43 protein-coding genes and 4 pseudogenes are annotated in these 44,928 nt (G+C 60.9%); 30 read left to right on the top strand and 17 right to left on the bottom strand.

What is annotated here, in order from left to right:
• Both csgH and NKH28_RS30245 read left to right on the top strand, forming a co-directional pair.
• The coding region (gene csgH, locus NKH28_RS30250) for a curli-like amyloid fiber formation chaperone CsgH (RefSeq protein ID WP_352981056.1) at positions 1-295 on the top strand (295 nt) is incomplete at its 5' end.
• Positions 296-462: 167 nt separating this feature from the next.
• Complete coding sequence (locus NKH28_RS30245) at positions 463-876, top strand: curlin (protein ID WP_352981057.1); 414 nt, start codon at positions 463-465, stop codon at positions 874-876.
• 412 nt (positions 877-1,288) lie between these two features.
• On the opposite strand, the pseudogene NKH28_RS30240 reads toward NKH28_RS30245, so the two are convergent.
• A pseudogene (locus NKH28_RS30240) lies at positions 1,289-2,432 on the bottom strand (MFS transporter).
• A gap of 272 nt (positions 2,433-2,704) precedes the next feature.
• On the opposite strand from NKH28_RS30240, the pseudogene NKH28_RS30235 reads away from it, so the two are divergent.
• A pseudogene (locus NKH28_RS30235) lies at positions 2,705-2,953 on the top strand (glutathione S-transferase family protein); the annotation flags it as partial.
• Positions 2,954-3,008: 55 nt separating this feature from the next.
• On the opposite strand, the gene NKH28_RS30230 reads toward NKH28_RS30235, so the two are convergent.
• Positions 3,009-4,679, bottom strand: coding sequence for an FAD-dependent oxidoreductase (locus NKH28_RS30230; RefSeq protein ID WP_352771161.1), 1,671 nt, complete (start codon positions 4,677-4,679; stop codon positions 3,009-3,011).
• A gap of 348 nt (positions 4,680-5,027) precedes the next feature.
• Here NKH28_RS30230 and NKH28_RS30220 point away from each other — a divergent pair, with 348 nt between their 5' ends.
• Genes NKH28_RS30220 through NKH28_RS30210 form a run of 3 tightly spaced genes read left to right on the top strand, consistent with a single transcriptional unit; the run spans position 5,028 to position 7,206 of the window.
• Positions 5,028-6,383: a selenium-binding family protein gene (locus NKH28_RS30220; protein ID WP_352981055.1), complete on the top strand. Its 1,356-nt coding sequence runs from the start codon at positions 5,028-5,030 to the stop codon at positions 6,381-6,383.
• Positions 6,380-6,751 (top strand): 2Fe-2S iron-sulfur cluster-binding protein, encoded by a 372-nt coding sequence (locus tag NKH28_RS30215; RefSeq protein ID WP_352474288.1) that lies wholly within the window; start codon positions 6,380-6,382, stop codon positions 6,749-6,751. Before NKH28_RS30220 ends, NKH28_RS30215 begins: the two co-directional genes overlap by 4 nt.
• A gap of 5 nt (positions 6,752-6,756) precedes the next feature.
• Positions 6,757-7,206, top strand: a complete 450-nt coding sequence (locus tag NKH28_RS30210; RefSeq protein WP_352771286.1) for a CoA-binding protein — start codon at positions 6,757-6,759, stop codon at positions 7,204-7,206.
• Positions 7,207-7,282: 76 nt separating this feature from the next.
• On the opposite strand, the gene NKH28_RS30205 is transcribed toward NKH28_RS30210, so the two are convergent.
• The 4 genes from NKH28_RS30205 to NKH28_RS30190 form a co-directional block, all read right to left on the bottom strand.
• Positions 7,283-8,506: an NAD(P)-binding domain-containing protein gene (locus NKH28_RS30205; RefSeq protein WP_352503449.1), complete on the bottom strand. Its 1,224-nt coding sequence runs from the start codon at positions 8,504-8,506 to the stop codon at positions 7,283-7,285.
• Positions 8,507-8,568: 62 nt separating this feature from the next.
• Entirely contained in the window at positions 8,569-9,126 is a 558-nt protein-coding gene (locus NKH28_RS30200; protein WP_023679231.1) for an OsmC family protein, read from the bottom strand.
• Between the two features lie 316 nt (positions 9,127-9,442).
• The gene (locus NKH28_RS30195; protein ID WP_352819462.1) at positions 9,443-9,955 is read right to left on the bottom strand and encodes an OmpA family protein; all 513 of its coding nucleotides are present in this window, start codon (positions 9,953-9,955) and stop codon (positions 9,443-9,445) included.
• Between the two features lie 10 nt (positions 9,956-9,965).
• On the bottom strand, positions 9,966-10,625 hold the full coding sequence (locus NKH28_RS30190) for a L,D-transpeptidase (RefSeq protein WP_352981054.1): 660 nt from the start codon (positions 10,623-10,625) through the stop codon (positions 9,966-9,968).
• A 42-nt stretch (positions 10,626-10,667) separates the two neighbouring features.
• Here NKH28_RS30190 and NKH28_RS30185 point away from each other — a divergent pair.
• Positions 10,668-10,991: pseudogene (locus NKH28_RS30185) on the top strand (NAD-binding protein); the annotation flags it as partial.
• Positions 10,992-11,003: 12 nt separating this feature from the next.
• Here the strand turns inward: NKH28_RS30185 and NKH28_RS30180 are convergent.
• Positions 11,004-11,897, bottom strand: coding sequence for a LysR family transcriptional regulator (locus NKH28_RS30180; RefSeq protein ID WP_352819459.1), 894 nt, complete (start codon positions 11,895-11,897; stop codon positions 11,004-11,006).
• A 150-nt stretch (positions 11,898-12,047) separates the two neighbouring features.
• Here NKH28_RS30180 and NKH28_RS30175 point away from each other — a divergent pair, with 150 nt between their 5' ends.
• From NKH28_RS30175 to NKH28_RS30110, 14 genes are all read left to right on the top strand, one after another.
• Positions 12,048-13,238, top strand: coding sequence for an MFS transporter (locus NKH28_RS30175; RefSeq protein WP_352981053.1), 1,191 nt, complete (start codon positions 12,048-12,050; stop codon positions 13,236-13,238).
• Positions 13,235-13,705 (top strand): cyclophilin-like fold protein, encoded by a 471-nt coding sequence (locus NKH28_RS30170; RefSeq protein WP_352981052.1) that lies wholly within the window; start codon positions 13,235-13,237, stop codon positions 13,703-13,705. Before NKH28_RS30175 ends, NKH28_RS30170 begins: the two co-directional genes overlap by 4 nt.
• 18 nt (positions 13,706-13,723) lie before the next feature.
• Positions 13,724-14,119: a (R)-mandelonitrile lyase gene (locus tag NKH28_RS30165; RefSeq protein ID WP_352491966.1), complete on the top strand. Its 396-nt coding sequence runs from the start codon at positions 13,724-13,726 to the stop codon at positions 14,117-14,119.
• 25 nt (positions 14,120-14,144) lie between these two features.
• On the top strand, positions 14,145-15,161 hold the full coding sequence (locus NKH28_RS30160) for a zinc-dependent alcohol dehydrogenase family protein (protein ID WP_352981051.1): 1,017 nt from the start codon (positions 14,145-14,147) through the stop codon (positions 15,159-15,161).
• 64 nt (positions 15,162-15,225) lie between these two features.
• Positions 15,226-15,648 (top strand): lipocalin-like domain-containing protein, encoded by a 423-nt coding sequence (locus NKH28_RS30155; RefSeq protein ID WP_352850684.1) that lies wholly within the window; start codon positions 15,226-15,228, stop codon positions 15,646-15,648.
• A 31-nt stretch (positions 15,649-15,679) separates the two neighbouring features.
• The gene (locus NKH28_RS30150; protein ID WP_352616220.1) at positions 15,680-16,870 is read left to right on the top strand and encodes an arabinose transporter; all 1,191 of its coding nucleotides are present in this window, start codon (positions 15,680-15,682) and stop codon (positions 16,868-16,870) included.
• A gap of 1,172 nt (positions 16,871-18,042) precedes the next feature.
• Entirely contained in the window at positions 18,043-18,654 is a 612-nt protein-coding gene (locus tag NKH28_RS30145) for a cupin domain-containing protein (RefSeq protein ID WP_023679230.1), read from the top strand.
• 116 nt (positions 18,655-18,770) lie between these two features.
• On the top strand, positions 18,771-19,709 hold the full coding sequence (locus NKH28_RS30140; protein ID WP_352981050.1) for an ABC transporter substrate-binding protein: 939 nt from the start codon (positions 18,771-18,773) through the stop codon (positions 19,707-19,709).
• 74 nt (positions 19,710-19,783) lie between these two features.
• Complete coding sequence (locus NKH28_RS30135) at positions 19,784-20,581, top strand: ATP-binding cassette domain-containing protein (RefSeq protein WP_352775819.1); 798 nt, start codon at positions 19,784-19,786, stop codon at positions 20,579-20,581.
• Positions 20,578-21,582, top strand: coding sequence for an ABC transporter permease (locus tag NKH28_RS30130; RefSeq protein WP_352795809.1), 1,005 nt, complete (start codon positions 20,578-20,580; stop codon positions 21,580-21,582). Before NKH28_RS30135 ends, NKH28_RS30130 begins: the two co-directional genes overlap by 4 nt.
• Positions 21,583-21,586: 4 nt before the next feature.
• The gene (locus NKH28_RS30125; RefSeq protein ID WP_352819447.1) at positions 21,587-22,675 is read left to right on the top strand and encodes a phosphotriesterase family protein; all 1,089 of its coding nucleotides are present in this window, start codon (positions 21,587-21,589) and stop codon (positions 22,673-22,675) included.
• A 27-nt stretch (positions 22,676-22,702) separates the two neighbouring features.
• The gene (locus tag NKH28_RS30120; RefSeq protein WP_352685652.1) at positions 22,703-23,473 is read left to right on the top strand and encodes a glutamine amidotransferase; all 771 of its coding nucleotides are present in this window, start codon (positions 22,703-22,705) and stop codon (positions 23,471-23,473) included.
• 3 nt (positions 23,474-23,476) lie between these two features.
• Positions 23,477-24,385 (top strand): ribokinase, encoded by a 909-nt coding sequence (locus NKH28_RS30115; RefSeq protein WP_352819445.1) that lies wholly within the window; start codon positions 23,477-23,479, stop codon positions 24,383-24,385.
• On the top strand, positions 24,382-25,212 hold the full coding sequence (locus NKH28_RS30110; RefSeq protein ID WP_352819443.1) for a BtpA/SgcQ family protein: 831 nt from the start codon (positions 24,382-24,384) through the stop codon (positions 25,210-25,212). Before NKH28_RS30115 ends, NKH28_RS30110 begins: the two co-directional genes overlap by 4 nt.
• 37 nt (positions 25,213-25,249) lie before the next feature.
• Here NKH28_RS30110 and NKH28_RS30105 read toward each other — a convergent pair.
• Both NKH28_RS30105 and NKH28_RS30100 read right to left on the bottom strand, forming a co-directional pair.
• Positions 25,250-25,635: pseudogene (locus tag NKH28_RS30105) on the bottom strand (type II toxin-antitoxin system VapC family toxin).
• Complete coding sequence (locus tag NKH28_RS30100) at positions 25,632-25,877, bottom strand: type II toxin-antitoxin system Phd/YefM family antitoxin (protein WP_352819441.1); 246 nt, start codon at positions 25,875-25,877, stop codon at positions 25,632-25,634. The pseudogene NKH28_RS30105 and the gene NKH28_RS30100 overlap by 4 nt, the downstream one beginning before the upstream one ends.
• A 209-nt stretch (positions 25,878-26,086) precedes the next feature.
• On the opposite strand from NKH28_RS30100, the gene NKH28_RS30095 reads away from it, so the two are divergent.
• Entirely contained in the window at positions 26,087-26,263 is a 177-nt protein-coding gene (locus NKH28_RS30095) for a hypothetical protein (protein ID WP_352819439.1), read from the top strand.
• Positions 26,264-26,265: 2 nt separating this feature from the next.
• Here the strand turns inward: NKH28_RS30095 and NKH28_RS30090 are convergent, their stop codons facing one another.
• The 3 genes from NKH28_RS30090 to NKH28_RS30080 form a co-directional block, all read right to left on the bottom strand.
• Positions 26,266-26,553 carry a hypothetical protein gene (locus NKH28_RS30090; protein WP_023679221.1) on the bottom strand — a complete coding sequence of 96 codons (288 nt, stop codon included), beginning with the start codon at positions 26,551-26,553 and terminating at the stop codon, positions 26,266-26,268.
• A 1,311-nt stretch (positions 26,554-27,864) separates the two neighbouring features.
• Positions 27,865-28,017, bottom strand: coding sequence for a hypothetical protein (locus NKH28_RS30085; RefSeq protein WP_352819437.1), 153 nt, complete (start codon positions 28,015-28,017; stop codon positions 27,865-27,867).
• 226 nt (positions 28,018-28,243) lie between these two features.
• Positions 28,244-28,615 (bottom strand): hypothetical protein, encoded by a 372-nt coding sequence (locus NKH28_RS30080; protein WP_352820694.1) that lies wholly within the window; start codon positions 28,613-28,615, stop codon positions 28,244-28,246.
• Between the two features lie 88 nt (positions 28,616-28,703).
• Here NKH28_RS30080 and NKH28_RS30075 point away from each other — a divergent pair, with 88 nt between their 5' ends.
• Complete coding sequence (locus tag NKH28_RS30075) at positions 28,704-30,389, top strand: winged helix-turn-helix domain-containing tetratricopeptide repeat protein (RefSeq protein WP_352819434.1); 1,686 nt, start codon at positions 28,704-28,706, stop codon at positions 30,387-30,389.
• Between the two features lie 1,092 nt (positions 30,390-31,481).
• Here the strand turns inward: NKH28_RS30075 and NKH28_RS30065 are convergent.
• Positions 31,482-31,868 carry a hypothetical protein gene (locus tag NKH28_RS30065; protein WP_352503417.1) on the bottom strand — a complete coding sequence of 129 codons (387 nt, stop codon included), beginning with the start codon at positions 31,866-31,868 and terminating at the stop codon, positions 31,482-31,484.
• 212 nt (positions 31,869-32,080) lie between these two features.
• Here NKH28_RS30065 and NKH28_RS30060 point away from each other — a divergent pair, with 212 nt between their 5' ends.
• Positions 32,081-32,473, top strand: coding sequence for a hypothetical protein (locus NKH28_RS30060; protein WP_352503416.1), 393 nt, complete (start codon positions 32,081-32,083; stop codon positions 32,471-32,473).
• 57 nt (positions 32,474-32,530) lie between these two features.
• Here NKH28_RS30060 and NKH28_RS30055 read toward each other — a convergent pair whose 3' ends face one another.
• Both NKH28_RS30055 and NKH28_RS30050 read right to left on the bottom strand, forming a co-directional pair.
• A complete protein-coding gene (locus tag NKH28_RS30055; RefSeq protein ID WP_352819430.1) occupies positions 32,531-34,072 on the bottom strand; it encodes a caspase family protein in 1,542 nt (513 codons plus the stop codon).
• A 495-nt stretch (positions 34,073-34,567) separates the two neighbouring features.
• Complete coding sequence (locus tag NKH28_RS30050) at positions 34,568-34,747, bottom strand: hypothetical protein (RefSeq protein WP_352541904.1); 180 nt, start codon at positions 34,745-34,747, stop codon at positions 34,568-34,570.
• A gap of 203 nt (positions 34,748-34,950) precedes the next feature.
• On the opposite strand from NKH28_RS30050, the gene NKH28_RS30045 reads away from it, so the two are divergent.
• The 6 genes from NKH28_RS30045 (at position 34,951) to NKH28_RS30020 (ending at position 42,194) form a co-directional block, all read left to right on the top strand.
• A complete protein-coding gene (locus tag NKH28_RS30045) occupies positions 34,951-36,900 on the top strand; it encodes a CHASE2 domain-containing protein (RefSeq protein WP_352981049.1) in 1,950 nt (649 codons plus the stop codon).
• A gap of 26 nt (positions 36,901-36,926) precedes the next feature.
• A complete protein-coding gene (locus NKH28_RS30040; RefSeq protein ID WP_352774884.1) occupies positions 36,927-37,685 on the top strand; it encodes a hypothetical protein in 759 nt (252 codons plus the stop codon).
• Positions 37,686-38,142: 457 nt separating this feature from the next.
• Positions 38,143-38,604, top strand: a complete 462-nt coding sequence (locus NKH28_RS30035; RefSeq protein WP_352981048.1) for a phasin — start codon at positions 38,143-38,145, stop codon at positions 38,602-38,604.
• Positions 38,605-39,268: 664 nt separating this feature from the next.
• Positions 39,269-40,408, top strand: a complete 1,140-nt coding sequence (locus tag NKH28_RS30030) for an FIST N-terminal domain-containing protein (RefSeq protein ID WP_352981047.1) — start codon at positions 39,269-39,271, stop codon at positions 40,406-40,408.
• 10 nt (positions 40,409-40,418) lie between these two features.
• Positions 40,419-41,759 (top strand): ATP-binding response regulator, encoded by a 1,341-nt coding sequence (locus tag NKH28_RS30025; protein ID WP_352503406.1) that lies wholly within the window; start codon positions 40,419-40,421, stop codon positions 41,757-41,759.
• 3 nt (positions 41,760-41,762) lie between these two features.
• Entirely contained in the window at positions 41,763-42,194 is a 432-nt protein-coding gene (locus tag NKH28_RS30020) for a DUF6392 family protein (protein WP_352780222.1), read from the top strand.
• Between the two features lie 561 nt (positions 42,195-42,755).
• Here the strand turns inward: NKH28_RS30020 and NKH28_RS30015 are convergent.
• Together NKH28_RS30015 and gfa are read right to left on the bottom strand one after the other, a co-directional pair.
• A complete protein-coding gene (locus NKH28_RS30015) occupies positions 42,756-43,439 on the bottom strand; it encodes a response regulator (protein WP_352771191.1) in 684 nt (227 codons plus the stop codon).
• A 735-nt stretch (positions 43,440-44,174) separates the two neighbouring features.
• Positions 44,175-44,744: an S-(hydroxymethyl)glutathione synthase gene (gene gfa, locus NKH28_RS30010; protein ID WP_352451333.1), complete on the bottom strand. Its 570-nt coding sequence runs from the start codon at positions 44,742-44,744 to the stop codon at positions 44,175-44,177.
• Between the last annotated feature and the right edge of the window lie 184 nt (positions 44,745-44,928).

Raw genomic sequence — 44,928 nt, 5'->3', positions numbered from 1 at the left:
GCCGGTGCGCTGCGAGATCCGCGCCACGCCGGAAGGGGGCATGGTCTTGCTTGAGGCGCTTGCCTATGCTGACAGAAACGTGAGTGGCACCTATTCCTTCCATGTCGAAAGCACCGGTCGCACCGACGGCACCAGCATCGAGCAGGGCGGCGCCTTCAACGCCGCGCCCGGCAAGCCAGCTACGCTCGGCGCTATCACGCTCGACGCAAAGGGCGGCGTTTACGACGCCAAGCTCGAAGTTGCGGTCGATGGCAAGAGCATCGGCTGCGCCGCGCGGGTCGGCGGCGCGACCTGATCGCACGGCCAGTTTACGAAAAAGGGCGTCGGCGTTCGGCGCCTTTTCTATGTGTGCCGAGCCGGGAAAAATGAATGAACGACAGCTGAACGATGGGTTCCGGGATGGTTCAGCCGCAATTCGGGAAGGTTGGCCATAGGCTGAGGCAGCCAGAAATGAAGACCAAGATGACCCGCAATATGTTCATAACCCTTACTGCCGCTCTCGTTGCCGGCAGCATCGGCCAGGTGGCGCTGTCCGCACCGACCTACGCAGGAGGCCGGGTGTCGGTGACATTTGCTCCTGCCAACGCTCGCGACGCCGGCGCCCTGGCGACCGGCCTGCGCGTCTATTCGAAGTATCGCGGCCTGCACGGCGCCAGAATCCGTCAGTCCGGACACGGTAATGCTGCTGGCCTCGGCCGGAACGGCCGCGGCAATCTGGGCATCATCCATCAGGAGGGCAACGGCCATTCCGCCATCCTGAGGCAGAACGGCAACGACAACGCCTACGGTATTTTCCAGTTCGGAAGGAACACCGAGGCGAATGTCGTGCAGAACGGCGACGGTGGTGGCGGCGCCATCTTCAGCTACGGCTGGTAACGGCCGATAATCGGGGCGCGAGCGGGACTCGATCCCCTTGCGCGCGACCCAATCATTCGGGCCGAACATCTCGGCAGAGCCGAAGATGACCCCGCGGCTTCCTCCTTGGGAGGTTTTTCAACGCGGGCCGATGTCGACCCAGCCGCACCCCTCGCGCTGCGGCCCACATCGAAAAACCTTCACCGATGCGGACCTTCTGCAGCGGCTTTTCCACGCATAGCAGACGTTCGACGGAACGGGTGATCCTGCCCCGGCAAACACCGATGATATCAGATAAAGTGCGGCAGACAATGTCACGAGGAAGCGAGGCGACATTTCACGCTCCGCGACAGCCGGAAGTGATCGACAACTTTCCAACGTTTTGCTTCGCGATTGACCCATCCTGGTCAAACACCCCAAACCGGCGGCTGCATCACCGTTCCTCCGGCGGCTTGAGGTGCCGAAACTGCATCAGCAGCAGCAGATCGTAAGCGATCTTCAGTGCACCGCAGATGATCAGGGGCCAAGCCCGGAACGAGGCAGCGAACAGAGCGCCCGCCAGGGCGGGACTGGCTGCGGCAGCCAAACTGCGCGGTACCGATGTGAAGCTTGCGGCGGCTGCCCGCTCCGCCTCGGTGACGACCGCCATGACGTAAGATGAGCGCGTCGGGACGTCCATCTGCGAAAGCGCGGCACGGATCAGCAGCAGGGCGGAGCGCCAGAGGGAGCGTCGGCGCAAGCGCCGCCAGCATCAGGGCGATGCTGGACGGAATGTGTGTGAACACCATCGTGTTGATGAGTCCGATGTGCCGCGACAGCCAGGCGGCAACGGGGAATGAGAACGCCGAAAGCACCCCGGACCAGAAGAAGAAAAAGCCCGCTTCCGAAAGCGACAGGTCGAATTTTTCGAAAAGCCACAGGGCAAGCAGCGACTGGACGAGGAAGCCGCCGGCAAAGGCATCAAGGCTAAAAAGGGCCGCAAGCCTGAAAACGATATTCCGCGAGGGGCCAAGCGCGGACGTGCTGCCGGAGTCCGACGTTGGACGGCGCCGCGGGATCTGCGCGTAAAGGAGACCGCCGAGCAGGCCCAGCAACGCATAGAGCACGAACATCGCCTTGATGCCGGTGAGTTGGTCGAGGCCGGCTGGAGCCAGAAGATCAGGGGTTGCCGAAGCGAGCGCGCCAACCGCGGCTGCGAGCGCACCCACAAGGCTGTAGCGCGCGAACATCTTGGTCCGCGCGGCGTCGGTGACTTCGCGTGTGAGGACGGCATGCTCTAAGGGCACGAACACGCTGACGCTGCCGGCCGACGGGTTGATGGTGCCTGCGAAGGCGATCATCAAAAGCAGCGCGTAGTCGTGGACCACAGCAAAGGCCACACCCGTGGCCACCATCAGACTGGCGGCGGCAAGCAGGAGTTGGCGGTGATCGCGTCGGGCACCAAGGAGTCCGACGGCGATGGTCAAGAGCGCTGAACCGAGCAGCGATCCGGTTGCTATGATGCCGACCTGCAGAGGCGCGAAGCCTAATGCGAGGAGATAGACCGGCAACAGAACGGCCACGAAGCCGTCGCCCATGTCGCGCAAGGCTCGGGCCGCAAAAAGAAAAGTCGCCGGGCGGATCTGCTGCACTGGTCTAGCCTGCCCCCATCACCTGCGTTGGCGTCAACGGCTTTGGCAGCGTCGCTCGACAGGGCCGGAAGATCATGACGGAGTCGCGTTAGACATTCCAGCGAGGCGAAGGCCATGAAGTTCGGGACGTGGGTCAGAATTCCCCGTGGTCTTGCTTTGGTAATGTCCAGGAAGGGGCGCATTGCCGCCCGCCAGCCTTGGGGCCGCTGACGACCCGCGACGAGACCTGGCATAAGCAGCGCCTGCCCATGGTCGAGGATCGCATCCGTGGCCGGCTCGGCGAACTTTCCGATCGCCTGGGCAATGCCGACTGGCTCGATGGTGCGTTCAGGGCCGGTGACCTTCTGATGGTGGCGGTGCTGCGCAGGTTGAACGGATCGGGTATACTGGACGAATATCCGAACCTCTCCGCTTATGTAGCCCGCGGCGACGTGCGGCCAGCCGTCAAGCGTGCTTTCGATGCTTAATTGGCGGTTTTCACGCCGCATCGACCGGCTGATGACATTCTGGTTACTTGACCCTCTAGCTTTGGTTGCGGTCTACTTTCTCTTCATTGGCCAGATACTGGTGGACGAAGGCGATGGCCATGCTGCCCTCGCCGACCGCCGAGGCAACGCGTTTGACCGGGCTCAGGCGTACGTCGCCGCAGGCGAAGATGCCGGGCGCGCTGGTCTCGAGCAGGTAGGGGTCGCGGCCATGCGACCAGAGCCCGGCCTTCTTCACGTCGTCGCCGGTCAGCACATAACCGCGTGCATCGCGCGCTACGTCGGCCGGCAGCCACTCGGTCTCGGCGTTGGCGCCGATGAACACGAACAGCCCGCCGCATTGGTGCCGGCTCACCTCGTTGCCGGTCTTGTCGAGAATGTCGATCGCCGTCAGGTGCGTCTCGCCGTGCACGGCCTGGACTTCGGAGTGAAGCTGGACCTTTACGTTGCATTTCGCCCTGAGCTGCTCGATCAGATAGTGAGACATGCTGTCGGCAAGCGAGGGGCCGCGCACCAGCAGCGTCACGCTGCGCGCATGGCCGGAAAAATGCATCGCCGCCTGGCCGGCCGAATTGCCGGCGCCGATCAGGTAGACATCCTGCCCATGCGTGCTGCTCGCCTCGCTGCGCGCGGCGCCATAATAAACGCCTTTGCCGATCAACCGGTCGAACCCGTCGATGGCAAGACGGCGCCAGGCGACGCCGGTTGCCAGGATGAGGCTGCGGGCGCGCACGACATCGGTGCCGTCGAGCACCACCTCGTGCGTCGTCGGGTCGATGCCGGCGACCGAACGGGTGACCAGGATTTCGGCGCCGAGCCGCTTTGCCTGCTGCAGCGCGCGGCTGGCAAGCTCGTCGCCGGAAATGCCGCTTGGAAAGCCGAGATAGTTCTCGATGCGCGAGGATGTTCCCGCCTGCCCGCCGGGCGCCTCGCGTTCGACGACGATGGTGCGCAGCCCCTCGGAGGCGCCATAGACCGCAGCCGCAAGACCGGCCGGTCCGCCGCCGATGATCGCGACGTCGTACTCGGCGCCGCGCGGGCGCGTCTGCAGCCCGAGGCGGATGGCAAGATCGCGCACAGCGGGTGCTTCGATAATCTCCCCGTCCGCCAGCCGGGCAACGGGACCATCGAGAGCCGGCCTGCTGAGGGCAGACCAGAAAGCCTCGGCATCCGACGTGTCGGGCAACAGCCAGGTGAACGAAATCTGGTTGCGGGCCAGAAACCGGCGCAGTTCGCCGCACGCCGTGTCCCAGCGATGGCCGACCAATGTGACGCGCGGCCTCTGCGGCTCGGCAGTGACGCTTTGCAGCCCGCCCATCCGCTCGCGGGCAAGCGCGCTGACCTTTTGGGCCACGTCCTTTGACACCGCGGCGATGGAATAATACTGCTGAACGTCGATGCGCATGACGCGGGAAGATTCGGCGGCGCGATAGCCACCGGGAAAACCCGAGCCAAGCGCAATCGGCACCTCGCCGAAGATCGTTCCCGGCAGACGCCAACCCAGCGTTCGCTCGATGCCGTCGAAGGTCTTTACGACTTCGATCTTGCCGGCGAGAACCGCAAACAGCGCGGCCTCTCCACCCTCGTGAATCGCGAACTCTCCGGGGCTGAGGTGAAGATCGGCCGCTGCCCGCGCCAGCCGCTCCAGCTCTGCCGCCGGCAAACCCGAAAACAACGGGATTGCTCCCACTTCATCACTTGTCAGCATGGCCCCTCGCGGGAGCCAGTTAGCGTTGTTTTTTTGCCGTGATCAATAAAAAAGCGAGGCGGAGCCGCGTTTTGGGAGAGAGCGCAACTTCCCCGTTGTTGTACCGTTGTTGTGGGGGAGATCGGCAGCCTCGACGCCATGTCACGCATGCTCGTAGCTCGCTCAATCCGGACGGCAGGTGGATGATCGTCGAGCCGTTCGCCCACGATCATCTGGCTGTCAACCCCGTCGGGCGCGCCTATTATGCCGCCTCCGCCTCCCCGGCCATAGCGCCAATGCCAAGCATGCACTAACATTCCAGCTTGCCCCTTTGGGGCTGGCGAGTGATCTGTTCAAAGGGAAGTACCCATGACCAATCATTGCTGTGGACCGGGCTATGCTTCTCCAGCCGAGGCGATGACGGCACCTCGCGAAAAGCTGCTCTATACGATTGCCATCTACACCGGCACGGGCATTCAGAAGCCGGACTATCTGTGCACGATTGATGTCGACCCGGAGAGTTCGACCTACAGCCAGGTGATTTCGCGTTTGCAAATGCCGGGTATTGGCGATGAGCTTCATCACTCGGGCTGGAATGCCTGTTCGTCGTGCCATGGCGATGCGAGCATGGACCGGAAATATCTGATCGTGCCGGGTGTGCGCTCGTCAAATCTGCATATTGTCGATTGCGGTACCGATCCGCGCAGCCCGACACTGTTCAAGGTGATAGACGGCGCTGAAATCAAAGCCAGGACTAACCTGTCGGCGCCACACACGGTGCATTGCCTCGGCTCGGACATCATCGTTTCCATGCTTGGTGACGCCCAGGGCAATGCCCCCGGCGGCTATTTGCAACTCAGCAAGGAGTTCGAGATTGTCGGCCGCTGGGAAAATTCCATGGGCAGGATCAAGTTTGGTTATGATTTCTGGTACCAGCCGCGACACAACGTAATGGTCAGCTCGGAATGGGCCGCGCCCAATACCTTCATGCCTGGCTTTGACCTGGAAGAGGTTGGTCATCTGAAATATGGCCGAGAGATCCATTTGTGGGATTTTGAAAAGAAGGAGCCAAAGCAAACATTCTATCTCGGTGAAGATGGCTTGATCCCACTGGAAGTGCGATTCCATCATAACCCCGACAGCAGTCACGGCTTTGTTGGCGCGGCCCTTTCTGCAAATATCATCCATTGGTGGAAGAACGCGGCGGGTGACTGGCAATGGGAAAAAATTGTCGATGTCGGCAATGAGCCGCATCCCGCATGGCCGATACCAATACCGGGCGTGATCTCGGTTATTCTGCTCAGCATGGACGATAGATACCTCTATCTGTGCAACTGGTTGCATGGCGACATTCGTCAGTACGACATCTCGGACCCTCACAACGCCAAGCTTACCGGACAAGTGTGGATGGGCGGACTTCTCGGCCGTGCGCCTGAGGTCAATGGCGTGAAAGTGACTGGCGGGCCTCAGATGATACAGCTCAGCCTCGACGGCAAGCGCCTTTATGTGACGACCTCACTCTTCTCGACGTGGGATAATCAGTTCTATCCGGAAATCCGCACCAATGGCGGATGCATGCTGATGGTCAATTGCAATACGGAAAACGGCGGCATGGAAATCGATCCGCTATTCGTTGTTGATTTTGGTAAGGAACCAAATGGACCAAGCCGCTGCCACGAAACCCGTTATCCCGGGGGTGATTGCACGAGTGACATCTGGGTATGACCTGCTTCACCATCATTCTCGCCAATCAAGGCGGTGCGGCCTTTGACGTCGATCACCGCAAGCCCCTCTTGCAAAGCTTGCGCGAGCAGGGCGTGGATCTGCCGTATGGGTGCAAGTATGGCGGCTGCATAACCTGTGCGGCCAAAATAATCAGCGGCAAAGTCGATCAAAAAGCGCAGCGGGCGCTGAACAACCGCCAGATCAACAATGGCTATATAATCCTCTGCGTCGCCCGCCCTTTGAGCGACTGCACGCTGGAGGTCGGCGTTGAGAGCCACGACAAGCTCTATCGCAACCCCTTCCTTGACCCGCTGGCCGCTCATGAATTGAAAGCCGATATTGCGACCCCGTTGGAAGCAAAGAAATGACCCATATGAATCATGATGAGCCCTATTCGGAGGCTTATCTGCAAGACATTCTGAAATCGGTCAAAACCATCGCGATGGTTGGGGCCAGCCCCGATAAAACTAAATTTTCCTATGGGGTACTCAGGGTGCTGCACGAAATCGGCTACGACATGATCCCGGTCAACCCCAGTCCCGGTCTGGATGAGATTCGAGGGCTTAAGGTGTACGCGTCACTAGCGGCCATCGACCGGCCTGTGGATATGGTTGAGGTTTTTCGCCGCTCCGAAGATCTGTTGGAAGTTGCACAGGAGGCCATCGCAATCAACGCCAAGGTTCTGTGGGGTCAGATTGGGGTGCGCGATGACGCTGCCGCCCAGTTGGCGGAGAAAGCGGGCTTGAAAGTGGTGATGAACCGCTGTCCAAAGATTGAGTTGTTCCGCCCCTTCTGGAAGCCAAAGCTGCATTTGGGAATATGACTGCAGGGGCGCAGAATTCGGGGTTGTCGCGGCAACCAACCTGTTCCCTCTGGAGTCTCAGACGTTGATTCTGCTATCAGATTGAATTTTGCCCGAGGTACGATGCCAGATGATCGCTGAGATCACGCGCGTCGTCGCCAGCGCCGTCGATTAGAGCAGACTTGCGGCGGCGCAGAAACTGCGTCCCCATCAGGTACAGGCCCGGATGTTCCGCTACACCGCCGTCGTGACGGACGTGGCCCTTGCGGTCGAGGACCGGCAGTTCCAGCCAGGAGTAGTCCGGCCGGTAGCCGGTGGCCCAGATGATCGTCCTGATAGCGCCTCCGGCAAGATCGAGGCCGAGCGGCGGGTTGTCCTCGACACGGGTCGGCGGCGGGCGATCCGGCGGCCCGACCGTAGCGTCCAGGCCGTTGGCGCGCGCCCATTCGTCGATGAGGTCGAGCAGCCGGGCCATCTTGAGATCGGAAAGCGCGCACATGTTGCGCAACGACCCCGCAAACTGGGCCTTGCCGTCTTCGGTGATGCCGGCAAGACGACCGATGAGCCGGACGCCGAGGTCGTCGAGCGCATTGAGGTCGAGGGTGATGCGGTCGGGCGTGCCGGCAAGCTGTAGCGAAGGAACCCGTCGCGCCCGCCTGATGTCGTCCACCTCGTCGTAACGCTCGTCGAGCACGCCGGCGGCGTCCATCCACCATTCCAGGTCCTTGCCGCGATATACGCGGGGCGCCCGGATGTGCTCGCCCACCGACAGGGTCACTTGACGCCCCGAACGCTGCAGCTCCTGTGCGATCTGGGTGCCGCTCGACGACGCGCCCACCACCATCACGCCACCGTCGGCGACCTGACCCGGATTGCGGTAGGACTGTGCCGTCAGCATGGCGACCGACGGCGGCACGCGGCTGGCGACGTCGGGCAGGCGCGCGATGTTGCACGCGCCCGACGCCAGCACGACGGTCCGACACCGCCACTCGCCGCGGTCCGTGCGCACAAGATATCCCGCCCCGTCGCTGCGAACCGAGGTGACGGTCGTGTGGGTTCTGACCGGAGCCGAGATCGCCTTGGCATAGTTCCCGAGGAAGTCGATCACCTCAGGCATCGTCCGGTAGCCGTCGGGATCGTCGCCGTCATAGCGAAAGCCCGGCAGCCGGCTCTGCCAGTTCGGGGTGAGCAGCCGCAGTGAATCCCATCGCTCGGTGCGCCAGGTATGGGCGATCTCGCCGCGCTCCAGCAGCACATGGTCGATAGAGCGCTCCGCGAGGCAGCGGCTCATCGCGAGCCCCGCGTGCCCCGCGCCGACGATCGCTGTGGTGACGGAACTAATCGCACCCTCTCATCAGGAGAGTCTACGGTTCGAAGCGCCTTTCAATTCACCACGACCGTGACGTTCGTCGGATTGGTGACAATGTCATAGACCGCCGACCGCTTCTGCGACTGAGCGACGATAGCCTCGATGTCCTCGCGCTTTGCGTCGGCGTCGATGTTGTATTTCACCGTGATGCCGCTGAAGCCGTTGCGCACGTCGCTGTCGATGCCGAGAATTCCGGCGAGATCCATGTCGCCTTCGATGGTCGCCTTCACCGACTTCAACTGGATGTTCCGGTTCTGGGCAACCGCGGCGATGCCGGCGGTCAGGCAACTCGCCAGTCCGACCAGCACGTATTCGACGGGCGTGGCGCCCTTGTCCTGGGAAGCGAAGACCTCCGGATGGTCTGCGTCGAATGTGAAGGTGGTCTTGCGATGCTGATCCTCGCCGAGACCGTAGAAGCTCTCGACCGACGAGTGGCTGTGGGTGCCATCCTTCCATTCGCAGGCCGCGCGCCACTTGAACTGCGCTGCCTCCGGGGCGTTGGTGAGCGCTTCGCGTGCGCCGAGCAGCGCCTCTACGTTAACACCGTTGTTTGCCTGTACTTCGGAAGCCATAATTATTATCCTCCCTACCTTGCACTGGCTCAAAAACCCGACCGATCTCACTGACCTCAGATTTCACCATGGCGCGGCATGCTATGGGTCGCGAAGCGTTTCTTCAAGTTGTTTCCGCAGCGGAATGTTCGCCCTCGTGTGCCGAGTTGTGCCTTTGCAGGCTCTGGCGCGATCACGACCTTCAGCGCGGTCAATTGCAGTGTCTGCTTCCGGGGGAGGCAAAGTTCGCCTCTATGGCCGACATTGCGGCGCAAAGCAGCCATACCGCCGTCGCGTGCGAGACTCTGCTTCGGGTCACAAGCAGAACAGCAGCCCCCTACGGCTCGTCCCTCTCATCGCGCAAATTAGACACAACGCGGCGGTTCTGCGACCTGCAGGCGGTGTCGGGGCACTCGCGGACGAGCCTGTCCTTGCCGTAGCCCTTGGCCCACATGCGGTTGCGGTCTATGCCGCCGGCGGCGAGGTAGTCCATCACCGCATCGGCGCGCTGCTGCGACAGCGCCATTTCACTTGCGCCGGGGTCGTCGGCGAAACCCTGCAGCTTGAGCAGCCAGCGCGGATGCTTTGCTAGCCAGGCGATCTGGGTGTCGAGGGTGGCCTTGGCGACAGAATCGAGCGCGGCCGAACCTTGCGTGAAATAGGTGCGGCGGCCGACATTGAGGATAAAATCCTCCTCGCTGCCCGGCTGCACGTTCTGGAAGCCGGCAACCTCGGTGTTGGTGACGTCGGGTGTGGGAGGGGCCAGCGTGTTGCTGGTCGAGCAGGATGCGGCCAGCACGAGCAGGCCGGCGGCGAGCAGCCGGCGCGTGTTTTCAATGATGCGGTTCATGAGGCGCCAATCATTCGACAGTGGTGGAAGCGGGCGCCTGGTCGGCGATGTGCGGCAGGACCTGCACCGCGGTGCCGATCGGGCACCGCTGGTAGAGGTCGATGATGTCTTCCGGGAACATGCGGATGCAGCCGCTGGAAGCGTCGGTGCCGATGCTCCATGGCTCCAGCGTGCCATGCAGGCGGTAGCCGATGTCGGCGCCGTCGCGGTACAGATAGAGCGCGCGCGGCCCGAGCGGATTGTTGGACGCGCCGCCTGCGACCATGGGCGGTAGGTCCGGCCTGCGCTTGCGCATTTCGGGGGGCGGGACCCATTGCGGCCACAGCGCGCGGCGGTCGATCGTCGCGCGGCCGTACCATTTGAAGCCGTCCTTGCCGACGCCGACGCCGTAGCGGATGGCGGTCTTGTTTTCCATGATGACGTAGAGGAAATGGTGGCGGGTATCGACCACGACGGTGCCGACCGGCTCGCTACTGAAATACTTGACGATCTGGCGGTGCCATCTCTTGTCGATCTTGGCGAAGTTGGTCTTGCGATACACAAAATTGTTGTCGCTGGCGGTACCGGCGAAAAAGGATTTTGCCGCCGCGGCTTGAGCAATATTGCTGGTTGCACCCACCGCGACCAGCGCCAGGCCGCCGAGCACGACACCCCTGCGTGATAAAACCATCGGCAATATTCCCCCTCATGCCAAAAGCCTGGCGGACCATAATTGAGAATTACTTCGCCTCAAAGTGGAAAATGCTGCGTTGCTTCAGTCCGCCGTGTCCGGACATTCGTCATTGCCGGGTTCGGGCGGGTAGACCGGGTGATCGGCAGATTGCTCGACGAGCGTGGATACAGGTGGGTTGCAGTCGACCTCGACGCCAAAAATGTAGAGCGGTCCCGGAAAGAACGTCTACCGGTCTTTTTCGGCAACGCTTCGCAGGAGGAGATGGTGGCCGCCGCGAAAATTGCATGTGCAAAGGCGCTGGTGATCACTCTGGACGACCCCGAGGCAGCCAAATCGGTTCTTGCGGCGCTGAGACGCAAACTGCCCGACCTCCCGTCAGATGCGATGGCGGAGCGCCTCAACGATCACCGCCATCGCAGGCGAGAGCTGTCGCCTGCTCGGGTAGTAGAGGTGATAGCCCGCAAACGGCGGACTCCAGTCGTCAAGCACGAGCCTAAGGCATCCCTTGGCGATGTGCTGGCTGACGAGGTTTTCCGGGACATAGGCGATCCCGAAACCGCTTATTGCAGCCTCGATCATGGGAATGGACGAATTGAAGGTGAGTTGGCCCTCCACCCGCACGCGAAGGTCGCGGCCATCCCTGGCGAATTCCCAGGCATATAATCCGCCGAACGTCGCCTGCCGCATATTAATGCAGTCATGATCGACCAGATCCTGGGGTGCGGTCGGAACCGGATGGCGGGAAAAGTACTCCGGCGAAGCCACGGCGACGAGCCGCCAATCCGGCCCGATGCGCACTGCGATCATATCCCTGTCGATGCTCTCACCAAGCCGCACGCCTGCGTCGAAGCGCTCCTCCACAATGTTCTTCATGCCGTTGTCGCTGTAGAGCTCGACGCACACGTCAGGATAGTCGCCGAGCAAGGGCTGCAGCTTCGGCCAGACGGTCGTCTGGAGCGCATGGTCGGACAGCGTGAGACGGACCGTTCCGGAGGGTTTGTCGCGAAAGGCCACCAGGCTTGCGAGGTCGGCTTCGATTTCCTCGAAGCGGGGAACAAGAGATTGGAAAAGTCGCTCGCCGGCCTCGGTCGGTGCGACGCTCCGCGTCGTACGTGTCAGCAGGCGGACGCCAAGACGAGCTTCAAGCTCCTTGATTGTCGAACTCAGGGTCGACTGCGAGGTTCCGAGCTTGGCCGCCGCCTTGGTGAAGCTGCGCTCCCGCGCGACCGCCACGAACCAGAGCAGATCCTTCATGCCATCGCGCTGCATAGGGCACCTCCGATCGGACATTTATATCATGAGCAGATAAGTCCATGCGAATTACTTAGTCTAATAGAATGGGTTCCTCTGCAATATCTTCCGGCATGGCGACGGGACGGGCGGCTGATCCGCCCCAGTCGCCTTGCAAGGATGCCAATCATGGAAACGACCTACGACACAAGGCTTGTCGAAGACCGCGCCGCATGGGGCGCGGTGTTGTCGATGGCGCTGTGTGTTTCCGTGCTCATCGCGTCGGAATTCATGCCGGTCAGCCTTCTGTCGCCGCTAGCGGCCGATCTCGGCATCACCGAGGGCCGCACGGGACAGGCGATCTCGATTTCGGGCGCTTTCGCCGTCGTGACCAGCCTGCTGGTCGCCGGCCTCACGCGCCGGATCGACCGCCGACTGGTCGTGACCGGCTTTACCCTTCTCCTGATCGTGTCCGGGCTCGCTGTCACCTTCGCGCCGAATTACGCGTTCCTCATGGTCGGCCGGGCGCTGCTCGGCATCGCGATCGGCGGTTTCTGGTCGATGTCGACCGCGATCGTCATGCGCCTCGTGCCGCAAGACATGGTTCCGAAGGGTCTCGCCATGCTGAACGCTGGCAATGCCATCGCGGCCACCATCGCCGCGCCGCTGGGCAGTTTTCTTGGCGCCTATGTCGGCTGGCGCGGCGCTTTCTTCCTCGTCGTGCCGCTTGGGGTCCTGGCGCTGGTCTGGCAGTGGACAAGCCTGCCGGCGCTGCCCCCGCGCCGGAGGAAGCGTCCTGGCAGTCCGCTGGCGCTCCTCGGCCGTCTTCCTGTCGCCACCGGCATGGCGTCAATCATGATGCTGTTCATGGGTCAGTTCGCCCTCTTCACCTATCTGCGGCCCTTCCTCGAGAGCGTCACTCAGCTCGACATCGCCGAGCTTTCGGCGATCCTGCTGGCGATGGGGCTGGCCGGGGTGCTCGGCACCCTCTGCATAGGCCGGCTTTTGCGCACGCGCCTGTTCAGCATCCTCATCGTCATCCCGCTTGTCATGGCCGCGCTGGCCGTAGCGCTCATCGCCTTCGGTACGATGCCAATTCCTACAGCGCCGCTGCTCGTTGCCTGGGGCTTTTTCGGCACGGCCGCGCCGGTTGGCTGGGGTACGTGGCTCAGCCGGACGTTGCCGGACGACGCAGAGGCCGGCGGCGGGTTGCAGGTAGCCGTCATCCAGCTCGCCATCACCGGCGGTGCCGCCATCGGCGGCACGCTCTTCGATAGGGTCGGCTGGTGGGGAGCGTTCGCTCTAGGCGCGGTGCTGCTCTGCGGATCAGCGCTCGCCGCCTTTGCCGCATCGCATATGGCCCGGAGATCTTTGCCATGACTATCGAGCGTGCGCCGCTCAGCCGCAGGACATTGCTTGGCGCCGCGCTCGCGGTGGCGGCCCTGCCTCGCGCAGCCGCCAGCCAAGAAGGCGAAGCCCCTGTAAGCCAGGAGCCAACTGACATGAAGATCAGGATGATTTTCAACGGCCGCACCATGACCGCCACGCTCTACGACAATCCGTCGGCGCGCGACTTCTTCTCCATGCTGCCGCTCGACCTCAAGATCGAGGACTACGCGCATAACGAGAAGATCGCCTATCTGCCGCGCAAGCTGACTGAGGAGGGAAGCGGTCCGTTCGCCAACGAGCAGCCCTATGACCTGTGTTATTTCATGCCCTGGGGCAATCTGGCCATGTTCTACGCCGACTATCGCCATCCCGGGCTGATCAGGCTCGGCCGCTTCGACGAGGGCGAGCAGGCCCTGCACATTCGCGGCGAGTTCCCGCTTCGCATCGAACGCATTTGAGGACACAAGGACATCACCATGGACATTCTTCGCGCTGGCACGAGGCCTTCCGGCAAGGGGCCACCTGACTGGTTCACCGGCACGGTGCGGATCGATCCGCTCTTCAATCCCTTCGATGCCGGGCGGGTCCAAGGCGCACAGGTGACCTTCGAGCCCGGCGCCCGCACCGCCTGGCACACGCATCCGCTCGGCCAGACGCTGATCGTCGTCTCCGGCCTTGGCCGCGTGCAGCGCGAGGGTGGCCCGGTCGAAGAAATCCGGCCGGGGGACGTCGTCTGGTTCGCGCCCGGCGAAAAGCACTGGCACGGCGCGTCGCCTCAGACCGCCATGACCCACATTGCCCTCCAGGAGGTCAAAGACGGCAAGGTCGTGGACTGGCTGGAACATGTCAGCGACGCCGACTACGGCGCCTGATCTTCTCGACTCGAAAGGAACCAAAATGCTCGCAACTGTTCTTCACAAACCGGGCGACATCCGCTGCGAGGAAATCGCCGATCCGAAAATCATGCGGCCAACGGACGCCATCATCAAGCTTTCGGCAAGCTGCATCTGCGGCTCGGACCTGTGGCCCTATCGCGGGCTGCAGCCGGTCGACGGCCCGATGCATATGGGCCACGAATATTGTGGCATCGTCGTCGAGGTCGGCGCAGAGGTGCGCACGGTCCGTCCCGGCCAGTTCGTCGTCGGCTCGTTCTGTCTCTCCGACAATACCTGCCCGCACTGCCGCTTCGGCTTCCAGTCGTCCTGCGTGCAACGCGAATTCATGTCGGGCGCGCAGGCACCTTATGCCCGCGTGCCGTTGGCGGATGGCACACTGGTCGCCACCGCCGAGGTGCCGCCGGCCGAACTCATCCCCGACCTGCTGGCCGTGTCCGATGTGCTCGGCACCGGCTGGTATGCGGCCGACGCAGCCGAGGTCCGAGAAGGATCGACAGTGGTGGTGGTTGGCGACGGTGCGGTCGGCCTGATGGGCGTGCTTGCGGCCAAGGAGATGGGCGCCGAGCGCATCGTCGCCATGAGCCGGCACGTCAGCCGCCAAAAACTCGCCCGCGAGTTTGGCGCCACCGACATTGTGGCCGAGCGTGGCGAGGAAGGCGTCGCGCGCGTCCAGGAGCTCACTAAGGACGTCGGCGCGGACTCCGTGCTGGAATGCGTCGGCACGGCGGAATCCTTCGACCAGGCGCTGGCCTGCTCTCGCCCCGGCGGCACTATCGGCTATGTCGGCGTGCCGCATGGCGTGAGCTTCGATGGCCAGAATCTCTTCTTCGGCCAGAAGCGCATGCTGGGCGGCCCCGCGCCGGTGCGCCGCTTCCTGCCCGACCTTATGGACCGTGTGCTCAAGGGCAGGATCAAGCCCGGCAAGGTCTTCGACCTCAAGCTGCCGTTGGTCGAGGTCGCTGAAGGCTACCGCGCCATGGACGAGCGGCGCGCCATCAAGGTCATGCTTTCGGTGTGAGGGAAGATTGGACGGACGGCCTGTCCGCACCCGCAAATCAGAAAAGGAACAACGACATATGACGATGAGATTGAAGATCGCCGCCCTTGCGCTTTCAGTTATCACGCCGGCTTTCTCGCAAGAGTCCCCGATCATCGGCGCATGGCGCATGAGGTCGCTCGAGGCCGGTGCCGATGGAAACCTCAAGCCCGTGCCATATTCCGGCCAGGTCATCTTCACCGAGGCCGGCACCCTCTCGGTGCAGGCCCAGAACCCTGACGCCAAGGCGCCGGATACGCCTTACACAGCGAATGGCTACGAAGCCTATTACGGCCCGGTCGCCATCGACGACCAGGACAAGACCTTCGTCATCACGATCGAGTCCTCCCTGGTCCGCAACCTTGTCGGTAAGAGCATGAAACGCAAATTCGAAGTCTTGGGCAACAAACTGGTCCTCACCCCGGACAATCCGGCCGAAGGCTGGCGCGTAACCTACGAACGTTACTGATCGGAACAGCCCGACTGTCAACCTGTCATCGATGGCCACAATGGCGCGGACTTCAGACCGAAATGGCGCGACAGCGGAACTGGCGCCAATCATGGCGGCTGTCTTCGCCGGCTTCCTCCTGATCGGCTTGGCGCTACCCGTCCTGCCGCTGCATCTTCACCAGCAGCTCGGCTTCGGCCCCTTCGCAGTCGGGCTGGTGACGGGCAGCCAGTTCGTCGCCTCGATGCTGTCGCGCATTGGGGCTGGAAACTATGCCGATGGGCGCGGCGGCAAGCGGGCCGTCGTCGTCGGCCTCATTGCCGCTGCCCTGGCGGGGTTCATTTACGTCGGCTCGCTGGCATTGCTCGACCGGCCCGTAGCGTCCGCATCGGCGCTCTTCGCCGGCCGGGCGGTACTGGGCGCGTCTGAGAGCTTCATCATCACCGGCGGCGTCGCCTGGGGCCTTTCCCTTGCGGGCGGACAGAACTCCGGAAAGGTCATAGCCTGGGTGGGCACGGCGATGTTCGCGGCGCTCGCGCTAGGCGCGCCGATCGGATCTGCGCTTTATGCGGCGAGCGGCTTCGCCGCGATCGCACTCGCGACGGTCGGCCTGCCGCTTGCGACGCTGCTTGCCATCCTGCCTATGCGTGGCACCAGCCTCGCCGCGAGCGCCGCGCGACAGTCATGGACGAGCGTGGCGCAAGCGGTCTGGCTTCCCGGCGTCGGAGCTGCTTTCAGCAGCCTTGGCTATGGCGCGATCCTGTCCTTTGGCGCGCTGCTCTTTGCCGAACGCGGCTGGCAGCCGGTCTGGCTTCCCTTCACCGCTTATGCCGCGTCGCTGATCGCGGCAAGGCTGTGCTTCGGCCACCTGCCTGACAGGTTGGGGGGCGCGCGCGTCGCTGTGATCTTCGTGGCGGTCGAGGCGGCAGGGCTGATGCTGACCTGGCTTGCGCCCGGGCCTGTTCTCGCCGCCATCGGAGCGGGCCTGACTGGCCTTGGCTACTCGCTGGTATATCCCGGTTTCGGTGCCGAGGCCGTAGGCCGTCTTCCGCAACGCAGCCGCGGCCTGGCCATGGGACTCTACACCGTCTTCCTCGACGTGGCGCTCGGCTTCGGCAGCCCGGCGCTCGGCTTGGTCGCCGCGTCGGCCGGCCTGCAATTCGTCTTCCTCGTCGTCGCGACGGCGACGCTTCCGGCGTTGGGCATCGCTCTGCTGCTGGGTCGCCGTAACGCTCCACTATAGCTAGTCTGTGCTCGAGATGTCGCACAACCACGATCGCTCCCGCTTTGGGCGACGTCTGCTTCCGGGCAATGACAAGACCGACGTCTACGGCCGACATTGGCGCAGAGCAAACGGTCGGGTTTCCAACGCGGAGCGACAAGAGCTGACCGTTGGTCGGCGCAAGTGTCGTCCTGACGTGACCCAATGCGGTCTTCCGTTGCGAGCGTCGGTTGCTGGAGCTGCGTTAAGTCGGTCGGAGGCCAATGGTATTTTCAATGGAACGCTAATATACATGGAAGCCCCAACGAGCAGCGCCTGCCAGATACTTGAGGAATGCCATGCGAAGGCTCATCTTCACGGCGATGTGTATCGCCGCCGCAACAGCCGCTAACGCCCATGATTGGTACGAAGACAAGATTGACCCCCAGACCAAATTCAAGTGCTGCGGCGGTTCAGATTGCCGCGCCATACCCCGGTCTTCGGTGCGGTCCAGGGTGGACGGCGGGTACACTTATTTGCCGCATAATTTCACCATCCCACGGGACCGGGTACAGGAATCCCCGGACGGGCAATACCATATCTGCGAAAATAAATATGTTGTAACCAACCAGCTGTATTGGCGTTGCTTCTTCGCACCTCGTGTCGATGTGTCTATACTTCTAAAGCATTAACCGCGCGTCACTTCCGCAACTTACATAAGCAAGGTGCTAGTCCATTAATTCTGTTGGACTTTCTTCAAAATTGCCGAAGCTTAAGCGGTGCGCGACTGCCCCAGGGATTTCATTGGATACATCGCGGCTATCGAGAGCCTACGCCCCTGGGCGTAACTCCATGGGGCGCTGCCGCGGGTGACTTCTGGGCGCGCTCCGCAATTCGGTGACAGATCGTGTCGGCGCGGCCGTGGTTGTGTAGATTGGCTGCGTGGCCCGCCTTGCCCGCATTGTCGTTCCAAGTCCACTCGCCACATAACGCAAACGCGGTAACGGCTGGCGATTTCGACCACGATGGACAGCCAAGCGATAGGGGATAACTGGCGCGGGATCATCAGCACGGTTCATGCGGGAGCGGCATTCGCCGGATGAGGCAGCTACGGCTGCAGTCTCGAATTTGACGCATCAGCACTTGCAAATCGTCAGCCGAGGTCTTTTGCTCGCGCGATAGTTGCCCTTGACCGTTGAATGGTTGGCGAACAGATGAACAAAATCGATCGACGGCGGCCAGAATCAGAAACGGACGCCACCGTAAATGCCGCAAGACTTGGAACTCGGCTGCGCCTCGCCCGCCAGACACGCGGCATGACGCTGAAGACGCTGGCCGCGGCTGCGAATTGCTCGGAAAGCCTGCTGTCCAAGATCGAGAACGGCAAGGCTTCGCCGTCCCTGCCCATGCTTCACCGCCTGGTCGAGGTTCTCGACACCAACATCGGCTGGATGTTCGAGCAAGTCGACGACGACGAGGCGATCGTATTCCGGGCGGGCGCAAGGCCTTTGATCGCGCTCGACGCGCTACGGCGTGGCGAAGGAATTTCGCTCGAACGCATCATCCCGTATTCGCCTGGCCACCTCTTACAATGCAACATCCATCACATCGAGGCAGAGGGCTCGAGCGAAGGTCCGATCCAGCATGCCGGCGAGGAAGTCGGCTACGTGCTCGCCGGGCGGATCGAACTGATCGTCGACGGCAAGAGCCATGCTCTCGCCACGGGTGATGCCTTCGTGTTCAGGTCGGAGCTGCCGCATCATTACCGCAATATCGGCGAGGAACGCGCTAGCATTTTCTGGGTCAACACGCCGGCGACTTTCTGAGCAACGCTGTGCGTTCATTTGGATTGACAAATATTCAAGTCTCTTGAATGCTTGCCTCGTGCCTGTAGCACCAACGGGACCAGCCGAGGTCTGGTCCGCAAGCAAGGGGAACCGAAATGCGTCTGTTCAAACTTCTCGCCGGCTGTGCCGCCGCCATTGCCATGGGCTCGGCAGCCATGGGATCGGCGCTTGCCGATACGTTCGCTCTCGTCAACATCAACCAGCAGGCCCTGTTCTTCAACCAGATCAACGAGGGCGCGCAAAAGGCTGCCGACGCCGCTGGCGCCAAGCTGGTCATTTTCAACGCCAACAATGTGCCGAGCGCGCAGAACGACGCGATCGAGAACTACATCACGCAGAAAGTCGGCGGCATCATTCTGGTCGCCATCGACGTCAACGGCGTCAAGCCGGCGATCACTGCAGCCAAGGCGGCCGGCATTCCCGTCATAGCCATCGACGCGCAGATCCCCGACGGCGACAATATTTCGTTCATCGGCGTCGACAACACCAAAGCCGGCGAGGACATCGGCAAATTCTACGCCGACTATGTGAAGACCGATATGGCCGGCAAGGCCAAGATCGGCATCGTCGGCGCACTCAATTCATTCATCCAGAACCAGCGGCTCGACGGCTTCAAGAAGGCGGTGACCGAAAGCGGCCAGGGCGTCACCTTCCTCGACACAGTCGACGGCCAGAACGTTCAGGAGACCGCCTTGAGCGCTTCGGAAAACCTGATGACGGCCAATCCCGACATGAACTCGCTTTATGCGACCGGAGAGCCGGCCTTGCTCGGCGCCGTTTCGGCGGTGACCAGCCAGGGCCGCACCGGCGACGTCAAGGTGTTCGGCTGGGATCTGACCAAGCAGGCCGTTCAGGGCATCGACGACGGCTGGGTGGTGGCGGTCGTGCAGCAGGATCCGGCCGGCGAAGGCAAGGCCGCGGTCGAAGCGCTGGGCAAGATCAAGAAGGGCGAGAAAATCGACCCGATCATCAATATCCCGGTGACGATCGTGACCAAGAAGAATGTCGACCAATATCGCGCGATGTTCAAGTAAACTGCGTCGGCGACCGAGCCGCGGCGCCGCCCGAGGCTGCGCCGCGGATCCCTTGCAATCGCGTGGAATTCCAGATGAGCAGTGGCCAGACCTATCGGGTGCGGATGAGCGGCATCTCAAAGCGCTACAACGCCATCCAGACGCTCGATGACGTGTCGCTGACGCTGAAGCCGGGCGAGGTGCTGGGACTGGTCGGCGACAATGGCGCCGGCAAGTCGACATTGAGCAAGGTGCTGTCGGGGGCAGTGGTTCCCGACGCCGGCACCATCGAGATCGACGGCAAGCCGATGATCTTCAGCTCCCCGGCGGACGCACGTGCGGCGCGCGTCGAGATGGTCTACCAGGACCTGTCGCTGTGCGACACGGTCGATGTTGCCGGCAATCTGTTTCTTGGCCGCGAGCCGCGCCGCCGCATCGCAGGCATTTCCTTTCTCGACAAGAAGCGCATGCATGACGAGACGCGCCAGATGCTCGATCGGCTCGGCATCGTCATTGCCGACACGCGGCTCAAGGTCGAAAACCTCTCCGGCGGGCAGCGCCAGTCGATCGCGATCGGCCGCGCCGCCTCGTTCGAGCCGGCCGTGCTGATCATGGACGAGCCGACGGCAGCGCTTGCCGTGGCCGAAGTCGAGGCGGTGCTCGAACTGATCCGCGCGGTCAGTGCGCGCGGTGTCAGCGTCATCCTGATCACCCACCGGCTGCAGGATCTGTTCCTCGTCTGCGATCGCATCCAGGTCATGTATGAAGGGCGCAATGTCGCCGAGCGGCTGATCGGCGAGACCAATATCGAAGACGTGGTCAATCTGATCGTCGGCCGCAAGTTCAGTGCGCGTTCCGCCACCAATGGCTATCGCGGTGGAGCGCCGGCATGAGCGACGCGATCCACACCGCCCAGCCCTCACGAGTACGCAAGGGCACCTGGCGCGATGCGCTGCTCGCCAATGGCAGCGTCGTCTCGATCGCGCTGTTCTTTCTGGTCGTCTGCATCATCTTCTCGGTTGCGACCGACGCGTTTCTGACATCGCCCAATCTGTTGAACATCCTGCGGCAGTCGGCGCCGCTGCTGATCGTCGCCGCGGCAATGACTTTCGTCATCACCACTGGCGGCATCGATCTTTCGGTCGGCTCCGTGCTGGCGCTGGTGGCGACGCTGTCGGCGACGCTTTTGCAGTTTGGCCTGCCGTGGCCAGTCGTTATCCTCGCCATGTTGGCGCTCGGTGCCCTGCTTGGGGCGGTGCAGGGCTATTTCATTGCCTATGAGGGCATCCCGTCCTTCATCGTCACGCTTGCCGGGCTTTCGGTGATCCGTGGCGTGGCGCTGCTGATCACCGGCGGCTATTCCATCCCGATCGAGCCCGGAAGCGCTTTCACCGTGCTGGGCCGCGCCTGGTTTCTTGGCGTGCCGGTGCCGGCGCTGATCGCGCTGGCGATCCTGGCCATCGCCTATCTCGCCTTCAACGAGACGCCATTCGGCCGCTATGTCACCGGCATCGGCGCCAATGCCGAGGCGGTGCGGCGCGCCGGCGTCAACACGCGGCAGACGACGCTCTTCGTCTATGTGATTTCCGCCACCGCGGCAGCCCTTGCCGGGATCATCATTGCTGCCCGGCTTGGATCGGGATCTTCGAATGCCGGCCAGGGTTTCGAGCTGGAAGTCATCGCCGCCGTCGTGCTCGGCGGCACCAGCCTGTTCGGCGGCCGCGGAACGATCATCGGCACGGTGCTCGGCGCGCTGACCGTGGCCGTCATCGGCAACGGCCTGATCCTGGCGCATCTGTCGCCTTTCCTGACGCCGATAGTCACCGGAACGATCATCCTGATCGCCATCTGGCTGAACTTCCGCCTGTTTCGCGGCGCCGTGCGGAGCCGTTGAGCCGATGAGCGGTCTGTTCGATGACGCAGTGCCGGGCCAGCGGCTGGCGATCGGGGTCGAAACAGGCCATGTGATGACCGTGCTCGGCCCAGTTCCGGTCGACGACATGGGCATCACGCTGATGCACGAGCACATCTTGCTCGATGGCGCGCGCAGCTGGAAATGCCCCTGCCATCCCGACGACATGGCGATCGCCGAGCAGCCGGTGAACATCGAGATCATCGGCGAGTTGCGCATGAACCCTTACGTCAACCGCGACAACGTCTCGCTCGACGACGCCGACCTGGCGCTGTCTGAGCTGCAGCGCTATCGCGCGCTGGGCGGCCACACCGTCGTCGATGCCACCAATATCGGCATCGGCCGCGCCCCCGAAAAGCTCGCTCGCATCAGCCGCATGTCCGGCCTGAAGATCGTCATGGGCACCGGCTTCTATCTCGAGCACACCCATCCCGAATGGCTGAAGGCGATGGATGTGGACGCCGTGACCGAGTTCATCGTCAACGATGTCGGCGGCGGCGAGACGCAGCCGCCGATCATGGCCGGGCTGATCGGCGAGGTCGGCGTCAGCAAGGATTTCACCGCCGAGGAACGAAAGTCGCTGCGAGCTTCGGCGCGCGCCTCGCGCATAACCGGCGTGCCGCTGTCGATCCATCTGCCTGGCTGGGAGCGGCTCGCGCACGACGTGCTCGATGTCGTCGAGGCCGAGGGCGCCGATCTTCGCCACACCGTGCTCTGCCACATGAACCCGAGCCACGACGATCCCGACTACCAGAAAAGCCTCGCCCGGCGCGGCGCGTTCCTCGAATACGACATGATCGGCATGGACTATTATTATGCCGACCAGGACGCGCAATCGCCCTCCGACGAAGAGAACGCACGCGCCATCGCCGCCCTTGTCGAGGCGGGCTTCGGCGACCGCCTGCTGTTGTCGCAGGATGTGTTCCTCAAGATCATGCTGACGCGCTTCGGTGGCTTCGGCTATGGCTATATCCTGAAGCATTTCATACCGCGCCTGAAACGCCATGGCGTCGAGCAGCCGGCCATCGACCGCATGCTGATCGCCAATCCGAAAAGCGTATTCGCGCGGCTCTAAGCGGCCTGGAATTACACTGGAGTTCAAATGTCCAAGAAGAAGATCCTGCTTGCCGGCGAATCCTGGGTGTCGACCGCGACCCATATCAAGGGTTTCGACCAGTTTCCGACCGTTACCTACCACACCGGCGCAGACGAGTTGCTGGGCGCGCTGAAGGCGACCGACTTCGACGTCACGTTCATGCCGGCGCATGAGGCGCAGCGCGGCTTTCCACAGACCATGGAGGCGCTGTCGGCCTATGACGCGGTCGTGCTCTCCGACATCGGCGCCAACACGCTGCTGCTGCATCCCGACACCTGGGTCCACTCCAAGCCGACGCCGAACCGCCTGCGCCTGCTCCGCGATTACGTCAGCGGCGGCGGCGGTCTATTGATGTTCGGCGGTTACTACAGCTTCCAGGGCATCAATGGCGGCGCGCGCTACCGCAAGACCCCGGTCGAGGACGTGCTGCCGGTGAATTGCCTGGCCTACGACGACCGCGTCGAGGTTCCCGAAGGTTTTGCGCCCGTGCCAAAACCAGGGTCGAGCCATCCCATCCTCAGGGGCCTCGGCTCGGACTGGCCGATCCTGCTCGGTTTTAACGAGGTGACGCTGAAGGACGGGGCCGAGGTCCTGGCCAGTGTGTCGTCGGATTATGGCTCGCTGCCGCTGCTTGTCACCGGCCGTTACGGCAAGGGCCGCACCGTAGCCTGGACATCCGATGTCGGGCCGCATTGGCTTCCGCCGCAATTCATCGCCTGGCCAGGCTACAAGACCCTGTTCGAACAGATGCTTGGCTGGGCGACCGGTGAGAGCTGAGCCATGCATGTCCACGTCGTCGGCAATGCCTGCGTCGATACCGTGTTTCGCGTCGGCCGCTTCCCTGCCGCGGGCGAGACTTTGAATGCCGTGAGCTATGCCGACGGGCTCGGCGGCAAGGGCGCCAACCAGGCGGTCGCAGCAGCACGGACTGGTGCAGAAGTGACGTTCTGGACGGCGCTCGGCAAGGACCCCGCTGGCGCGTGGATCAGGAGCCGCCTCGACGGCGAGCTGTCAGACCTTGAGGTGATCGAATTCGAGCTGCCGAGCGACCGCTCGACCATCGTCGTCGATAAAGGCGGAGAGAATTTCATTGTCAGCGGCGTCGCCTGCAGCGAGGCATTCGATCCGGTGACGCAAACAGCATTTGTCCGCTGGATCGCCCCCGGCGACATCCTCGTCTGCCAGGGAAATTTGCGGACTGCCGTGACCAATGCCTGCCTCAGAGCAGCAAAGGAAAACGGTGCGCGCACCGTTCTCAACGCCAGCCCGATCGACACGGCCTCGCTGCCCGATCTCGGCCTGGCGGAGGTTCTGGTGGTCAACCAATCCGAAGCGCAAATCTTGACCGGCCGGGATGACATGACAGCAGCCGCTGGCGCGCTGGTGGCCAAAGGCGCAGGCACCGTCGTCATCACCCTCGGCGCCGCAGGCTGTCTCCTGCTTGGCCCGGGCCATGAAGAGCCGCTTCGTTTGCCGGCGCCGCGAGTCGAAGCGCTCGACACCAGCGGCGCGGGCGATGTGTTCTGCGGCTGTCTGGCCGGTGGGCTTGCCCGGGGCATGCCGGTCATCTCGGCGCTGAAGCTGGCGCTCGCCGCCGCCGCAATCGCCGTGACACGGCCGGGCACGCTGGCATCCTGTCCTTCCGCCTCCGAGATGGCGGCGCTCATCGATCAAATGGAGCTCTCATGACCCAGCTCGGCCAATCCGGCGGCGACGCGCTCGTGGACCTTTTCGGCCGCACAAAGGTGGTGATCGGCGTCGTTCATCTGGCGCCGCTGCCCGGCGCTCCGCGCTATGACGGCGAGGCTATCGAGGCGATCTACCAGCGCGGGCTTGACGACGCCAAGGCCTATCTCGACGGCGGCTGCGACGGCGTCATCGTCGAGAACCATGGCGACATCCCGTTCGCCAGGCCTGATGATATCGGCCCGGAGACGGCGGCCTACATGGCGGTGGTTTCCGACCGCATCCGCCGCGAACTCGGCAGGCCGATCGGCATCAATGTGCTGGCCAATGCCGCGATCCCGGCCCTGGCGATCGCCAGCGCAGCCGGCGCCGGCTTCGTCCGAGTCAATCAATGGGCGAATGCCTACGTCGCCAATGAGGGCTTTGTCGAAGGCGAATCGGGCCGCGCGGCACGCTACCGCGCCAGGCTGCGCGCCAACGGCATCCGCATTTTCGCCGATGCGCATGTCAAGCACGGCGCACACGCCATCGTCGCCGACCGCCCGGTGGAGGAACTGGTCAAGGACCTGGTCTTCTTCGACGCCGACGCCATCATCGCCACTGGCCAGCGCACCGGCCACGCCGCGGATTTGGGCTACATAAGCATGATCAAGCAGGCCGCCGGCCTGCCGACGCTCGTCGGCAGCGGTGTCACGCCGGACAATGCCAAGGATATCCTCGCCATTGTCGACGGGGTCATCATCGCCAGCGCGCTGAAGCACGACGGCGTCTGGTGGAACCAAGTCGACTCTGCTCGAGTAAAGGCGTTCATGGGTGGTCTGAAGCGATAGCTGGACTACCCTACCAAGGGCTTGGGGCCCAGCTTGATCAGAGACGACGGACGGGCCCAGGATACTGCGCGACCAGATCGTCGACGGTCAGCAAAGTAATGCCTTCCACAATCGATTGAGCAATCAGGATCCGATCGAAGGGTCCTTGTGGATGGGTGGAAGCCCATCCACCGCAATGGCATACTCGCCGGTGATTGGCAGCTCATGATAGGCATTGTCTATCAGGCCCCGACGTAAAAGACGCGCATCGACCCTGAAGTCGGGGCGCCCCAGACCGCGTTTAAAGGCAATCTCCCAGAGACTTGCGGCGCTGAACGTCAAGTGGTTGTCGGCATTCTCGATCTCAGCGAGGCCGGCACGCGGAAGGTTTTCGGGTTCGCCCGCCGCCCAGAGCAGAAGATGGGTCTCGAGAAGAAGTTTCATGCATGGCCGCCAAACAGCTTCTCGATTTCGTCATCGGCCATGCGATCAAAATCGTCCGGAACTGAAAACCGCCCGGCCATAAACCCCACCCGACGCATTTCGCCGGCCGCAGGTGCGTCTATGGCAACGACCTTGACCATCGGCTTGCCGGATTTGGCGATAATGAAGGATTCGCCTTTGGCCGCCCTGTCGACAAGACGAGACAGATGCGTCTTGGCCTCGTGGATATTGACGGTGCGCATTGCGGGCCTCATGACTTAGTCCATGCAACTTAGTCTACATGGGGCCCCGATTTTTTTAAGCGTGTTTCAGTCAGTGAAGGTGAAGGATGCCGGATGCGGCCGATCCTTTCGGATCGGCCGCATGGCACGACTTCAACAAAGACGCGTAATCGATTGTCTGAACTGCATGTTTGTTGGGACTGCGTCACACCTGATGTTGGCCGAACCTGTTGGTCCGGCATGCGACGTCGGAGTTCACAGGAGCGATTTTTGCCGAGCAGATGCTCTGCGTTGCGCTAGGGGCCGAAAGCGAAACGTCCGCTTTTAGGGCGCTGCGCCACGGCGGCGACGAGCCCGACACTGTACCGAAGGCGATCGACGCGACGGGCGCCAAGGGCCTTACCTGACTCTATGTTCCCTTCACGATTCTCGGTTTAGTCGGTCGGCGGGATTGAGCCGCGCTCTCGAGGGCCAGGGCCAACCGCTTCTCGTCTTCGATGGCGCGATCGACTGCCTCAATTTCCTCTTGGAGCACCTTCAGCTCGGCTCCGTAGCTGGAGCCGTCGCTGTCCCCGATCTGAAAGCCACTTGCCCGCATTGCGTCGCGAGTATGGTGCACGTTACGGACTCCTTCGCGCCGCGTCGCGACCAAGATTTCCCTAAACTCTCCAAGACGTTCAACGTGATTGCGAGCCATTGCGTTCTCCTATTTCGTCGTCATCGTCGCCGACGGCGATTCAGAACGGCTAAAACCTACGGAGATACTCTCGACAAAGCATGAGTGCGGAAGCTCAAATTTGAATGTCTTGCAATAGCGTGAAGCGCAGCAGGTGGAAATTGGCTTCGACCCGATCGATCTCAGACCAAATGCAGACACTTTCGGCCGAGCGCGTCTGCGGCTCCCCCAACGGGGCCATCCGCTCATGTAATCAGTAAAATTCGAGTGCGAGAATGGCCCGGGCCATGGACGTCCCGCCATTTCTGGTCGAGTTTGACCTGCGGCCGAGGCAGGGCAGGCTTCGGCGCGTTGGTTGTGTAAAGCATCTCAAGCAACCGCTCTCCGTCGATCAGCTCCAGATGCAGCCTTGAGTTCGTCTCTCGGGCCTTCCTCGGTAGCGCTCGCTCTACTTTCGAGAACGAGAGGCGGTGGTGACAAATATCCCCTGCCCGGCACTCGCGAAGACCTTGCTCCTACGAAGTTTCGCACCGCTTTGACGGATTCCGCATCGGTCGTGATGTTGCACTGCCCTCTGGATGACGCGGTTGTCACGCAAAGGCAGGAAACGGCGTAACGAAAGCGAACGCGAAATTTCAAACTGAGACACACAACCGGGATAGAACCGGGTAGACAGCATGCCGAAACGGAACGCAAGAACGGGTGCATAAGATGACGCCTCAGCACCTTTTTGTTAGCTAATGCTAATAAAGGCGTGTAATTGCTTCAACATGTGGCCGAAGCGGCAATCGGAAAAGGGAATGCCGCGGCGCCAAGCCCTGCCGCGGTCGTCCTTGCGGCCCTTTCGTCGTCAGGATTCTTGGTTCCCTCGAGCGCACATGATGCCCCGTCCGGATGGAGCTATCCGCCGGCCTGCTGTCACGGCGACGCCGAACATGGCGAGTGTCAGCGAATCCCAAACGGCGCGGTTCATGTTCGTCTCGGTGGCTGGGTTGTGATCCTGAGGGCCGGGGATCATCGGAAGATCACGCGGCAACAGCGATATTTCATCCCATATGGTGATGAGATTCCGTCGCAGGACGGCGACTATCATATATGCCTCCATCCGACCCAAGAGCATGAGAACTGTTTTCTTGTCCCGCCGGACTCGATATGATCCGGGAGCCAGCGCGAGCTGCGGCTGAGATGCGGATAGCGCCGCGCCCCAGTGCCGCCCGACGGCTTCGATGATGCGTGTAAGCGAAAATCCAAATTTCCCGAATCTTGCGGATCTTCGCTGGGGTGCCGCCTCAGCTCGTACCAAACATGCGCGCCACCCCGCGAAACGTCGCCTCAGTCGAGGCTGGCCGGCGACGAGAACGGCCGATTGGCGTCCACCATGAAGATGGCCAGCTCATCAAGAGCGGTTGTGCCGGCGCTGAACACCTCCATCGGCATGTCGACCCCGTGTCCGACCATGGTCGTGCCGGCTTCGGCATAGCTCACTCCGGGGGGCGTTCTTTGGCCAAGCTTGCCGCCCAGGACATAGAAGGCCTCCGGTCCCGGATGTGTATGGATCGGCGTCTTGGCACCGTCGCTCCACCGGGCCGTTGACGCGCAGCAAATACTCGCTCGCACTGATCGGCGGAACAGGCCCGATCTCGACGACCTTGGTCCCGGCAGGAGTGGTGCCATCCTTCGATCCGAGCGTGAACAGCCAGGCCTTGCAAAATCATGGTTCTGATGCGTTGTCGCAGTAATGGAAGGTGGCGAGATAGCCGGGGAGTACGCGCATGAACTCCTGTTGATGGGTCCAAGCTCTGCACTCCGCCATGGAGGTCATGGGTTTCACGTCGGGGAGCCTGATTAGCTCCCCCTGGTTGGTCAGAAGGATTGTGACAGCGATGGCGGTGAACATGGCCCGGTTATCCATCGACTTAAGGCTGGCGACACAATAACCGCCGGGGTTGGGACGGACGTCGTCTGAGGCAACCTCGTTGACATGGTCAGGACCACAGAATCTCGCGATGCGGGGATCCGGTTTTGCAGCCGTTTGCGTTGCCAAAAGAAGAGCGAGAGCGATGATGAGCTTGGTGCGATTCATGTCGTCCTCCGTTTCATCCGGTGCTGCTGGGATCGCTTGGAGGCGAAGGCCGAATGGGCTAAACTAGGAAGCGCGCCAGGAAGGTGAAATGTCCCGAACGGCCCCTGAAATTGACCTGAAATCTGCTGAAACGATCACGTTTCGCGGTTTTGCCTTCCTGACGAAAAGCAAAGAACTCCGAACCGTCGAAGGCAAAGCGGTCAATCTTCGCAGCCAGTCCGCCGAGGTGCTCTCGGTGCTCGCGGCGCGACCGGGCGAAATCGTGTCCAAGGATGCGCTGATGCAGGCGGTTTGGCCCGAGACCTTCGTGACCGACGACAGCCTCACTCAATGCATTGCCGATATTCGCCGCGCATTGAGGGACGACGCGCACGTGACCGTGGAAACCCTCCCCAAGCGAGGCTACCGGCTGAATGCCAATCCGTCGGACGCGGCGGACGCAAACGCCGCAGCCGACACGGAACGTGCCAAGACACGATTCTCGCAGCGCGGCTTCATTCTTGCTGCAATCGTTCTCGTCCCGGCAGCGATCGGCGCATACTACGGCGCGGAAATATGGCGAGCCGCTCCAGTTCCTTCGAGCGACATGCCGAGGATTGCGATCCTTCCCTTCGACGACTTCAGTACCGGCGCGGATAAGGGATATCTCAGCGATGCCGTCGCCGAGGGGATCATCACCGAGCTTTCGCGGAGCAAGACTTATGCCGTCATCGCCCGAAACTCGAGCTTCAGGTACCGCGACCAGCCGGTCGACACCAGGAAGATCGGAGATGAACTCGGCGTCGACTACCTGCTCGAAGGCAGCCAGCAGAAGGTCGGAGACCGGCTGAAAGTGACCGCCCAGTTGCTGAATGCGCATGACGGATCGCATGTCTGGGCCAACACCTACAACCGGGAGATTGGCAATTTTTTCGTCGTCCAGGAGGAAATCATCCGCACGCTTGCGGATCGGGTCGGGCAGAGAATCCAGCGCCCGCTGCCAAGGAGTGACGCCGCGCAGGTCAGCGCGCTCCGCTACTACCTGATGGGAAGGGCCGAGTTGATGGGAAGGGCCGAGATCAATTTCTCTGCCGCGGGGAACGATCTGCTAAGGCAGTTCAGCCTCAAGGCGATCGAAGCGGATCCGAACGCCCAGTTCGGCTATATCGGGATGGCCTGGTCCTATCGCAATGACGCGGTATTCTGGCACAAGCAGGAAAATAACCCCGACGAGGCGTTGAAGCGGGCCGCCGAATACGCCGACAAGGCTATTCTACTCGCTCCCGACGATTCCGAGGCGCATAACATCCGCGCCAGCATCCACACCGAAGCCGGCGAGATGGAGCAGGCCCTTGCCCGGTACGATCAGGCGATCGCCCTGAACCCCAGCGACTCGAATATCCTCGTCATGAGTGCAGGCGTGCTGCTGAACGTTGGCCGCACGGACGAAGCGATTGATCGGATCGAGCAGGCCAAGGGCATCGATCCCTTCCACCCTGACTGGTTCCACTGGCAGATGGGCTGGGCGCTCTACGAAAAGAACGATTGCGGGGCTGCGCTGACGGCGATGCGGAAAATGTCTAGAATCCCGAGCGGCGCACAGCGCATGCTTGCCGGGATCCACGCTTGTCTGGGAAACAAGCGGGAAGCAAAGGAAGCACTTGCGGTTTTCCTCAAAGACTCGCCCGGCGACTCCATCAGCAAACAACGCAGGCAATGGGAGAAAAACTACCTCGCCCCCGGGGCCCTCGATCGCTGGATCGGACACATGCGGTTCGCGGGGTTGCCGGAGTGAACGGCTGTCCGGTTGTGGCCCGGCAGAAGTCCGATTGGCCGCATAAAAACCGTTGAAGCCTTTGTGTTGTGGACGGTGGTTGCCCTCAAAGCAAGATCATCCTTCATAGGAATATTGGGTGCGGGAAAGTCGGCAATGGGGCCGACTTGCGCCATAGTGCGCTCGCACCCCAACTTCTGCGACGGGCCCGATGGCTGCCGTTCATCGGCGATGCCTCGAACTTCCGCAGATGGCGCATTTGGTCCTTATCGGCTGCCGCAGAGCCAATCGCTCTCGAGTGCAGGCACTCCAGTGGAGTCCAGACGTTGGATTGGACCCTCGACCTCTACAAAAGCACACTGAGCTTCCAGTCGGGCTACGAAGCGATCGCTTCGGCGAGAAGTCGTCGTTCTCAATCGGGCGACGGGGGGATACATCGGCGAAGACGGCATAAGGGAGGATGCGCCAGACCGAGCCGACGGAATGGTCGTAGCCAAGGCCTTGGAGCGCATAGCGCCTGGCCGGGAGGCCGCCGCCAGTCAGACTTACGCAGCGCGTCGTTGAGCGAGGTGGAGACCCGAACGGGCTCGACGAGGGTCCACGGCGGTCACAATGTTGTGGTGGTGATCGCAGTAGACGCGATCCGGCGAAGTTGGCCCAGCACAAAAACGATAACCACCGGGTACTGACGGGTCTTCGCTCACCGGGAAGCGGCATTGATAGAGGCCTAGCTGAATGAGGGGGACATCTCTCGAAGTTAGTCTGATATTTTCAGGCATGATGGTTTCCTAGTTCACAGCAATTGCCGGGTGACGGCCGCAGTGCGACCCGTCAGGGGCGAGCTTCTCTCGTTTGGGAGGCTATGGATCACCATATGGTGTTGGCAGCACCGTCAATGAAGCCCGACGCCCTGCTTCTGAAGCCAATAGTTTGCGACTTAAGGCCACACCCGCAAACGCATTGGCAATCTACCATCTTGTCCCCGAGGCACCCGCCCGCCGCGGTTTGCCGGCTAATTCGTGCCGTGTTCGCTGGAGGTATCACTCCTCTCTGAATCCTGCAGTGAGGCGTGGCGAAATCCGAACTCGCCCCGTAGATGCTTGACGTGGGCTTTCAGCCCGGCCTGACCCATGGTCGCCGGCCGTTTTTGCCCTTCGGCGGTGGCCCGGCGTGCTCTTGGACACGCTTCCACAGCCGTTCGCGCATCTCCTGGTTCAAGGTGATGAAAGCCGAACCGGCATATTTTCCGGTACCGGGCTTCGCCAGCAAGGCGAATGCCGCCTTGCCCGGCTCGCGCTCGACGCCCAATAGTTCGTATTCCTGGACTGTGAAGCTCTTCGTCTTCAGCCAATTCGTCGTCGGGCCGCTTCGATACGGGCTGTCGGCGCGCTTCGAGACGATGCCCTCAAGGCCCGCTTGGTCGGCAACATACGCGGCGGTAAGTGCAAAGAGGCTCGCAATCCAAACACCACGCATCACACGCTCGGGCGGTCTGCGCATTGTAAACACCGAGAACGCGTTGGCTTAAGCGCAAATCCTAGGGAACATGCTAGAATGTGCGGCTTCGCTCAACTTGAGCAAATGTCCCCAACGACATCTAGGACGCGCTGATTTCCGCTTCTTGAAAGCTTGTTATCATGATAATTTTCAGTCTCCTCGCTTAAGAATATATAGACATTTCAGTCAAACCGGCGGGGGATGGGGAGGATAGGATGAAACTGTTATCGCTTGTTGTCGTAGCTACGTTTTCACTTGCTATGTCCGCTTGGGCCGAGGATCTACCAAGTAGCGCGAAGAAAGCATCGATGGAAGAATTTAAGACTTTTGCTAATGGGAAAAAGGTAAATGTAATCATATACGACGCTGGAGCTGCCATAACTGCCACTCTTGTCTGGAACTGGAAGAAAAAACAGATCATTGGCGAAGCTTTGGTGAACAACAAAACTAAGATAAAGGTCAAAGTTCCATTGACTTTCGACGGCGACAAGGCCTGTTCACAAGACCAAGGTAAACCAGTTTGTCATCTTATCTACATTGACAACGACAAATTTTACGAGGTGCGCGACGACGGCAAAGTCCACGCGACTTCAACGTTGGTTCAATGAGACGGACCACGTCCGAATGGTTTGGTCGGCGTTTGCACGGACCCGCAAATGCCGGCCCTATTCAGTACGCTTGTCAAGTCTTACGACACCTGCACACTCGCCTCCGACTCGAGAAAACTCACCGCTGCCTTTCGCACCTTGAAGCCTGCCGATGATATGGTTTTGCCTTGGCGCACCATCGTCATCGACGAAACTTAAATAGATGTCGAATGCCCCATCGGCGGTGATTGTTCCGGCCAACGGCACCATCGCGGAAATTTCCGTTCCATCGATAAAGATTGTCGTTGACTGTTCAGTGTAATCGCAGGCGGAATTACCTGCGCGCCGCGTCAGTGCCCACGCGCCATCAAAAGCCTTTACCTTGACCGGAGCGCAGACACGTTCTGGGATATTCTTGATTGCGCGCAACACCTCTTTCGTCGGCTCCAGGCTGGCAAGCTTCAATCCCCGCTGCTCGGCAAAGGCTTGAAGAGCTTTCCGACTTCCCGGTCCCCATTTGCCGTCTGCCTGTCCGACAAGGCAGCCGACTCGCGTTAGCTCTGTTTGCGTTGCCTTTGTCAACGCGCGCGGATCAGCCAAAGCTTGCGTCACATCTAAATCAGGATGAGCTTCTGCAACCGCCACGCCCGCGATGGAAATCGAGGGGGCTTTGCCACGATCTGTTGCTGCCTGTTCGATCTCGTCGATCTTCAAGCTGGCTAACGCCGCAAAGGCGCCGCTTGGATACTGTCTGAGATAGGCCTCAAAGAAGCGCTTGTCCGTTTTTTCCTTGATGGTCTCCCAATAGGCGACTTCTACGTCCCCTCCTTTCGCACCCGCCGTGACAGCGGTGTTTCCGGACAACGGTTGCAAAATGACGTCGCCCGTCAGCGAGGAGTTGTCCCATGGCACTTGCTTGCCGTCGGTTGCTTCAAGCACATCCCTACGGACGTTGATGAGGTCGCGGGAGATGTCCTGGCCAGGCGTACCAAGATTCTTCAGCAGCGCAGATGTGAACGGCGAGTTCCTTCCCTCGCCGTCCAGCGCAACGTTCCCGGGCTGCGTTGCAAAGGCTATGAGCGATCCAACGCCCGTGCCTAGCTTTGCCAAGCCCCGACCGACCGTCCCTGATCGCGTACCCATCGAGCGCCCAAGGTTCTGTGAGAAAGGACTGTCCCGGCAAGCATCCAAAAATACCAGGTTGACCTTCGTGGTTCGCTCCATGGCCGACAAGACGAGGTCCATGGGCACGGCTTCGAAGTCGAGGTCGTTATATGTGGATAGCCGCGCATCAACGGGAGCCATGTAGTTGGTGCCGTTCACCTGGACGCCATGGCCGGCATAGAAGAGAAGCGCCATGTCGGCACCATCCAGCTTGCCGATGAAATCTCGAACCGTGCCGCGCATCCCGCTCAGATCGAGGTCCTCGCCTGCAACCACCTCAAAGCCCAACGCCTGCAGTTTTGCGGTCATATCCACCGCATCATTTTTTGGATTGGAAAGTGGAACCGCGTATCTATAGGCAGAATTACCGATGACCAGCGCGACGCGCCGTTCTGCCCACGCTTGGGCGCTCAGCGAAACTAGAAGAAGCGCAATGGCGAAGCGAAGCGCCATCATGGCTGTATATCCTTAGTCTCGGCTCATTCAGCGGGTTCACCAGTCGATAGACTGGACAAAACCGGAGCAATCTTGCGAGACTGAGCCCGGTGCTTCGCAGTGTCAAGTCCAACGGATAGTCGGTAGTGGATCAGTTTGAAATCTGACGCTGCGCTTTTTACCGGGCGCCGTTCTTCCTCAGCTTTGGGCATATTTGTCAGTTCTTCGGCATTTGGGGTGGCACAAGTTGAACGTATGGCGTCGTCGGTTCCTTATCAGGGCGAATGCGGCTGGGGGCCGGCTTCCCGTGTTTGCCGAGCGACCTAATGTATTGATAGAGCGATTGCATATCGCTCTCCTCCATCGCTCGAAGATTGTACCAAGGCATCGGTGGAGACGTTCTAATGCGCTTCAGCATCCCTACGAATCCACGCTCGCTCATTACCGAAGCATCTATCCGAAGATTGGTCGCATAGGTCGTGCCCCAAGGACCGCGCCAACCGACCGAGTTGCCCATTAAAGCCTTTCAGGATCAATCTTGCCTTCTGTTTCGCTGTAGCCTTCGGTATGGCAATCGTGACACCCGCCGATGATTGATACCTGCAACCCTCGTTCGACCGATACTTCGCCTTGAGCGAAGGCTGCAATTGGCATCGTGAGACCGGTTAATAGGAAAAACAGGCTTGTGACACGCATCCTTCCCTCCCATGCGTTCCGCTAAGCATATATGAGCCAACGTCCGAAGGCGACGGCCGCGTCGAGGCCCTCAAATTTCAAACTGACCCACTACCGGACAGTCCAACGGACTTAGCGAAGGGCCTACCGCTAGCCCTCACTTCGCCGGCGGTCTATGCTGTGTAAACTCACGCCGATAGACACCGAAACGGATTGCACGCAGCTTGGCCGTCTTCACGCCGATCGGAAAGGTTCAAAAAGGGCGCCTTTTCGCATCGCTCGGATTCTTTTTCATTCTGGGAGCCTGCATTGCCACATTCTCTCCCTCGGGCGAGAAACTGCTGCGCGACGTCTTGATGACGACCATCTCGCCCTTCGTTGCGCCCCCGACAGACATCGTGATCGTGACGATCACAGAGCAGACCTTGGAAAGATTTCCCTATAGATCGCCGCTGGATCGGGGTGCCTTGGCCGACCTCGTGCAGAGAATCGATAAAGCTCATCCGAGAACAATAGGCATTGACTTGCTTTTCGATCAGCCAACCGAGGCGGAGAAGGATCGGCGCCTGGCTGAGGTTATCGAGGCGGCCGAAAGTCCCGTAATTGTCGCATCTGCATCACACGAGGACGACCTTACCGACAAGCAACTGTCGTACCTTAGTCGCTTCGCGCCAAGCGCCATCCGCGGACTGGCGGCCCTGTCTCATGATAGGGTCGACGGGGTTGTGCGGGAAGAATTTCCAGGGCGCCTGGTGAATGGCAACTGGCAACCTAGCTTTGCATCAGCGCTCGCGCAGACCGCCGGCATATCGGCATCGCAGGCTGCGGAGAAGATGGTCTACTATCGGGCTACAGGCATTCATCCGGCACGATTTACAATATATCCGGCGCACGCCGCCGCTTTCGCGCCCCCGGCCTGGTTCGCCGGGAAGTTCGTTTTGATCGGCGTTGACCTCCCGCTGCAGGATCGTCATGCAACCCCCTTTGCCGTGCTGAACGGCTCTGTTGCCGGAGCGCTGCCGGGTGTCGTTATTCATGCCAATGCGCTGGCGAGATTGATCAAGGGCGACAAAATCATTACGCCAGAGGCGGTGGCGGCGTTTGCGCCCTTCGTTCTCGCGACGGCGCTCTGCATCTGGGTCGCTTGGCTCCGCATATCAGTGTTGGTGAAACCTGTGGTCATCATCGGCGCAGTCGTTTCGGTTTTGATCTTAGAAGCAACCGCGTTTGCCAAGGCCGGAATTCTGTTACCTATGGTCGCGCCGTCGATGCTGCTGCTAGGGCTCTCCGGATTCGTCGCAATTCTGGCATGGCACCGGGACTCGAAAGAAAGGCGTTTCGTCCAGAACGCGTTCTCTCAGTATCTCAGCCCGGCAGTCGTGGCAGAGCTAGTCAGCAAGCCGGCGTCACTGCGCCTCGGCGGATCCGAACGCTTGATAACGTGCGTGTTCACCGACCTTGAGGGATTCACCAGTTTGGGCGAACGGACGGAACCAGAGGTATTTGCTACGGTTCTGAATGAATACCTCGAGGCGGTTTGTGGTCTCTTCATTGAACATGGCGCCACGATAGACAAACTAATAGGCGATGCAGTCATTGGTTTTTTTGGCGCACCGGGTGTGCAGGAGGACCAAGCCGAAAGGGCCCTAAAACTAACGCTTGCTACCGTCGCGATGTCTCGAAGATTTCGGACAGATCTAAAGTCTAGAGGCCATGACGTTGGCGTCACTCGTATCGGCGTCCATCGAGGACCTGCAGTTGTCGGAAATTTTGGGGGCAATCGATTCTTCAACTACACGGCCATGGGCGATACGGTGAACACCGCTGCCAGGCTCGAAGGCGCGAACAAGTTTCTAGGTACCGTGAACTGCATCAGCGAGGAGGTGGCGAACTCTTCCGATGACTACCTGCTTCGGCCGTCCGGTGTGTTGTGTCTGAAAGGCAAGACTGAGTGGATCTCAGCCTTCGAGTTGCTGGAAGACGGGCGTATGAATCGCGAGATGGTGGAGGCTTACTCGCAAGCTTACTTGCTGATGTCCGCGCGCGACAAGACTGCCGCTGCTGCCTTTGCATCGCTGGCCATTCAATATCCCAACGATGGCCTCGTTGCTTATCACCTTGGGAGACTGAAGCAGGGTGAGGCTGGCGATAGGATCTATCTTGAAGGCAAGTAAAACAAGCGTATGGTTGAACGTGCGTCATGTATCGGCAACCCAAAATCATTTTCCTACTGGCTGCGGCCATCGCAGCAGTTGGTTCCTGCTCGAGCGCTCTTGCGGCCAGCGAGTATGTCGTTGTCGCTGTCGATCCTCCCGCGGACAGCCCTCAGCTCGGCAAACTGTTCAGACTGGGCGACCTCGTGCATATCGAGGGTGGATCGACTGTCACTTTGATGGGTGACGATGGCTCGGTCACTGCGTTGCCGGGACCCGCGGATATTGTGGTGACCGACGACGCATCGGATTCTGGATCAACGTCTAACGGGGCGGCAGGCGCTTCTTCGAGTTTGACTGCGATTTCGGATCTATTGGGGAATGCCGCTGGTCAGCTCCAAACCATAGGTGGATCTCGTGGCGTTTCCGACACGACGGCCGCCACCTTGGAACCTTGGATGGTGCCGGTCGAAAATGGTCTGACAGGCTGCGTTTATGACCTCAAACTGGAGCTTTGGCGCCCACCGGGGCACAGGGCGGATGTTTCGGTTGCCTATAATGAAGAGTCGCTGGCGACAAGCTTGGTCTGGGACAAGGATACCCCAATTTTGGCAATTCCCGGAAACGTGCCACCGGATCTTCGATCCGTTGGGTTGGTGATCGACGATAAGTCGTTTCGAATGCCTATCGTGCATTTGCCCACCGGCTTCAGCCCGTCGGATCATGTGGGACTGTATGCCTGGATGATAGGAAGCGGTTGTCTTCTTCAGGCATCCGCACTGATCCGGAACTTGGCTAACCGATAGACCACCAGGGGTGGTCACTTCACGGCGCACTGGAAGCGGTAGAGGCGCGCCTTCGCGTCAACCACCGCCATATCGAGGCAACTTCTCGATGGCGCGCTAAGGAAAGCGATCGCCTTGTGCCCAGCGGGTACGCCGACTGAAAGTTTGCGGCGCACGAATTTAACGCTTTCATTGACGTAGACTTGGACGGTTGCCGAATAGCGGCTGAAGTAGATACGCAGGTGGCAAAACGTCGCGCGCTGTTGCGAGGCTATGCTGGATCAGGTGATCCGTCCAGAAGAGTTCTTCCTGCAGAACCGGCGATCTCGAGATGCCACCGACCCTCCGCATGCCCCCTCGGAACGCTGGAAGAGGGATGGTGCGTCGCACAAAAATATTGCAATGCACTATAAATGCCGTAACGTCAGTTTCGTAAATGAACGAGACGGCTTTTGTGAAAGGCCGTCCACCGGAAAGGATGGAAACTGTGGCCAAGACCGCTGACACCGTTGAAAATACCTCATTCCCCACCTTCGACGCGTCGAAGGCTGCCGACCAGGTCCGCGCTGTCGCCGAAAAGGGCGTCGAGCAGTCGAAAGAAGCCTATGCGAAATTTGCGTCAGGCACCGAGACGACCCAGAAGGCTCTGCAGTCGAGCTTCGAAACCGCCAAGACCGTCGGCAACGAGTTGTCGCTGAAGACAATTGCTGCTCTGCGCGCCAATGCCGAAGCCGGCTTCTCGCACCTCGAAGCGCTGGTTGCCGTGAAGTCGCCGTCCGAGTTCATCGAACTGCAGACTGCCTTCTTGCGCACGCAGCTCGAAAAGACCGTCGAGCAGGCCAAGGAATTTCAGGCCGTGACGACCAAGGCTGCCGAAGATGTATCGAGGCCGATCAAGGATGTCGTTGAAAAGGCGATGAAAGATCTCAAAGTCGCCTAATTGAGTCTAAGCGATCGGAAATAACCGCGAAACAACACCTTCTCCAGCCGGTCTTTTCCTTTTGGCTGGATGCTCTTTGGTGCCTGCGTTGCCATGGCGGTGCGGGCATGGCTCTCTCGGCTGCGATCATCCGCACAATCTGACGGCGGCGAGCGACGAGCCCGGCCAGGGCCTCGGCTTCGGTGCCGCGCAACGGGCACTTGCCGCTTGCTCGACCCAACGAAGGCAGCGTTACAGCAGCATCGGTGGTGTCGGTCCTGGCCCGCTTGCCGAGCGCATTCGCGTAGGCTGTCACCTGCCCCGGATTGACTACGACAACCGCCAGACTAGACTAACACCCTGTCCAAAGCGGCAACGGCTAAGCGCGATATCCTGCCCCATTCTTGGCACGTCGAGCCTTGACATTCGCCTGCGGCAAATTCAGCTGGGCCTTCGTTGCACGGATGGCGGTGCGACGCGGCCTTTCGTCTGTGAGCGGCAGCGCGGACGCCGTCAAACGGCAGAAACTTCAAATCCATCATGTTGGCTAATTGCCAAAGCGCCGCTTCAAGACAACAATGACCTCGACGCCGGCGCGCCAGACGCGCACAAAAAAGAGCGTTGGAGGAAATGGAGGAGGAAGCCGCTGGCCAAGTCACGGACGCGCTATGCATGCGGCGTTTCGGTGCTCACCACCGACGAATCTGACGCGGATGCGTTCGCCCGGGCGGTGGCAGCGGAAGCAGCGGCCATTGACGCCGGGTTTGCCCTCCTGTTTTTCTCGCAGAGCCTCATAGAGGCCGTCGCCCTGTCGGAAGCGCTGAAGACCCACGCACCGGCGCTCCACTATGCCGGCTGCTCGACAGCCGGTGAGATAACGCCCAAGGGGCTGGAGGAAGGCCAGATCCTGGCTATGCTGCTTCCCTCCGTATCGTTTTCGGCAGCCAGCACCATGGTCGAAAATCTGTCCTCATCGGGCATGGACGGGATTACCGGCGAAGTCGAGGCGCTGAGGCGTTCGTTACACGAGCGCCTCGGGCACGAGCGGGCCGACACCACTTTCGCGCTCTGCTTGATCGACGGCCTGTCTTATGCCGAAGAAGCGGTGACCTCCGCCATCCATTGGGGGCTCGACGACATCCCACTGATCGGTGGGTCGGCTGGCGATGATTTGAAATTCGAGACAACACGGCTGATCTCGAACGGCAAAGTGACCTCCGACAGCGCCATCATCGTGCTGGTCACCACGGAAATTCCTTTCCACGTGTTCAAGACCGACAATTTCGTTCCCACCGACGAGAAGCTGGTGGTGACGGCATCCGATCCCGACCATCGCATCGTGCGCGAATTCAACGCCACCATTGCCGCCGAGGAATATGCCGCCTCGGTCGGCGTTGTCGCGCAGATGCTGACGCCATTGAGTTTTGCCTCGCATCCGGTGGTGGTGAAAGTCGGCGGCGAATTTTACTGCCGTTCAATCCAGAAGATGCACGCGGACGGCTCGCTGTCGTTCTTCTGCGCCATCGACGATGGTGTCGTGCTTGCCGTCGCCCAGCCTAAGGACATGGTCGAGGCGACCCGCGCCGCGCTCAGCGACGTCAGCGAAAGGCTTGGCGGCATCGACCTGATCCTCGGTTTCGACTGCGTGCTGCGCCGGCTCGACGCGCGCAATCGGCAGGTCTATCGCGAGATTTCGGAACTCTACAAGGTCAACAACGTCCTCGGCTTCGGCACCTATGGCGAACAGTACCGTTCGATGCATCTGAACCAGACCTTCACCGGCATCGCCTTCGGTGAACGCAATCCGGCCGAAGCGGCGGAGTAGGAAATCCGGGATGCCGCTCAGGAACATCGACGACCTGGAAAGGCTGAAGAAGATCAACGCCGCGCTGATCAGCCGCGTCGAGCGTTCCATGGACCAGCAAGGCAATGCCTTTTCGCTGTTCCAGACCGCCATTTCGCTTGAGAGCCGGGTGCGCAGCCGCACCGAAGAGCTGCATTCGACCTTGCGCCGGCTGGAGCAGTCGAACATCGACTTGAACGCAGCCAAGGAAAACGCCGAGCTGGCGAACCTGTCCAAGACCAGGTTCCTGGCGGCCGCCAGCCATGACGTGCTGCAGCCGCTGAACGCCGCGCATCTGTCGGTCTCGGCGCTTGCTGAAGTACAGACCAGCGAGGAAGGCAGAAAGCTGGTCCGCCAGGTCGAGCGATCGCTGGAGACGATGGAGGACCTGCTCCGCACCTTGCTCGACATTTCCAAGCTCGATGCCGGCGTCGTGCAGCCCGACATCACCGATGTCAGCCTGGAGACGCTGTTTTCGTCTCTGCGCTCGGATTTTCAGCCGGTCGCGGAGATGAAGGGGCTGACGCTGAAGTTCCGGCCGGTCGATGCGCTCGTTCGTTCGGACCGAACCTTGCTGCGCCGCATCCTGCAGAACATCCTGTCCAATGCACTGCGCTATACCCGCTCGGGCGGCGTGTTGGTCGGCACCAGGCATCGCGGCGACACGATCCGCATCGACGTCGCCGATACCGGCTGCGGCATCCCCGACGACCAGCGCGAGGCGGTATTCGAGGAATTCCATCGCGGCGTGATCCCGACGGATGCCGGGCTTGCCGCCGGCGGGCTGGGGTTGGGGCTGGCCATCGTGCGCCGCATCGCCGCGGCACTCGGCCATCCCGTCACGTTTTCGTCGAAGGTCGGACATGGCACGATTTTCCATATCGACGTTCCGGTCGGGATCGGCGACACGGCCGATCCAATCGCCAGCACCGTCGACATGGAGCGGCCGCGCGGCTACGGTCTGTTCGGCACAAGGGTGCTGCTGGTCGAGAACGACATCGACGTGCTGCAGGCGATGACCTCCCTGCTCGAGCGCTGGCAATGCCTGGTGCGCCCCGCCACCTCGACCGGTGACGCGCTCGACATGCTTGGCGACACCGACTGGTTGCCAGATATTGTCATAGCCGACCAGCATCTCGACGGCGGCGACCTCGGCACCACCACTATCGCCAAAGTCCGTGATTGTCTCGGCCGCGCGGTGCCGGCGCTGATCGTCACCGCCGACGGCTCGGAAAGTGTCGCCAAGGCCGCCCGCGCCGCCGGCATCGAGCTGATGCGCAAGCCGCTGAAGCCGGCCCAACTGAGGGCGTTGCTGGCGCATCTGCTGGCTTAGAGAATGGCTAACGCGATCCTCGACTACTTGGGAAAACCGGCGTCATCTCTTTTGACGTCACCGCCTTTTGAATCCTGGAAATTCAAACGAACTGTAGATCATGATCTTCCGGAAATCCGCATAGATTACGTTTCTGCGCGTCACAAATTTTCCTTCATCTGCGATCGCGATGAAAAAATAGACACCATATTCATAGAAGCTGACAATTTGGATCGAGACCTCCTTGATATCCCCTTTTCATCCAGTCGCAACGACGTGCTGAATATCTTTGGCGTGCCCTCAAAAAGCGGCGCGGCACGGAGAGATCCTTTTTTGGGTGAATACGGCCCTTGGGACCGCTTCGACGAGGCGCATCATTCAATACATATCTCATATCACGCTCATGCAAACCGGATAACAAGGGTGACGCTTATGCGCGCCGACGCGGTGCCGTGACTATGCCGGGCATGCCCATGCGCGACTGAGGGGCCCCGGGAAACCCACAATGACAGTGCAGTTCTACGGCACCTTCGACTTGCCCGTCGGATGGGAAGACATAACTGACAACCTCCCCGAGGGATCGCCGCCTACTTAGTTTAAAGAATCAATGCCGGCGGCACCCTTCAATTCTCTATTGCGAATATCGAAGCGGAGAAAAGCCAAATGCAGATTTCGATGTTCTTAGAACGTTTATGATCGAGTTTTGTCGAAACAATTTCATAGATGTCGAGCGGATTTTTGAGAGAAAATTTGGCGACGTAATGTGTGTTGGCGTTTCGTCGCGGACTACAGATCAAACCTTATTGGCCTGGTATTTGTCGAATGGAAACGATTTTGCATTCGTGACCTACCTCGCGCAAGGCGAGGAATACGATCTCATCGATGAGGTAGGCGAAACGAGAGAAATCATTTCGTCTATATCATTCGGATAGGGAGCAGCAGATCAAACGCCTTTGAGACATTCACCTGATCGCAGCGCCTTGCTGCTTCGTTTGCAGGGGCATCGGCACCGACCTCTCAAAACCCGGCCGGATCGCGAAACAGCTCGGCGTTGTCGAGCTTTGAGACCTCGATCACCGCCTGTGTGCGGCTGTAGACGTTGAGCTTGCGCAGGATTTCCGAGACATGCGCCTTGACGGTGGTCTCGCCGACCTGCAGCTCGTAGGCGATCTGCTTGTTGAGCAGGCCCTGGCGCAGCATCTGCAGCACCTTGAGCTGCTGCGGCGTCAGCGTGGCCAGGCGCTGCACCATCTCGGCGCGGTCGGTGCTGTCGGCGTCGCGCGGCCGGCCTTCATAAGTCTCGGGAACATAGATCGCGCCTTCCATCACCGAGCGGATGGCGGTGGCAAGGTCGCTCTTGCGCGCCGATTTCGGGATGAAGCCGGCCGCACCGTAGGACAGCGCCTCCGAAATGATCTTCGGTTCCTCATAGCCGGAGACGATGACCACCGGCAGGCGCGGATAACGCGTCCTGAGCTGCAGCAGCCCGTCAAACCCATGCACGTCGGGCATGCTGAGATCGAGCAGCGCCAGGTCGAACGGCTTGGCATCCGTCAGAAGCTCGAGCGCCTCGGCAATCGAGCGTGCCTCGACCGTGTCGACTTCCGGATAGGCCATCTGCACGGCACTATGCAGCGCCTCGCGAAACAGCGGATGGTCGTCAATGATCAGGAACCTGGCGCGATCGGTCATCAGCTTCATTTCGGTTTGGTCTGGCCTAGAATAGTCCTGCAACCATGGCCAGCTTATTGGCAAATAGTACATTGCCATCTTGGCCGGCTAAAGCAGAATGTGGTCATGATTTCCGCGGCGCCACGCGGCAGATGTGGCCGTTCTGAAATGCAATACCTTGCCCGGTGGCCCAAATCGACCGAATGTGCCGGCGACGGATCCATTGAAACGGAGACAGGTCGTGACCGACTTCCGGCTTCGCGTGACAGCCAGTGACCGCTGGCTTTCGCACTGTTGCAGGCCGCCACACGACGCTTCCCCGACGCCCGCCTTGTTCGCGGCCGCACCGATGGTATCGGCTGGTCTGGGGTCGCGCTGGTATAAGGGCCGGTTTCCGGGACAAAACGCAGCAGGCTGATGGTGCTGCCGTTCAAGCCCCGCTAGGCGCTCGATATCGTACTGGTAAGGAGCACCACCTTGCCGCCATCGCGCTTTGGGCGCGACTTTGCCCGCGATATCCAAGCTAGTCCACGATCTGGGCCGCGCCAAGCCAGAACCAACTGATCGCAGTCGCTGATCTTGAAGCTGTACGATCCGGTTGGACCAATTTCAGCGTATTCCCGTTGAGCCCAGCGCCCCCCGAGGCTGACAGCACGTCAGCAATGACTTACGGAGCGTGTCCGTCTACGCGCTCGCCTGCGTTCGTTCCAACGCCTGGGACCGGGCGATTTCGTCCGGCCCCCAAAGATAGTGTCTGATCACTCGTTAGGCCGGCAACGCGCCGGACCGCTTGGCCGTCCAGGTGGCGATATAGTCCATCAGTCCTGGATTGAGGCAATCATAAGGTTCGAGCCCGATCGACTTCAGCTGTGACCTTATGCCGTCCATGCGGCTCGGATCGACACCGGACTCGATGATCGAAGAGACAAAGGCGGTGAAGCCCGGCGGTGACCAGCCGTCTTCCTGGAAGCGTTCGGGATGGATGAAGGACAGCCCCTTGAAAGCGTGGTCGCGCTCGACCGGGCCGTGCATGTGGACGCCGCAGCCGGTGCAGGCATGGCGCAGGATCAGCGCGCCCGGATCGACGATCTTCAGCTTGTCGCCGTTTTCGGTCACCGTCACGTCGTTTGTACCGGCAACCGCCACGACCGAGAACAGCGCGCCTTCCGGCTTCCAGCATTTGGTGCAGCCGCAGGCATGGTTGTGGGCGATCTGGCCCTTGACCTTCACCTTGACCGGGTTGCTGGTGCAGGCGCAGACCAGCGTGCCGCCGGCAAAGTCGGCCTTTTCCCGTGGCAGTCCATTGTCGATTTTAGGATGCAGTTTTTCCGGCATTTTTGTCTCCTCCCTGGTTGAACATCTGCATTTTTCGGCCGTTGGCTGGTTAGCCGACGGCTTTCTCCTCGTCAGTAAACCACCACGCTCCTGATCGACTTGCCTTCATGCATCAGGTCAAAGCCCTTGTTGATGTCCTCGAGCTTCAGCGTGTGGGTGATCATCGGATCGATCTCGATCTTGC

Source organism: Mesorhizobium sp. M1227, from assembly GCF_040318315.1.
Classification (GTDB): Bacteria; Pseudomonadota; Alphaproteobacteria; order Rhizobiales; family Rhizobiaceae; genus Mesorhizobium.
This window is presented reverse-complemented; position numbering and strand designations above follow the sequence as displayed.

Excerpts from the sequence above, each read along its gene's own strand:
- NKH28_RS30245 (WP_352981057.1), top strand. The coding sequence starts at position 463 with ATGACCCGCAATATGTTCATAACCCTTACTGCCGCTCTCGTTGCCGGC.
- NKH28_RS30230 (WP_352771161.1), bottom strand. The coding sequence starts at position 4,679 with ATGCTGACAAGTGATGAAGTGGGAGCAATCCCGTTGTTTTCGGGTTTG.
- NKH28_RS30220 (WP_352981055.1), top strand. The coding sequence starts at position 5,028 with ATGACCAATCATTGCTGTGGACCGGGCTATGCTTCTCCAGCCGAGGCG.
- NKH28_RS30215 (WP_352474288.1), top strand. The coding sequence starts at position 6,380 with ATGACCTGCTTCACCATCATTCTCGCCAATCAAGGCGGTGCGGCCTTT.
- NKH28_RS30210 (WP_352771286.1), top strand. The coding sequence starts at position 6,757 with ATGAATCATGATGAGCCCTATTCGGAGGCTTATCTGCAAGACATTCTG.
- NKH28_RS30200 (WP_023679231.1), bottom strand. The coding sequence starts at position 9,126 with ATGGCTTCCGAAGTACAGGCAAACAACGGTGTTAACGTAGAGGCGCTG.
- NKH28_RS30195 (WP_352819462.1), bottom strand. The coding sequence starts at position 9,955 with ATGAACCGCATCATTGAAAACACGCGCCGGCTGCTCGCCGCCGGCCTG.
- NKH28_RS30190 (WP_352981054.1), bottom strand. The coding sequence starts at position 10,625 with ATGGTTTTATCACGCAGGGGTGTCGTGCTCGGCGGCCTGGCGCTGGTC.
- NKH28_RS30180 (WP_352819459.1), bottom strand. The coding sequence starts at position 11,897 with ATGCAGCGCGATGGCATGAAGGATCTGCTCTGGTTCGTGGCGGTCGCG.
- NKH28_RS30175 (WP_352981053.1), top strand. The coding sequence starts at position 12,048 with ATGGAAACGACCTACGACACAAGGCTTGTCGAAGACCGCGCCGCATGG.
- NKH28_RS30170 (WP_352981052.1), top strand. The coding sequence starts at position 13,235 with ATGACTATCGAGCGTGCGCCGCTCAGCCGCAGGACATTGCTTGGCGCC.
- NKH28_RS30165 (WP_352491966.1), top strand. The coding sequence starts at position 13,724 with ATGGACATTCTTCGCGCTGGCACGAGGCCTTCCGGCAAGGGGCCACCT.
- NKH28_RS30160 (WP_352981051.1), top strand. The coding sequence starts at position 14,145 with ATGCTCGCAACTGTTCTTCACAAACCGGGCGACATCCGCTGCGAGGAA.
- NKH28_RS30155 (WP_352850684.1), top strand. The coding sequence starts at position 15,226 with ATGAGATTGAAGATCGCCGCCCTTGCGCTTTCAGTTATCACGCCGGCT.
- NKH28_RS30150 (WP_352616220.1), top strand. The coding sequence starts at position 15,680 with ATGGCCACAATGGCGCGGACTTCAGACCGAAATGGCGCGACAGCGGAA.
- NKH28_RS30145 (WP_023679230.1), top strand. The coding sequence starts at position 18,043 with ATGAACAAAATCGATCGACGGCGGCCAGAATCAGAAACGGACGCCACC.
- NKH28_RS30140 (WP_352981050.1), top strand. The coding sequence starts at position 18,771 with ATGCGTCTGTTCAAACTTCTCGCCGGCTGTGCCGCCGCCATTGCCATG.
- NKH28_RS30135 (WP_352775819.1), top strand. The coding sequence starts at position 19,784 with ATGAGCAGTGGCCAGACCTATCGGGTGCGGATGAGCGGCATCTCAAAG.
- NKH28_RS30130 (WP_352795809.1), top strand. The coding sequence starts at position 20,578 with ATGAGCGACGCGATCCACACCGCCCAGCCCTCACGAGTACGCAAGGGC.
- NKH28_RS30125 (WP_352819447.1), top strand. The coding sequence starts at position 21,587 with ATGAGCGGTCTGTTCGATGACGCAGTGCCGGGCCAGCGGCTGGCGATC.
- NKH28_RS30120 (WP_352685652.1), top strand. The coding sequence starts at position 22,703 with ATGTCCAAGAAGAAGATCCTGCTTGCCGGCGAATCCTGGGTGTCGACC.
- NKH28_RS30115 (WP_352819445.1), top strand. The coding sequence starts at position 23,477 with ATGCATGTCCACGTCGTCGGCAATGCCTGCGTCGATACCGTGTTTCGC.
- NKH28_RS30110 (WP_352819443.1), top strand. The coding sequence starts at position 24,382 with ATGACCCAGCTCGGCCAATCCGGCGGCGACGCGCTCGTGGACCTTTTC.
- NKH28_RS30100 (WP_352819441.1), bottom strand. The coding sequence starts at position 25,877 with ATGCGCACCGTCAATATCCACGAGGCCAAGACGCATCTGTCTCGTCTT.
- NKH28_RS30090 (WP_023679221.1), bottom strand. The coding sequence starts at position 26,553 with ATGGCTCGCAATCACGTTGAACGTCTTGGAGAGTTTAGGGAAATCTTG.
- NKH28_RS30080 (WP_352820694.1), bottom strand. The coding sequence starts at position 28,615 with ATGAATCGCACCAAGCTCATCATCGCTCTCGCTCTTCTTTTGGCAACG.
- NKH28_RS30075 (WP_352819434.1), top strand. The coding sequence starts at position 28,704 with ATGTCCCGAACGGCCCCTGAAATTGACCTGAAATCTGCTGAAACGATC.
- NKH28_RS30065 (WP_352503417.1), bottom strand. The coding sequence starts at position 31,868 with ATGCGCAGACCGCCCGAGCGTGTGATGCGTGGTGTTTGGATTGCGAGC.
- NKH28_RS30060 (WP_352503416.1), top strand. The coding sequence starts at position 32,081 with ATGAAACTGTTATCGCTTGTTGTCGTAGCTACGTTTTCACTTGCTATG.
- NKH28_RS30055 (WP_352819430.1), bottom strand. The coding sequence starts at position 34,072 with ATGATGGCGCTTCGCTTCGCCATTGCGCTTCTTCTAGTTTCGCTGAGC.
- NKH28_RS30050 (WP_352541904.1), bottom strand. The coding sequence starts at position 34,747 with ATGCGTGTCACAAGCCTGTTTTTCCTATTAACCGGTCTCACGATGCCA.
- NKH28_RS30040 (WP_352774884.1), top strand. The coding sequence starts at position 36,927 with ATGTATCGGCAACCCAAAATCATTTTCCTACTGGCTGCGGCCATCGCA.
- NKH28_RS30035 (WP_352981048.1), top strand. The coding sequence starts at position 38,143 with ATGGAAACTGTGGCCAAGACCGCTGACACCGTTGAAAATACCTCATTC.
- NKH28_RS30025 (WP_352503406.1), top strand. The coding sequence starts at position 40,419 with ATGCCGCTCAGGAACATCGACGACCTGGAAAGGCTGAAGAAGATCAAC.
- NKH28_RS30020 (WP_352780222.1), top strand. The coding sequence starts at position 41,763 with ATGGCTAACGCGATCCTCGACTACTTGGGAAAACCGGCGTCATCTCTT.
- NKH28_RS30015 (WP_352771191.1), bottom strand. The coding sequence starts at position 43,439 with ATGAAGCTGATGACCGATCGCGCCAGGTTCCTGATCATTGACGACCAT.
- gfa (WP_352451333.1), bottom strand. The coding sequence starts at position 44,744 with ATGCCGGAAAAACTGCATCCTAAAATCGACAATGGACTGCCACGGGAA.